The following is a 57,187-nucleotide window of genomic DNA, read 5'->3' on the forward strand; positions in this document are numbered from 1 at the left end:
TGAATAAAGAACTGGTCTAGTAGAGCAGGTGTTGCACTTCAATTTTAAATCGAGGGATTTAATTATTAATATAATAATCATTAATAATAATTAATTTTAAAATGAAGGGCTGATGATGTCGTCAATGAGTTGATGGTTACCAAAAGGTACCTACTACCCAAAAAGTTATTTACCGTGTACAATGGGTAAAACTATTGAGGAGGGTCCGCAGAATGAAGAAAACATATCATTTAGGAGTCGAGGCCACACTAGCTGTGATTAGCGGGAAATGGAAGCCCCAGTTACTATGCCACTTGAGCGTTCAGCCACAGCGGACCTGTGATTTACGGCGGATGCTACCTGATATTTCGCAGAAGGTGTTGACGCAACAGCTTCGGGAACTAGAGGATGATGGCATTATTGATCGGCAGGTCTTGGGTGATCGGGCCCCATTCAAGGTGGTTTACAGTCTGACAGAGACGGGTCGGTCGTTGGGGAAGATTCTCCTCCAGATGTCCCTCTGGGGTGAGCAGCGGGCCAATGAACTGCCAAACGTGGAGATTGAAAATGACCACGCGGGGTTCAACCATCTCTTAGAGACGCTCTAAGGCCAACGAAAGTGGGGATACCCATGGAAACCAGAATTTCAGGGATGCAACGCACCCAACGGATGGTGACGTCACCGACACAGTGGCGTCTGTTGTTACGGTTAGCAACTGGCCCAGCCACGAGTGATCAACTTCTTTTGCTGGGATCATGGCGTGAGTTGTGGCGATTGTGGCAACACCACCTGATAATGTTTCATGTGAAACATTGGCGCTGGTGTCTGACGGCCGAAGGCGAAAGTTTACGACCGGTGTTACGGGCCATTCAGGCTTGTATTGCGGAATAGACTTTTAAAATTGAAATGAAGAGTTTTAACTTTTATGTGCTTAAAGAGGTCTTAGAAATCAGGAGCTGATGATTTCTAAGACCTCTTTTTCAGTTACAGTTAGTCTGGATGTGCCAGTTAAGGGCGGATTTTGACCTGCAAGAAACAGATTTGCTGGTTTTCATCGAAACGATAGGTGTCAAAGCCATGAAGCGCAAACAGCTGACCACTTTTCTTGCGACCGGCAACGGCCCATTCGGCGGTATAATTGGCAGCCGGACCGGTAATGACCTGACAAAGATGGCGTAAGTCTTGATTGTCTTTGAAAAAGTGGTCAAAGAAGGTGGCCACCTTAGTTGGATTATCCGCGATAAACCCATTAGCCCCTTCAACGACGGCCTTGCTGGAAAAGAGGCCAACGATGTCACGGAGTGCCTGAGAGTCATGCGATGCCAAGTCTGATAGCTCAAAATAGCGTTTGATTGTTGTCACATTTTGATCCATGTCGAGTCCTTCTTTCCGTTAATTGTTTAGTTTAGCCTAAACGGTTAGGAAGTAAAGAAATCAAATGTGATTTGCTGTCAGTCGGTCATTAAGCTTACTTATTCCGCCGTGGTTAGCTTTACCTGGCCGTTGCCGCTGCGAATGATGAGCGGGTGTTGCCCAGCCTGATGGTAGGATTGGTGATTGCTAGCGACACGCTGGCCGTTGAGCTTGGCTTGTCCGGTCTTGACGGAAACCTGGAGGCCTTGGGTGATGAGATCGGTGAGCGTCGTGGCCCCATTGCGTTTGATGAGGGAGCCGCCTTGACGAACGGTCAAGTGGTCGGCGGTAGTTGTGCCATTCTGGTGGGTGATCTGGACCGTGTTAATGGTCAGCGCATGTAGCTTCAGTGTACCGTTAAGCTGGTTAATTTGTAGGCGATCCACCTGATCAGTTGGGAGGGTAATCGTGATAGTTGGGGTGTGGCCAATCGCTAATTGGTGCTGATGAGCCAAGGGTTCGGTGATGCTGAGACGATCGGCTGTTGCTTCCACCTTGTATTGGGATTTGGCAACTTGATTGAGAGTGATGGCCGGTGTAGAACCCGTCCGAATTGTCACTTGCGCCGTACGGACGGCCAGGTGTAATTGTCGGGGTTGGGTCGTCAGTGGTAGGGTTTGGTTGGTTAGCCGTTCGAGACGCCCGGTCGTTACGGTGAAGCGTCGCTGGCTGGCGGTGATCCCGATGATCCCAGCGATGAGGACAAGAATAATGATAGTGAGGATGAGGAAGAATTTTTTCATGGTTGAAGACTCCTTTAATTTGAATGAACCTTTTAAAGATTCATTCATTTTTGATTTAAAAAAATAACCGAAACGGCTATTTTAGGATAAACAAGAGAATGCTAGCGATGAGGTCGTTAAGCAGTTGATAGTAGCTGTCGGTTTGAATCTCACTCTGGTGGAAATCGAGTACCGTGAGGGCATTGAAGAGACTGATGATGCGGTCCTGATCCAGGTCGTCCTTCAGCTTTCCCGTTTGCCGCCACTGGTCGATGAGTTTCATCAGAGTGGCGTAGACCAGGCTTTCTTCGACGGCGGACTGATTCGTCTGCGCGATAATATTGTTGAGCTTGGGGTTGGTGAACCACTCTTGGAGAATTTGATTATCGGCCGAACAGGTGAAGATCTCCTGAACCACCGTTTTTACCACAGTAGCGGGGTCGCCAGTGAGGTCGACGCGTTTCAATATTTCTGCCTTGACCCGTTCATTTTCGGCGTTGTAGATGCGGACAAAGATATCGTCTTTGGACGCGTAGAAATTGTAGAAGGTCCCCACGGCCACATCGGCGTGCCGGGCGATCTGTGCAATGCTGGTATGCTTAAAACCTTGTTGCAAGAAGAGATCGTGAGCACTGTTGGCTAACCGTCGTTCTTTATCGTCCATCGTCATTCGCTCCTTTGATAATGAATGAATATTATAACGATTCGTTTATTTTGTCAAGCCATGACCTTTCGTGATGGTGACGGGCAATGAAAAACCCGGTTGCTTACGGCAGCCGGGTTGTGATTAATTCTGTTGTTTAAGCTTAATTTGAAGCCGTTGATCGTCGCTACGCACAGTGGGCATGAGTCCCATCATCACGCCACAGAACAGGGCACCGACACCCCCGATGATGAAGAGTTTTTGGACGCCAATGCTATCGGCGAGGTGACCGGCAAAGATTAAACCGATCGGACCGGTGAGGCTCATGATTGAATTTAAAACGCCGAGAACCCGGCCAAGTTCAGCGGGTGGGAAGGATTGTTGGATTATCGCCATCAGGAGGGTGTTAAAGAAGGGCCCCATGATGCCTGCCACTGCGTTGAGCGCCACGAACCAGATAAAGCCACGCTGGTTTCCAGGTAAAAATCCACCAGCACCGAACGCGATCCCGAGGACAATCGTGGACCAGATAATGGGTTTCATGCGATCCTGCCAGTTACCGAAGAGTCCAATGATGGCACCACCGGCCAGCATGCCCCCTGAAAAGACGACTTCGATGAGCCCAGCCTGACCCACGGTGCCATGGAAGTAGCCCATGGTCATCAGGGGATAGAGACTGGCAGCCGGCATAAAGAACAGGGTGAAGAAGGCACCGAGTAAGGTGATGGCCCACAGCCCACGGGTATTGCGGAGTTGGGTCAGACCAAATTTGGCATCGCTGAGAACGTGAACGGGGTCGTCGATGACGGGGTGTTCGGGAATCCGCACAGCCCAGAGAATGCTGATCCCAATGATCGCGCCGACCACATCCAACAGAATCAGATAATTAATGGGGATGAGGGCGAATAGGAAGGCTCCCAGGGCGGGGGCGATAATCATATTGGCCGATTGAACCATGCCCAGCTGACCGTTAAGCTTGGTCAACTGGTCCGCCGGAATCATGGTCGGCATGATGGCTTGAACGGTTGGCATCTGGAAGGTCTGGGCGACCGCCCGGACGAACAGGGAGACGAAGACTAACCACAGGGGGAAGTGACTCTGAACGGTCCCGGAGATGGAAAGAATAATGGCAAAAATGGCAGCGACGACGTCCGGTACAATCAATAGGAGTTTCTTATTGAGCCGATCGACGAAGGGGCCGACAAAGGGACTGAGAACCACCATGGGAATCATCCCCAACAAGGTGGCAAAACTAAGGACCGACGCCGATCCCGTCCGTTTGGTAAGGTACCAGATGATGGCGTATTGGACCACCATACTGGTGATACCAGAGAGAAACTGACTGGTTAGAAACAGGTAGATGTTGCGCCGCCAATGCGGCAGTGTTTGGGTCATATATAACCCCCCTAATAAAATGTTCGTCGGATAATTTATATTAGCATGCTAGTTAAGGGGGATCAAGATACAGTGGCTGTTTATTTGGCCGACAAAAAAGACCAGGGAACGCGTCCCCGGTCTAAATGCAATGACGGATTATTTGCCAACCGCTTCTGTTCGCAGGTTGGATGGCACGAAACTATCGGGTTCATTGTTTTCAAGAATGCTGGCATAGTGGGCGACCTTGTAGTTGATGGTGTCCAGATGTTTCTTCAAGTCGGCAATTTCGGCCAAGGTTTGTTCCTGTTGGGCGCACATCATGGCGTAGCGCTCGTTGATCGTGTCGTCGCCCTCTTGAATCAGATCCTGATAGTGTTTGATGGCCTTCACGGACATCCCCGTCTCACGGAGGCAAACGATCATGCTCAACCATTCGAGGTCGGTGTCGTGGAAAATACGGTTGTTGTTGGCATCGCGTTGAACGAACGGTAACATCCCGTGATCGTTGTAGTAACGGATACTATAGGTCGAGATGCCGAGCTTTTCGGCAACTTCGTGGATGGTATAAGTCAAGTTGAGATCCTCCTTAAACGCAGACCTTCGTCTAACACGAAGGTAAGTAGTCCTAGCATACGGTAAAGTCCCCGTTGCCGCAAGGATTTGGCCCTGATTTTAGGAATGTTGTGGGGCCTGAACGAATTTGCGGTCAGAAGATTCGTCACATTAAACACATGCGAATTTAATAAGCAAAATTATACTGAATGTTCGTCTAACGGGTAATAATCATGGACTATACCGGCGGCATCCCGTATGATGTTGATTGAAAGACGAATATCAAGATAATTGAAGTGGGGGATAAGTCTATGCATTGGCTAGCCGATCTGTTAGCAGCCATCGGAGTTGTATTAAACGGCATTCCACAAGGGATCATGGCGATGTCGTTAGGGTTTGCTATTTTTCCAACAATGTTTTCATTTCTATTTGCATCCGCGGTCAACGGGGCCTTTGGGGCCGTCGCACCGCTCTCGTTTCAAGCGGAGTCGCTGGCCTTAACCGGGAGTCTGGGGCGTGACTTACGTGAACGAACATCTATCATTCTTGGTGGGTCGATCGTGATGCTGCTGATCGGGGTGACGGGGACACTGACCAAGATCGTCGACGTCCTCGGTAACGGGATCATGGCGGGGATGATGGCCGGGGTGGGTCTGATGCTTGCCAAGATTGCCCTGGGCATGGCCAAGAAGGAACGACTTACGGGCTGGGTTTCCGTCGGACTAGCGGCGGCGACCTACCTGATTAGCAAGGACTTAGTGTGGACGATCGTGATTTCTGTGGTTGGGTCCAGCCTAGCCGCCGTCTTCATCGAACACTACCGCGTGGAATTACCGGAACACGTGACTGCGCGGCGCTTTGTCTTCACCAAGCCGACGGTGAATGTGCGGGTGGTTCGCGGGGCGTTGAGCCTGGCGTGTTTAAACGTTGGCGCCAACATCTCCTACGGGCTGATCACCGGACAGATGACGGGAATCAAACCCAATCCGGTAAACTTGAACCTCTTGACGATCACTCAGTCCGTGGCAGATATGGGAACCAGTCTCTTAGGTGGGGCGCCGGTGGAAGCCATTATCTCGGCGACCGGGAGCGCTCCGGAACCAGTCGTGGCGGGAATCATGATGATGCTCATCATGGCCGCTATTCTGGCGCTGGGTTGGTTGCCCAAGCTGGGAAAGTACGTGCCAAGTGCCTCTATCGCGGGGTTCCTGTTCATCTTGGGAACCGTCGTGATCTTCCCCGTTAACGCCACCACTGCCTTACAAGGACCGACGGGAACCATCGCGGCCATTACACTGGTGATTACCGCAGTAGCCGATCCGTTCGCGGGTCTTTTGACGGGTGCCGTTTTGAAATTTATTTTGCCACTTCTGGGATTGGGGGTCTAAGTCATGCAAAAATACTTTGAACTACAGGTGGGGCCACTGACGCGGCAATTGCCGATCATGCCTATCAGCGATACACTAGCGATTGCCTCATTCGTGTTGCTGGGTGACGCCGAACTCACCGACTATGCCGCAAGTGAACTGGCTAAACGGGTACCCACGGACTTCGATTACCTGGTAACCCTGGAGAGCAAGGGTATTCCGCTAGCTCAGGAACTCAGTCGTTGTACCAATCACGCACAGTACGTGGTGCTGCGCAAGAGCGTCAAGGACTATATGCGTGCCCCACAAACGGTGCCGGTATCGGCGATCACGACCAGCGCGCCGCAACAACTGGTCCTCGACGGAACGGATGCCGATCGCTTGGTTGCCAAGAAGGTGGTCATCGTGGACGACGTGATCAGCAGTGGGGGGTCGCTTCAGGCCGCTAAGACGCTGATTGAACGCGCCGGGGCCACTGTTGTCAGCCAAGTTGCTATTCTGGCGGAGGGGGATGCGGTCGACCGGACCGACATTCACTATTTGGCAGAATTACCACTGTTTCCGATTACCGATTAAACCTACAATCCCCCGACTTGATCGGCAAGTTGGGGGATTATTATTAGCTTAAAAATGGGGCCGTGCACAGTCGCACGGTCCCATTATCTTTGAAGCTATTAAACAAGTTTCTTCTATATAAGTACAGTTACTATCTGGGCTTACTTGGCGATGTAGGTCGTCTTGAAGTCATAAGGAACACCAGCGGGGTTGTAGTTGATGTTTTTGACGTTCTTCCGCAGGAGTTGTGACTTGGCGCCTTGGTACAGGGGAATCGTGCCTTGGTCGTTCATCAAAATCTTTTCTGCTTGAACTAATTCGGACCAACGTTTGTTGGGCTGGTTACCATCACGGTTCTCGGCGTGATCCAGGAGTTGGTCAAATTGTGAATTCTTCCAGCCGGTGGTGTTGAACGTTGAGTCGGACTCGAAGACTTCTAGGAAGTTAATCGGGTCGGCAAAGACGGATTGCCAGCCGCTCATGGTCAGGTCATAGTCCCCGTTGTCCTGCTGGGTCATCAACTGAACGTAAGGAACTGTCTTGATATTAATTTTGACCCCGGGTAGCTTCTGAAGGGAACTCTGTAGGAACTCGGCAGTCTGTTTGGAGGAGTCCGTGTCGGACACTGACAAGGTTACGTCCAGCGACTTGTCTTTGGTCTGCTTGAGACCCTTGGCCAGCAGTTTTTTAGCTTGCGCGAGATCGTAGCTCGTGGCGCTGGAAACGACTGCCTCCTGGTTGAATGCCTGACCGGTCTTAGGGTTGTTACCCATGCCGGATGGCACGAAGCCATTTGAGGCGACGGAGCCGTCTTGTAGGACGTTCTTGACCAGATCTTGTCGGTTGATGGCTAGTGAGAAGGCCCGCCGTACGTCAAGGTTCTTGAAGGCTGGAACCTTCTTGGTGTTCAAATCCAGGCGTTGCGTGCCGGATGGGAGGCGTTTGACGAAGTTCTCATTGTTCAAATTATTCTTAACCTGTTGGCCACTGAGCAGGGTTTCATCGGTCTTCTGAGCATTGAAGAGGTTGTAGCTGGTTGTCGGGCTCTTGGTGACGACTTCGTTAATCTTGGTGAGGTGCACGTGGGACTTGTCCCAGTAAGTGGGGTTCTTGGCCAGTGTCCAGGTGCCGGATGTGCCGCTCCACTTGGTCAGGCGGTAAGGCCCGTCGGAAACAATGGTGGCGGAGCTGGTCCCGTAGCGTTTGCCGTATTTGTTCACAGCATTTTGGTTAATCGGGTAGAAGAGCGGCCAAGCCAAGAGTTTCTTGAAATACGAGACAGGACGCGTCAGTGAGACCGTCAGTTTGTATTTGCCAGTGGCCTTAATCCCCAGGTTTTTTAGGGGTTGCTTGCCCTGGTTGATGGCTTCGGCGTTCTTCACGGGGAAGAGGTAGAAGGCATCTTGCGAGGCAGTCTTGGGGTCAACCGTTCTTTGCCAGGAATAGACGAAGTCCTTGGCCGTCAGGGGGTCGCCGTTACTCCACTTTACGCCGTGGCGAAGGTTAAAGGTATAAGTCTTTCCGCCATCGGTTAGCTTGGTCGAGGTGGCTAAGGCGTTGGCCGGGGTTCCCTTATCATTTAGGCGGTAGAGACCCTCCTGGGTGTTCTGCAAAACGGTGAAACTCAGCGTATCCGTGGCCTTGGATAGGTCGGCGGAGGCCAGGTCTGAAGATTCAGTCCAATTCAAGACTTGATTGGCGGCGTACTGGCCACTGTGGCCGGCGGCGGTGGACTGGTTACCGCATCCCGCGAGGGTGACAAGACTGAGTGCTGACAGGGTTAAAATCGTGTAAATTGCGTGTTTTTGGTGCATCCTAAACATCTCCTCTGAAGTTTAAAAAAATCGTCCTTATGCTTAAACATAAGGACGATTTACTCGCGGTACCACCTTGATTTACACTGAACTCACGCCCAGTGCCTCCGTAACTTCTGTTGCCAAAAGTCGGAAGCGGTAACGTGCTTCAATCCGGGTAGGCAGCTTGCACCGACTACTAGCAACCAGGCTCATCTTCGTTATACCGTTGTAAGCCACCTTTTCAGCTACCGGTGGTCTCTGCGTCTTAGCGGGTACGACTACTCTTCCTGGTAATGCGTTCCTGTATATTTCTAACTTGGCTCTAATAATAGTCGCGCAATTTCGCTTTGTCAACCAGAAATTTCAAAAAGCTAAACCGCGGTGTGACGGGGCTTGTGGGCATATAGTAGAATGATTGGTGGGGAATTTGATTATACGGTAAATGCATAATCCCATTGATATAGTTTTTTTCTGAGATGGTTTTTTATTCAAAAAAGAACGAGTTAATTTAGGTAATCGCTGGAATAAAGGCGGGGGCGTCGGTTCGGCTAGAATATCAGGTAATTGTGGCGGTAAGTAGTTATAAAGTGTGAACTTTTTTAAGGTCGATAAATCGGCATTTTGGGGTAATCACTTGTGTATAAGATAACATAGTCTGGCAACGTAACTTGATAAATTTTGAACGAATTGAATAACCTACAGAGGGAGCTATCGCGGCGCAACGGCAAACATATTTGAATAAAAATCGAGAGATTATCAATATATATTCAGAATTACAGACTGATTTATCCAACTTAATTATTCCAACAATTCACCTTCCTTACGAGTAGTAAAAAGCCCGCAATGCCGCGAAAAAGTGTACTATAGATACTGTACCAATTCTATCAATAGGGGGCATTATTATGGGAGTCATGAAAGCCGTCACGACGACCTTTACCAACGCTGCAATTATTAGTTCGATTACCTCAACTGTATTCATTATTCTGTTAGGGTTTTACCTGCGACGCAGAGGGACCTTTGGGGAAAACTTTGGGAAAGTATTAACAAAGGTTGTCTTGACTGTCGCCATTCCTGCACTGGCATTTAATTCCTTCATGCAACCGATGAACGGAGATGCCTTTAAGCAAGGGATGGGTGTGTTGGTTTGGGGGATTATCATCTATATTCTCCTTATATTCGTTACGCCATTTCTTTACCAGCGCTACGTCAAAGAACAACGTGATGTGCTGGCAATTCTGACCACCTTCGGGTCGACCACGTTCTTCGGAATTCCAATCGTTGGGGCCGTTTACGGGGCCAAAGGGGTTATGTATAGTTCTATCTTCAACATTGGGTACCGGATCTTCCTGTATTCCTACGCCTACATTAAGATGTCTGGCTTGAAGATGGAAGCCAAGAACGTCAAGAAGATGTTCCTGAATCCAATTGTCATCGCCACCTTCTTAGGGCTGTTCATGTGGCTGGGTCAACACTTAGTGCCACAAGTCACGGTACCCGTTGCGGTCAATGGGGTCCAGACGACCGGGGTTGCCGCGGTAGCCTTCTACCGGATTGACCAAACGGCCCTCTGGCTCTACAAGCCACTGAGTTACTTGGCTAACCTGGCGTCACCACTGGCTTGGTTGTCAATCGGGGTTACCTTGGGTTCCATTTCCTTCAAGGATGCCGCTGCCGACAAGACCCCATGGTACTACGCCTTCAACAAGGTTATTATTGTGCCATTATTGAACTTAGTCATTTTATATCTGTTAAACGTCACGGGAATTCTTTCCCTGAGCTATGTGGCTGTTGCGACGATTGTGGTCATGATGGCCACACCAACCGCTGCCGTGGCTTCCGCCTATGCGATCAGCTTTGATCGTGAGGCCGTCTTATCTTCCAACGCGTCGTTTATCTCGACGATTGCGGCCGTTGTGATGATGCCGATCTGGATCGCTGTCATGGAGGTCTTGAACGGCTTAGGTGTCTTCCACTAGTCCAAAAAGGAGTGTTTTTCGATTATGGTAAAAATTACGTCTTACGGGGTTCGGCCCATCGAGGAACCCTATTTCGACCGTCTCAACCAGTTTGGCTTTGACATGACCTACGTACCGGAAATGTTAACGCACGACAATGTCGACGCTTCTAAGGGGGCTGACGGGGTCCTGGTACGGGGCAACTGTGTTGTCGACCGTCAAAACCTACAGAAGTTTGCGGACTGGGGCATTAAAATGGTGTTCACCCGGACCGTCGGCTATAACCACATGGATTTGCAAGCTGCCAGTGACCTGGGGATTGCCATGGCGCGGGTCCCAGCCTACTCGCCATTTGCCGTCGCCGAATTGGCTCTGACCATGGGGATGAACCTCTTCCGGCACGTCAATCTAGCCGTAGATCGGACGCATCAGGCCAACTTTACCGTGGGGACCGACTTGTTTAGCAAGGAAATTCACACCGCAACCGTGGGGATCATGGGTGTTGGCCGGATTGGATTGACGGAAGCTAAGCTGTATCAAGGCCTCGGGGCAAATGTCGTGGCCTACGATCCTTACCCCAGCCCAGCCGCCAAGGAGACGGTGACGCTGTGTGATCTGCCAACCATGTTGGCGCAATCCGACATCGTGTCGGTCCACGTGCCTTACTTCCCTGGCAAGAATGAGAACCTCATCGATGCCAAATTCATCGAACAGATGAAGCCGGGTGCCGTGCTTGTCAACACCGCCAGAGGTGAGTTAGCGGATATTCCGGCCATTCTTCAAGGCCTGGATACCGGTAAACTCACGGGTTACGGCGCTGATGTGATCTTGAACGAGGGTGAAATTCTCGGCAAGAAATTCGCTCAGATTAGCGATGTGCCGAATGACCAAGTTCAACAACTCTTGGCCCGGTACCCGCAAGTGTTGATTACGCCCCACATGGGATCGTATACGGAACCAGCATTGCAGGACATGATCAGCGTCAGCTATCAAAACTTCCACGATCACCTGACAACGGGGAAGACCAGCAACGCAATTAGTATTTAACAGCAACGAAAAGAACCTCCCGACCCGGTTGAATGGGTTGGGAGGTTCTTATTTTATGTCTAGCGGCTATTCGAACCTAATTAACTCACAAATAAATAGGACAAACTGGATTTTTAATGTTGCCTTAGCCGTAGGTGGTCAGGGGGCCATCCTGTGACAGTGGTGTTAGGTCGTGGTTTGTCGGCCTTACAGCACGGGACGACCTCGAGACCCACGGATTGTGTGGGGCTTGAGGTCGAGTTCGAAGACCGCTCTTTGGCTTCGGACGGTCCCAATAGGATGGCCTCCTGACCACTGAAGGCGGAGAGCATTAATCCAAGTTCAGTTCGTAAGCGCGGCGGGCACCGTTAGGGCCGTCGTCAACGTAGATGGTACCGCGATACTTGTAACCAAAGGTGGTGGCAATTGCCTGCATCTGTTGGTTTTGCTGATGAGTGTCCACCCGGAAATTACGAACGCCTTCTCGGTAAGCGGCACTGATTAAATTAGAAAAGAAATAATGGCTCAGGTGCTGGCCGCGGAAACCGGGGCCGATCGCAATGCGGTGAATGGTGGCGTAGGGCTCTTGGTTGTTCTGCCACTGCCCATCCTCGATGTGTTGGTAGTTGGGGTCGTCGCCGATGATCATGGTTGCCGTACCGGCCACCTGACCGTCGACATCTAAAAGCCAGCAGTGCTGAGCATCGACATCTGCGGTGAGGGTTGCCAGATCGGGATAACCGTCTTGCCACTGGGGACTGCCCGCGGCTTTTAATTGTTCCTTGGCGTGGTCAATCAACGCCATAATCGTTGAGAGATCGCGGCGTGTCGCACGTTTGATAAAAATTAGACTCAAATGATGACCTCCTTAGAAAAGATTACTTTGTTAGAATACCACATTTTTAATCGCGAAGATGGGTTGGAAACAGTGTATGATAGTAAAAAAGGTCTGACGGCCGGGGATGCGTTGACAAATCCTGCGAATCGGCTATCATGATTAGACTTGAACCCAAGAGCCACAGTACTTTTGGCGGCATCCTTAAGGAGGAGCACAGACATGAATCCCAGTCACATCAGAAATTTTGCAATCATCGCGCACATCGACCACGGGAAGTCGACGCTGGCCGATCGCATTATGGAACAAACCCAAACGGTCAATGACCGCCAAAGCAAGGCTCAACTACTGGATGATCTCCAGGTTGAACAGGCGCATGGCGTGACCGTGAAGTCCCGCACGGTGCGGAATTACTACCGGGCCGATGATGGTCAGGAGTACGAATACAACTTTATCGATACCCCGGGACACGTTGATTTTACCTATGAAGTTTCCAAGAGTCTGGCTGCCAGTGATGGCGCTATTCTCTTAGTCGATGCGACCCAAGGAGTCCAAGCTCAAACGGTGGCCAATCTGCGTTTAGCCCAGGACAACCACTTGGTGGTCATTCCCGTGGTGAATAAGATCGATGCAGCTGCGGCCGATGTTGACCGCACGATTGCCCAGATCAGAGAGCTTTCACCGGAGTTTGCGGACGTGCCCGTTCTGAAAATTTCCGCCAAGACTGGCCTGAACGTCCACGACGTGATGGAAGCCATTCACACGACGATTCCGGCCCCGGTCGGTGATGCCAAGGCCCCACTCAAGGCGTTGGTCTTTGACTCCCAGTACGATGCCTTTAAAGGGATCATTGCCTACGTTCGGTTGGTGGATGGTCAGCTGAAGGCCAACGACAACCTCGTCTTGATGGCAAACCAACAGGCCGTGGCCGCCAATGAAATTGGGATCTTTGCCCCGGCCCGAGTGACTGCTAAGCAGTTGGGGGTCGGCGATGTTGGCTATGTTGTCACTGGGTTGAAGGATCCGCAGGCCTTGCGAGTCGGGGACACCCTGACGCTAGCCGCCAATCCAACGGAGACGGCGCTTCCCGGTTATGAACCCGCCCAATCAATGGTTTTCGCCGGTTTCTATCCCCAAGGTGATCACTACCACGATCTCCAATTAGCGGTAGAGAAACTCGCGTTAAATGACACGTCCTTCCATTACCGGCCGGAGAATTCCGAAGCCTTAGGCGCTGGCTTCCGGTGTGGCTTCTTAGGCATCTTCCATTTACAAATTATTCGCGAACGTCTGCACGATGAATATGGTCTGGACGTCTTGACGACGGCCCCCAACGTGACCTATCGCGTGCACCTCAAGAATACCGAGGACCCCGTCATCGTGAATAACCCCATCAAGTTCCCAGATTATTCGAAGATTGATTTTGTCGAGGAACCCCTGGCCAAGGCAACGATCACCACGACTAGCGAGAGCTTAGGACCCGTGATGAAGCTGGCCGATCAACATCGCGGGACGCTTCAAGACATGAACAATCAAGGTGATCTGGTGGTTCTGAACTACGAGTTGCCCTTTGCTGAGATTGCCTACGACTTCTTTAACGCCTTGAAGTCCGTTTCACACGGCTATGCCACGTTGACAACGGCCTTGGCAGGCTATGATTTGGCCGACGTCGTTAAGATTGAGGTTCACGTCAACTACGCCAGAGTCGATGCCCTGTCGTTCGTGGTCCATCGGGAAGATGCGCCGCGCGTGGCCCAGGAGCTGGTGCACAAGTTGAAATTTGTGATTCCCCGGAAACTTTACCCGATGCCGGTTCAATCGGTGGTGGAAGGGAAGGCCCTGGCCAGAGTCGACGTGCCACCATTACGTAAGAACGCGGCGGCCAATGGCGAAAAGAAGAGTGCCTCTAAGAAGGCCGCTCAACTACGTCGCCAGAGTGCCAATAAGCGGCAGGCCGCGCACAGTGACATCGAGTTACCGCAGGAAGTTTTCAATGCGGTCTTGGATCTCGAAAAATAAACAAGATGATAGAGTGCGACAAACGGCGGTTAATGAATGAGCATTAACGTCGATAGACGAAGAATCCCGGTCTTGGATTGTTTGTCTATCGGGGTTAAGCGGCGTTGACTGCCTTTTGTCGCACGTTTCGACTATAGATGATTGGAACGCAAAAAGGGCTGAAGACTTTTGTCTCGGCCCTTTCCCACGTTTAGTCAAGCTCTGTAAAACCGGGTTGGTTTTACAGAGCTAATTTTAGTATGTTTTGACTGTTTCAAAGTAAGTTTTTCCGGCCGCCAACATGTCCGCCGTCTGCTGATTCAACAGGGGTGGGAGTTGGTCGAAGGGAAAGTATTTTAGATCGAGTGTCTCATCCGTGGCGGTTTCGAGCGGCTGACCGCCAACTTGTTTGACCAGGTAGAGCCGACTGATCACTTGGGTTTGGTCACCGTTAGGGTAGGTGGTGAAGCCCTGGTCGAAGATGCCCAGTGGCCGGATGATTTCGACGTCGATCCCGGCGTCTTCCTTGTACTCCCGGACGCAGGCGGCATCAAAGGTTTCCCCGTATTCGAGGAAGCCGCCGGGTAGACTCCAGTTGTGGGTATCAGTCCGCAGGTTGAGCAGAACCTCCTGCTGATCGTTGATCAGAATGGCTCCGGCGGCATTTAGAATTAGCGGACGATGACCGACTAGCTGTCGGATTTCTTGGATGTAATTGGCCATGGGATGACCACCTTTCTCGTAGAGTTACGTTCATTATAGCGCAAGGCGTTTCGATAGGGGTCAGTACCCTTGAAGGGTATAATGACGTGTGAGGTGATTGCGATGAGTCGGACAGCGAAAAACATTAAGGTCATCCGCCAACACTATGGGATTAGTCAGAAGCATTTGGCAACGCTCCTAAACGTCTCGGTGCGGACCGTCCAGCATTGGGAACAGGACGATTACGCCCCCAGTGGTCCCGCCGTCAAATTAATTCAACTGTTAGCAAATAATGACGCGATTTTTACGGAATTAGCTAGACTAGAGGAGGATGATGACATCATGTATTTGGAACACGATGACCAAGCGCTCACCATTATGGGGGTCGCTTTTCGCAACGAAGAAGAGTATCGGGCAACGCTCGATGCCATTATTAACAACATGTACGAAGGGTTTGAACCGACGGTGGACGACGTTAAGCTCGCACGTGAGGCAGACGACTTAGGTCGACCGTTGACTGGGGAAGAAGTTCTGGCAAAAATCAATGCGAAACGTTCGGTTCCGAACAAGTGAGAAGTTGGGAAGATTATTTACAGGCCAATGGGGTTCTGAAGAATAAATTAGGCATTACCGATGATGATAAGTTACATGACGTTGAATATAATTTCAGCTTCATTCAGCAGAAGTTCATCCAGCAACATGACTACATTTTACCGGATGGCTATCAGCTAACTGGCCGTGATATTACGGAGCTAAAACGCATCAATCAGGCACTACTAGGTGATATCTACGACTGGGCGGGGCAGTACCGTGAGGTCGACTTCAACAAGACTTCGAATGGTGTCGTCACGCACTTCCATCCGGTCAGTCTGTTTGGTAACGCTGAGTGGGATCTTCAGCGGCAGTTAACGGAGTTCGCGACACTACCATCGGATAAGGTGGTTGTCGCAGACGCGCTGGGTGATCTGGTGACCGCTCTAAATATGTTTCATCCGTTCCGCGAAGGCAATGGGCGAACACTTCGAGTCTTCACGGCGGTCCTGGCCCGCCAGAAGGGCTTCCGTCTGGCGTTCACTCAAGAACAACAGGAAGCCTACATGGATGCTAGTATCCAGGATAACCCCAAATTGATGGCTGCGGTGTTTCGCGAGATTTTACATTAAATGAAATTGAAAAAATGGATTCGTTTTCCGAAAAAGGGTGAACGAATCCATTTTTTAAAATTAACATTGATAATAGTGTGGCAGTAACTAGGATCATAACTACCGGATACCGCCATTTCCAGCCAAGAGTTCAAGTTAAGAACAATCTTAGCCGGAGGAGGTCAGGGATGGAGCCGGCCGTGGCGGTACTGTTAGACCGAGTGGTTTTCTCGGCCTTACAGTACGGGCGATTTTGAAGACGCGTGTTCTTCGCGGCTTCAAATCGAGCGAGAAGCCTGGTTCCCAGGCTGAAGCGTCCCCACAGCAGGCGTAATCCCTGGCAGCCGCAGGCGGCCTTTTAAGGTTTTAAGCCAGTGATTTATTTGTTAACCCTTTTGTAGTTGCTATCGAAGTACTTGCCCGCGCGGATTTCGTCAGGTAAGCCAGCGTAAGGGGCTTCGTCGATAACGTCCTCGTTGTTTTGGCCAGCGTCCCCAATGTAGGTGATCGTGGCGAATTCAGGAACAACCATCTTAGGATAAGTCGCGTATTTTTCCCGAGCGGCTTCCATCACGTCGATGTGTTCGTTTTGGTAAGTGACCGTGATTTCAGGATGTTCTTGAACCCATTTAGGGAAGAAGATCGTGCCGTTAACCTTGTTTTCGTTAGGCAGGAAGTCCAAGGCGACGTCGGTTCCGGTTGGTTCCGTCCAAGCCACCTTGTAGATACCCTCGGTTAGCATGACAATGTTGGCTTCCTGGTCCGTGACCCAACGGCCGGCAACCATTCCGCCATGGATTCGGTAATCAACGGTGTGGTCGTTTTTAGCGTACCATTCGTATTCCCAACCGTTGTCGTAGGTGTAGATAAAGTGAGTTCCCAAGAAGTCATCCAGGGTTTTGAATTGTTTTGTCATGAGTTATTGCTCCTTAAAATTATGATATTCCTAACATGTAATTAATTACATGTTTAAGCTAATGGGATTACTATAAGACGATCGGCACGCGCTGTCAACAATTTTTCTTGATGTTTGGCGGCGAAACTGGTTCAATGAAGGTAAGGAAACCGCGCGAAATCAAGGGGGATGGCCAGTATCGGACAGCGAAATCGACTACAATATATTATTTTGGGCTTATTGAATCAGCGGCCCCAGACCGGCTACGACTTGGCCAAGGCATTTGAAAATGAAATCGGCGAATTTTGGCAGGCTCAGCATAGCCAAATTTACCCGTTATTACGGCGAATGGAGGATGCGGGTGAGATTACCCACGAAGACACCGTAGCGGGCGAAAAACTGGCAAAGAAGCAGTATACGCTCACACCTAGTGGTCATGACAAACTGGTAGACTGGGTCAGCGAGCCTTCACCAGAATTGACCCCCAGTAAGGACGAATTTATTCTCAAACTGTACTTTATTAAGACGGACAAGGATCCACGGATTCAGCCAATGTTGCGAGAACAGCTTCGTCTCCACCAGACGCAGCTCGATCACTTGGAGGGCCGCCTGAAGACGGTATTCCCAACGGATGCGGTTAAGCAACAAGCGTATGGCCACTATTTGATTCTGGACCATGCCATCGAACGCGAGCGAGACTATGTGGCCTGGTTGTCGAAGTATCTGACAGATTAGGGGGGATGCACAATGTACTATCACGTGTCGCAGAATCCAACGGGGCAGGTGTATCGGCGCTTGATTCAAGTTCTCGGGGAACACACGGACTACATTGAACTCTCACACTATAATATCGGTGGTGTTCCCTATGCGGCGTCCTACGAACGGGTGATGGCGGCGTTGCAACCGGACATTTTGAAGATCCGTCAGGTGTCGCGAAATGCCATGAACGATAGTACCCGGTTCCACGGGATCACGGTGTTTCAGGTAGCCTGTACTAGCAGTACGACGCGTGTTTTGAAGCAGTCGGCGGCCAGCCTCTATGAATGGGGTGGTCGTGGTGATTCGGAAAGTCCCGACCAGTTGCCTTCAGATTTGACCTTCTATCTGGATGACCAGTGGATCCTAGCGGCTTTGGGTCACGAGGGGTTCGCCGTAGTGAATCTGCCGGAAAAACGGTCCCGTCAGCTACAAGAATTGACAGGGATTGACCTCGAAGCCTTTACGGCAGATGAGGTTGAAGACTGGGATTTTGATAATTGGTAAGGATGACTTAGCCCGGAACGGGGTGTTCTGGGCTTTTTAAATTGATATGGGAAACAGATGCCAGATATAATTAGTTCAGCGACTGTTGTCACCCCTTATTAGCAGAGAAACTTTGATTTCTCTCTATGTTGCCTAACATAGGCCTCAAAAGGGTTGGCTAATTCTGATGCCAAGGTCAGTGTTAGCCAGGAAACCGGGCGATGGCATGAGATGGTATCGAAAGATTTCTGAGCGTTACGGGCACGTGTATACGCCGCCGACGCTTAATCGGGTGATTCCAATTGCCGGATTAGCTTTGTTGGCAGCGAGTCTGGTCTTATTGAAATTCACTAAATTACATGATTGGGGCTTTGGGTTGTATGGCGCGGCAATTTTGGCATGGGGCGATTACCTCTCCGTTAAACTTGCCCAACATAAAGTGGGAATTCTAGCTAGTCTCTTCGTGGCCTATGGCTTATTTGTCGTTGTGCTGGGTGGGATTGGTTTGATCCTGCTTGCGATTATTTTTGGCGAATAGTCTTGTGTTTGAATCTGCGGGTAAGTAATTACAGGATAAATATGGCCTAGAACAGCGTGTTCTGGGCTTTTTGTGTGGCATAGGATCATAAAAGGCCAAACGTCCGGATGAACGATCGGTCTTTTATACGGGAGCTAGCTAATGACAGTAGTTAACCAGGCAACGGAGATGGTTATCAGTCTCGTAAATATGGTGTCATCACCACTAAGTAGGTTGAAAAGGTGGTCTCCTGCCGGAATTACTGTGAATTGTGAAGCTAAATTACTAGATTGTGCACAGATTTTTTGCGGTGTGGTTGGCGGAACGATTGGGTCCTGGCCACCGGCAATGGCGTACACGGGAGCTTGGTTTTGATGGAAGGTCGTGGCGACATTGGTTTGTTGGACGTCGGTCATCCATTGGTGGCCAATGGTCAGTGGTGATCGGAACCCCAGATCTAATTGATAGGTATTTTGTTGATAGGCCTCGGGAGGGATTAGGCCGGACATGTCCAGTGCTCCCGACCACAGAAGCACGGCTTGATAGACTGTTCGACCGGCTGCGAGCATGGCGATGGTGCCCCCCTGGCTCCAGCCCATGATACCAATCTGATCGGAAATGGTTGTTTGCTGGCGAAGAAAATTGGTCACGTCTAGAGTGTCGTTAACGGCGCTAGTAAAGCTGTAGTTTTCATAGGATACGTTGCTCTCACCATTTCCGATAAAGTCAAAACGTAGTGAGGCAAAACCAGCGGCAGCAAGTTTAGCAGCCATCATGACGTAACCTTGACCGGCTTCGTCCTTATTGGTTCCAGTACCATGACACATGACCATAGCTGGAAAGTTCCCAGTATCCGAAGGTAGCGTTAGGATTGCTGGAATTTGATAATTTCCATGTGAACTAGAAATAGTTAAATGTTGGGTAATCATGGTTAGTGCTCCTTTCGCGAAAGCCAATCGAAGATGTGATTATAATTTTCGGGTGTCATGAATAGGACAGATCCGTGAATGGCTCCCGGAATAATTTCACATTGAATACGATGATCCTGTGTGATTCGTTGGGCTTTTACGGCGAATTCAACGGATTGTTGCATGGGGATGATTTCGTCACCACTACCGTGTTGAAGCAGCATTGGGGGCATAGTAGGTGTTAGATAATTGATGGGACTGGCTAACAACCCTTTAACACTAGGGTGGGCTAGTGAGTCACCGACAAATTGGGCGTCGAGGCTATCAGCGGTGTTGTGGAATGGAAATTCAGTATTTTCAGCCAACGGGGTCGCTGGGACATAGGTTTTATCGTGATCGCTGGCCCGCGGTGGTAGGAATTGTTGGATGAGTTGATTGCTAGCCAATTGGGTGTCGATTTGAGGAAAATCAGTAATTGGATACCAAGCTACGACGCGTTTGACCCATTGGGGTCGTTGAAGTCCGGCCATTAGGGCCAGGTAGCCGCCAGCACTGCCACCCCAGACAACAAGGTTAGTCGTGTTGAGTTGGAAGTCCGTGGCGTGATCGATCACAAAGCGCAGTGCATCTTGAATATCTTGGATAGTTTCCTCAAAATGAACTTGCGGAAGCATGCGATAGTTGATACTGACCGCTGCATAACCGCGGTTCAGGGCTTCCAGAACGACTGGACTACTTTCGCTTTCCCGTTTATCAAGGCTAATAAAGCCACCTCCATGAATAAAGAAAATGGTGGGATAGGTCTGAGTGGTCTGATCGGGTAGCCAAATGTCTAATTTCTGAGCCGGGTCATCACCATAAGCGACATCAAAATAGCCAGGTTGCTCAGGCTTAAGGCTAAGATCACCGGCTGCCCACATTCTTTTAGTCATTAGTCATTACCTCCAAATAAAATTTTCCGAGTGCTCAATGTTAATGTCATTGTTACGATAATCCAAATGATGAAGAGTAAAAGAATATTGCTAAAAGACACAGCGGTTGTTGATAGGAATGGGAAGATGCTAGGGTTATGTAGCCATTTGGCCGCAAGCAAAGTTCCTGTAATTGCAGTTCCTAGAGACATTGATGTGCTGAAGACGAGTCCGTAGATCCCGCTCCCAACCCCGACCTTGTCTGCAGGAAGTGCAGAGAACATCAAGGCCTGAACTTGTGGCGAGAAGAGCGCCATTCCACCGCTGAAAATACTAGAAGCAACGACTAGTACCCAGACACCTGATTCCAAGAAGGCGGCATCCATCAAGAGACCGATTAGAATTAAGGCTAATGAAATCAGAACGGTCCGTTCCAGTCCCCAAAGCTTGGCAATGTTGCTGGCAAATGTGGCAACTAGGATGGCGACGATGTAACTTGGGATAAGGATCTCGGATACTTGGAGTGGTTGCGTATGGTAGATGCTGGCACAGAGAAAGGAGAACATGAAGGGATAAGCAACCAGGAGACTGTTGACTAATCCTCCCAGAATAATGGCTAATGTGTAGCGTTTGTTTTTGAAAAAATCGAGGCTGACGAAGGCATTGGCATGATGACCGATGTAGAAGTAAAGGCCGATCAGAACGGCGATCGCCAATGCCAGAATGGTCCAAGAGTTTTGGTTAAAGAACAGGGACAACAAGAAAGTAAAGAGTGTCAGTAATGAGATTCCAAAAACATCTAGCTTCTGGGTTGCCAGCTTGGAATCTTCCGGGAGATACTTTAAGACGAAGTAGATGGTGACGACAGAAATCAAAGGGAAGATGAACAGGTAACGCCAGCCGATCCAACTTGTTAAAAATCCGCCTAAGAGAACTCCCAGTAGCTGAGCAGCATTGATACAGGCAGAATAGTAACCGAAGTAGCGATCGCTGGCCTCCTTGCTGAGGTAACGAACGGCGGTGACCAAGAGTAGGGCATTGGCACTTTGACCACCTAAAGTAGCTAAAGCACTGGCGATGATGACGAGCAACAGATTGTGGCTAAAGAAGAATCCTAGCAACAAGCCGGCAGTCATCAAGATCAGGCCGACAATCATTAAGCGACGGATACTGATATAGTCGGCTAAAGTTGCATAAACAATTCCGGCAACACCCATAGCCAGGGTGATGACGACCGTTTGCCAACTCATTGTCGCGGCATTGACATTGAAGTAATGGGCCAGGAGGGCTGGGATAATACTAAAAGCATTGAGTAGTGAAGAAGCACTAATCATGACCAGCATCATCCAAGGCAGGACCCGAGCCACTTTTCTTTCTGTATTCATTTCATTCACATCCGTTTCTGTATAGACAGATTATTTTGTACGTATAGAATATAACTCTTTATGAAACCGCTGTCAATGACAGTAAAAAAAAGACTCGATAAAATTCTCGAGTCTGCAGATGAAATTGAATTAATTGAGAGGGAGATTCAGGGTCATATTTACCCGTTCGACGGGGATGTAGTGCTTAGTGAAAACGAGAAGTTGATCTTGCTGATCGAAGAGCGATTCAAAGACGATGAGGTATTGATTTGATAGACTAGACAGCTTCTGCTGTTGAACACTCTCGGTGCCTGCACCAATTTTAAAGGTTAATTGGCGCCGTTGAACTAATTGGTAAATGTCGTGGGAGATAAAATTCTGCATCTGTTGCTGATTCTCGAGATCCAACTTGAACCTCTCAGCTGAGTCGATTAGCATCAGGGCATAAGAGTAGGCTACCCGGTCTTTCCCTGTCAGGTAGACGCGATCAAAATGAACGCCAGCTGGACTGTCACGGGCAAAAAGTTCTCGTGTGTAGGGATTGGAATAGGATAGACCCATGGCAAATTCCTCGGTTGTAATTGTCTCTTGGCAAATAGCTTGGATGGGATTCCCAGGACGTTCAATTCCCAAAGTCGGTAAGCGTGTGGCATCACTAACCATCGTGCCAGACCCTTTACGAGACACAACTTTACCGTCCTCTCGTAAAAGAGACAGTGCTTGGCGGAGGGTCATGCGGCTGACATTGAATTGCTTTGCGAGAGTTTCTTCTGGTGGGAGTTTAATCCCAGGTTTGAACTCGCCATTATCAATGGCTGCGAGAAGCTGATTGTAAATTAAAACATATTTAGGTAGTTGTTCTTGCTTGCTGGTCATCGCGTGGACTCCTTATTAGACATTGAATAATTAGTACATACAGCATAGCGCGATTATAAAATTCTGTCTAGGTTGTTTTTGTTCAGGTGAAACGTGAAGGGGTAGGTTGTAAAATGAAGATAGTGTTTTGATAAGAGAATTAAATGGATCTTTGAGGCAAACCTACCTATATCGTTTGGTCATTAGTCGATCTAGGTGATAACTTTTGGGGTGCTTTCGATTCAGGCGCCTGTTTACCTGGTCAGTTCTTGTTATCGTTAAAACAACGACCAATCTTAGCCGCAGGGTGGTTCTGTAGAGGCTCAGTGGTGTCGTTTCACTTGGTCGGGTTGGTTTACCCGGCCTAGTGAAAGCCCGAGTTTGAAGACCGTCGCGGTCCTAGCGAGGGTCTTCAAATCGTGGCCACGACGTTCCAGCCTCTACAGAACCGCCCGGAGGCGCGGTTTTAAACGTCCTTTGGTCTTGAGATTTTTTGATTCTGAGGTTCTAAGAACTAGGGGGAGCAAAAGGTGAGTTAGGAAGCGTTACTAATTAAGTCCCATCACCAGTTATCCAGTAAGTTATCGGGTATTATGAGGGCGGTAACTAGGTTCGTTTGTCAAGCTGACAGTGGATCTACATAGATTGACCACTTAGGTTAGAAAAGGTAAGTAGTTGGCAAAAAATCGGGATTCACGCGGATGCAGCGATCCAGTATGCTATATATGTAAGCGGTTACAAGTTGAGCGGATCAAAATATATGGGGGAGGGTTTCATTATGAGTAAGCTACAGATCTGGAAACAGCGTTTCTTCTATGGCGCGACGGATATGGCCGGTAACCTAATTTGGCAGATTGTTGGGCTGTATCTCTTGTTCTACTACACCACGGTCATGGGCATTTCACCAGCGTTCGTGGGGACATTGTTCCTAGTTGTTCGGTGTATTGACGCGTTTGACGGGGTGGTTTATGGGTTCTTGATTGACCACACCCACTCGAAGTACGGGAAGTCTCGGCCTTACTTCTTATGGTTTGGGATTCCACTGGGGATTTTGACGATTCTGCTATTCTTTAATCCATCATTCGGAGGCAATAAGGCCTTTCAATTAACCTGGATTGCCATCATCTACACCTTGTTCAGTCTGGTTTATTCTGGGGCTAACACGCCAATCACGGCCATTCTGCCAAGCTTGACGTCTGACCCAGATGAACGGACGAACTTAGCCAGTGCCCGGATGGTGATGACTAACATTGGGACGGCCGTTATCGGGGCAATTTCACTGCCAATGGTGGCGTTCCTGGGTGGTAAGAATGCCCAGCGTGGGTGGACTATTTGGGCCGCCATGATTGGGGTAGCTATCATGGTTCTGTTCTTCGGCGCCTTCGCTAATTTGAAGGAAAAGCCAATCGTGGAATCGAAGAACGAAGACGAAGCCATCAAGGGCCACTTGGGTGTTTGGGACTCCTTGAAGGGTGCCGCTAAGAACAAGCCTTGGGTCCTGTTGAGTCTGAGTTTTATCCTCTTACAAACCTTCTGGGTTATCCGGATGCAAACGGCGGTGTACTATTTAACCTACGTTTATCGTCGGACAGATATGATTGGGTTGTTTAATGGCTTAGTCATTGTGGCTGTCATTGGGAACCTGTCAGTACCATTCTTAAGTAAGATTATGCGTCATAAATATGTCATGATTGTGGCCATGATTACCTTCGCTATTGGGGAAGCCATCATGCCAATCGGACTGTTACACAAGAGTCTTTTCTTCCTCTTTGCGGGGAACATCATCGCGACGATCGCCATGGGGGCCGCCTTCTCAATCGCCTTCGTTATGATTGCCGACACCGTGGAATATGCGCGGACTGAGCTGCGGATTGATGAACCCGGGATTCTGTCCTCTGTCCCAATGGTTGGGGCTAAGTTAGGGATGGGATTCGGTGGTTTCTTAGCCGGCTGGATTCTTTCCTGGGGTGGCTTCAGTGCCGCTGCCAAGATTCAAGGGGCCAAGGCGGTGACTGCCATCAGTACCAGTTTCGTCTGGTTGCCAGTCATTCTGGCCTTGTGAATTGTGGTTATTCTGCACTTCTACAAGCTGGATGAAAATAAGGTTGCGGCGTTAAAGGCCGAACAAGAAAAGACCGAATTAGAACACGAAGAAGCTTAATAATTTTTGACCCGTCAGGGGATCTGGGGGAATCAGTGATCCATTGTCGGGTTATCTTATGAGAGGGGTAATCATCATGTTGAATGATACAACAACCAAGCAATCTCTGGGGTATGCGGACGAGTTACGCCGGTTAAAAAGCATGACGGCCACCTGTGTTGAGGATGGTGTGACCAAATGGATCAAGGACCGCGAGCCCTTGCATACATTTGAACCGTTAGTCTGGGAAACTGTGGCCTCAATCGAGGAAAATCCACAGTTACCGACCGACCTCTTTAGCCTCCGGCAGGGGACCGAAACCTCGGGACAGAAGGATTTAACCACCGTTGAGATGAAGGTGGAGATGCAACAGATCGTCGCCATGAATCGGCGGGTTCGGGTCATTCGCATCGCTCGAATGGACCATTTGACGGCGGATAAAGCCCTCATCTATTTCCACGGGGGCGCCTACTATGGCGGGACACCGGAAGACGTGCTGTTGGCCTTGAAATACGTGGCTGAACAAGCCAACTGTGTGGTCTACAACGTCGACTATGCTCTGGCACCGGAGCAACCGTATCCGGCAGGCATCTTGGACGGGCTGGCCGTAGTGGCTGCCATGACCAAGGACTATCGCCACATTTCATTAGGTGGAGACTCTGCCGGGGGCTCGATTGCCTTGGCCGTCAGTCAACTCTGCCACTCCATGGGCATCTGTACGATTGCATCGCACATGTTGTTCTATCCAACCGTGATTCAGGGGTCAGATCTGGACGGTGAATTGTGGGATGACAGTAGCATCGACATCGTGTCGGAACAACGGCATGCCTTGCATCGGAGCTACCAATTATTCGAACAACTCGATACCATTATGAGTGGGTACTACGTGGCGGATCAGCCGTTGGACCTGACGGCACCGCTCCTGTCACCACTCCTGGCTAACCCCCAGACGTTTAAGCACACGACCCTCTTAGTCGGGGAGTATGATCCATTCCGCTTGCAGGGTGAAGCTTTCATCCAGCAGGTTGGTCGGGCCAACGAAGACGCTAACTATTTCTGTTACGGTGGGATTAGCCATGCCTTCCTGAATTTCACGGGGAATGTCCCAGCCGTGCAAGATGCCTTGCGCTCAGCGGCTAAGTTGATCTAAGGTATAGGCAACATTGGGGGGAGATCAGTGTGAACTTACAAGATTATCATTTAACTTTACAAGACGTTTCCGACCAGCGACCAGAGTATCTGGAAACGATCTTTTCGTTGGGCAACGGCCACTTTGGCGTTCGGGCCAACGATCCCATTAACGGGAATCCAATTTCTGGGACGCTAATCAATGGGTTCTACGAGACCGCTCCCATCACCTATGGTGAGGCGGGCGTCGGCTATGCTCAGAAGCATCAGACGATTTTAAATTTGCCGGATCTCCGTCACATTCACGTGACGACCAACACCGGGCACCATTTTACCCGGAGTAAACGAACGGCAACCGATCTGGATCTGAGCAGTGGCAAATTGGTCGAGGACTACCTAACCAGTACTGAACAAGGGGAAACGGTCCGGATGACCGTCACCTCTGTCATGGGCCAGCAACGCTCAAATTTCTGGGCGATCGGCTACACCTTTGCGCCCGGCAATTATGCCGGTGGTCTACTCATTAGCAAGTCGATCGCGGTTCCGGCCGAGGTCGAAGCGATTGCTTCTGCCGACCCACGGAAGACACGGTTGGCCGGGGTGCCGATCTGTGAAACGACATTTCTAGCCGCCGATTTACAACGGTATCACGTGAAGACGCACAATACCAAACAGGCGGTGACCCTGTACCTGGGCTTACTCACGGCGCAAGCCAGCCTGTTGCAGCAGTCCGTCGATCTCAGTGACCGGCAACCGCACACGTTGGAATACGAAGTCTACGTGGGTGATATTAGCCGGCAGAACACGATTGACCCGTCGGCCATGTTCGTGCCAACCTCACTGGACGCCTTAACGGCGGACAGTCGGGACTTCTGGCAGGACGTTTGGCAGCGCAGTGAAGTGGCGGTAGAAGGCAACGATGAGTTGGACTTAGCGATTCACTACAATGTGTTCCAACTCAACCAAGCTGCCGGTCGAGACGGTCGGACGAATATTGCGGCCAAGGGCCTGAGCGGCTCGGGTTATGAAGGCCACTACTTCTGGGATACTGAGATGTACATGTTGCCGTACTTCATCTACACCAATCAACAGATGGCACGGCAACTGCTGGTTTATCGTTACCAAATCCTGCCAAAGGCGCGGGAGCGGGCTCATGCGTTGGGTGCCAACCAAGGGGCGTTATTTGCTTGGCGGACAATCAACGGGGAAGAGGCCTCGCCATACTTCCCAGCTGGCACCGCGCAGTACCACATCGACGCGGACATTGCCTATGCGGTGGGCAAGTACTATGAGATTACTCGGGACCTGGACTTCATTCTCCAGTGTGGGTTTGAAATGGTCCTGGAAACCGCTCGTTTCTGGGAGGACTTCGGCTCCTGGCAACAGGTTGGCACCGACTGTCGCTTTGAATTTCACACCGTGACCGGGCCTGACGAATACACGGCCCTGGTCAACAACAACTACTATACCAACCGGCTCGCCAAACATAATTTCCAGCTGGTCGTCGACCTAGCACGCGAGATTCAGAAGCGCTCACCAGGGAATCTCGAGACGTTCGGGGTCAGTGAATCCGATCTGGATGTCTACCAGAACCTGGCGGATCACGTTTACCTGCCATACAGCACCGATCTCAAGATTAATGAGCAGGATGACAGTTTTCTCGACAAGCCTCGTTGGCCGAAGGACCGGTCGACGCCGGACAACTTTCCACTCTTACTGCACTACCACCCACTGACGATCTACCGTTATCAGGTAGCCAAGCAGGCGGATACCTTGTTGGCGGAATACCTCTTCCCAGAGGATCTGACGACCGAGGAGTTGAAACGCGAATATCGGTATTACGAAGGCGTCACGACCCACGATTCTTCTCTGTCGCGGTCGATCTTCAGTATTCTCGCGGCTCGGATGGATGACCGGGAGAAGGCCTACAACTACTTCATGGATACCGCTAGAATGGACCTGGTCAACTTGCAAGGGAACACAGCGGATGGCTTACACCTGGCGAACCTGGGTGGCAGTTGGTTGGCGCTGGTGGCTGGTTTCTCTGGCTTCTACGTTCAAGACGAAGTGGTCCATTTCACCAATCATTTACCCAAGAACCTGAAACGACTGACCTACCGGATGAAGATTGCGGAGAGCGTCTTAGAGATCGATCTGACGGCGACGACGACCAACGTTACGGTCATCAGTGGTCCAATTCCGACGTATGGTGTCAGTGTTAATGGCAAACTCATTTCATTAGAAAAGGTCAGTTAAAGCGAAATACCCCTTACCCGGGGAACGGAGAGTCTCACGGGTAAGGGGTGTTTTTTGGTTTAGCTAATGAGTTTGAGACCGATCACGGCAGTCAAAATGACCGCGACCCACAGGAGTTTACGCCAATCTTTGGACTCGCCGAAGAAGAGCATGCCAGTGAGGACCCCACCAGCAGCGCCGATCCCGGTCCACACGGCGTAGGCCGTGCCCATTGGCAGGGTTTGTAGGGCAATATCTAGGGCGCCAAAGCTGAAGGTAAAGCCAATGACCATCAGGGTCCACAGCCACCAGGTGCGGCGGTGGATGGCCCAGTTCATGAAGGTGACACCGGACATTTCACAGAGCCCGGCGAAGATTAACCAGATCCAAGCCATCTCAGTTCGCCTCCTTAGTTGTCACCGTTTGTAGACCGCCGATCCCGACTAAGAGCAGGACCACCAGGGCGACCTTGGCCACGCTGATGGGTTCGTTAAAAGCCAGGATTCCCACTAGGGTCGTTCCCAATGTGCCGAGTCCGACGAAGACGGCGTAGGCCGTACCGGCTGGTAGGACCTCGCCAGCCTTAATGAGAAAGTAGAAGCTTAGATAGACCGCGGCGGCCGTCAGAACCCATTCCCACCAAGTGTCGGCGTGCTTGAAGCCTACGACCCAGCTAACCTCGAAGATGGCGCCAATAATGACGCGAAACCAATGCTTATTCATCATTTTCCTCCTATAAACTCAGAAAAAGCCTGAGAAATTCTGTCGTGACGACAAAATCTCCCAGGCTTTTTCCCTTCCGTGTCCGTGGGACCACCCACGGGTTTTCTCTCGGACCAGGCCTACTGACGTAGCGGAACCCTAGAAAACAAAGTATGCGATTTGATGCGGTAAGGCTAGATTAGCACGGATTTTGAGGGGGGTCAACCGCAATCGTGAGGGATAAGGAGCCTGAAAACGGGTCTTTTGTGAGGATAAAGTGACCTAATTCACGAAAAATGAAATCGATTGCATTTCGGTGGCAACTTGTTTTACTGGACTTTTCTGAAAATGTTGACGCGTGAAAACGCCTTCTCAAGCCTTGACCCGATGCTATACTGAAAACGATTTAAAAATGACTGGGTCAGTCATTCAGTGCTTAGCAATTGGTGCCGCGGGTCACGGTCCCCGGCAAAAATATGGAGGTAGCTATTATGCAACTTGGAAGTATTGAAGCCGGTGGAACAAAGTTTGTTTGTGCAATTGGTAACGAAGATTACCGCACGAACAACCGGGTCATCATTCCCACCACGACACCGGAAGAAACCTTGAGTCAGTGTATCGCTTATTTCAAACAATATCCTGATTTAAAGGCGATTGCCATTTCATCATTTGGTCCGATTGAATTACGACGCAACTCACCTAAATACGGGTATGTCACGGATACCCCTAAGCCGGGTTGGTCGAATACGGACTTCTTGGGTCGCTTGAAACAAGACCTGGATGTACCCATGTACTGGACAACCGATGTGAATGGGTCAGCTTACGGTGAATACGTGGTCTCCACGCTTTTCAACGAAAAGATTAATTCATTGGTTTACTTCACGATTGGGACTGGCGTGGGCGCCGGCGCTATCGTGGATGGCAAGTTTGTCGGGAGCATGGGTCACCCAGAGATGGGCCACGTTCGCGTCAAGCGCCACCCAGACGACTTGGACTTTGACGGCATTTGCCCCTTCCATGGGGACTGCCTCGAAGGCCTAGTCAGTGGACCAACGTTTGAAGCGCGGACTGGGAAGCATGGTCATGAAGTGCCATTGACCGATCACGTGTGGGACATCATGGCCTACTATGTGGCACAGGCTGCCTTACAGGAAACACTGATGCTTCGTCCCGACAAGATTGTCTTTGGCGGTGGCGTAGTCAGTCCAGAATTCTTGGTTAAGGTACGCGCCGAATTCGCTAAGTTACTGAATAATTACGTTGACGTGGGCAAGCTCGAAGATTACATCGTGATGCCTTCCGTTAAGGATAATGGCTCAGCCACGCTCGGGGACTTTGCCCTCGCGCTCAAAGAATACAACAAATGAACAGCACAAAGAGAGGAAGACTTATCTGATGAAAGCTTTAGTATTAACCGGAACTAAAAAAATGGAAATTCAAGACTTACCAACGCCCGAAGTTAAACCTAACGAGGTTTTAGTAAACACTGCCTACGCTGGTATCTGTGGGACTGACCGTGCACTTTATGCCGGCCTTCCTGGTTCAGCCGATGCTGTGCCACCAATCGTTTTGGGTCACGAAAACTCAGGGATCGTTGCTGCTATCGGTAGCGAAGTGACCAACGTTAAAGTTGGCGACCGCGTGACCGTTGACCCTAACATCTACTGTGGCGAATGTGAATACTGCCGGACTGATCGTCCAGAACTCTGTGACAACTTATCCGCTGTTGGGGTAACGCGTGACGGTGGTTTGGAAAAGTCCTTCACCGCACCAGCATCCGTTGTTTATCCATTGCCTGACAGCGTTTCGTTGAAGGCCGCTGCCACGACGGAACCAATCTCATGTGCAGTCCACGGGGTAAAATTATTGGACTTAACACCATACCAAAAAGCTTTGGTCATCGGAGACGGCTTCATGGGACAGATTGTCGTGCAATTATTACAAGCTTACGGTGTTCACCAAGTGGACTTTGCCGGCTTGAACGATAAGAAGTTAGCCTTTAACAAGGAAAAGTTTGGCGTTACCAACACTTACAACACGAAGCATGACAGCATTCCTGCCGACTACGACGTGGTTATCGAAGCCGTTGGTTTACCACAAACCCAAGAAGAAGCCGTGGAAGCAACCAAGAAGGGTGCTCAGGTCTTGATGTTTGGTGTTGGGAAGCCTAACCAAACCTTCTCTATGAACACTTACGAAGTTTACCAAAAGCAATTGAAGATTCAGGGTGCCTTCATCAACCCTTACGCCTTCGAAGATGCTATTGCGCTGTTAGCTAGCGGCCAATTGGATGTTGAATCCTTAATCAGCCACGAAGTTAGCTTGGAACAAGTGGAAGACGTCTTGAACGGTAAGGTTGATGGCGTCAGCAAGGCTGTTGTTAAGGTCAGTGACTAGTAAAGGATAGGGATAATTGTGAAAGTTGAACCGACAACTGATTTAAACGCTGGAGCGGCAACCTTGGATGCCTCTAATGGTCGGACGATCTCGATGGGTAAAGCCATTGCCTACTTCGCGTTATCACTGGTGATCAACTCTGCCGGAAACGTGCTGACGTTGGTGACGAGTGCTAAGATTCACCCGTCGTTCTTAGGAGCGGCGTACTGGTCCGCGGCGGAAGCCAACCTTGGAACGGCCTTCCATTGGAACCTGTTCTGGGCATTTCTCATCATGGGTTTTCTGACATCCGTGTTAAATGCCGTCCTGATTCGTCATTGGGATTGGAAACGGATTGCTGGGAACATGATCTTCATGGTGCCATTCTCCGCCTTGATTCAGGTGTTTGAAGATTTCTTCAACGGCAAGTATCCCGCCTTGTTTGCGGGTCTACCAGAAGCCCGGTCCATGGGGATGATTATTCTCTACATCTTCCTGAACTTCTTGGGAGTGGCCTTCATTGCGGTGGCCATCTCCATCTACCAACGGGTCAACCTGGTCTTGCATCCAGCCGATGATTTGATGCAAATTCTCCGTTTCCGTTACTTCAAGGGGAACGCTGCCAAAGCGATGTGGGCATCATACATTCCACCTACCATTATGGCCATCGTGGCCCTCTTGGTTACGCGGTCATTTACGAACTTTGGGTTGGGAACCATCTTTGCCTTCTTGGCACAAGGTGGCATTACCGGGATTGCCGATAAGGTGATCTTCCCAAGATTGAAGCATCAGGCCGTGGATGTCGGTAAGTAGAGTGGTGGCACGGGCGGTTAGTCAGTGAGCATTAACGTCGCTAAGCCGATAATCCTGATCTATGGATTATTGGCTTAGCGGGGTTAAGCGGAGCTGACTGCCCGGGACAGCACGTTTCCGCCAAGTAACCAGCAACAGCAAGAAAAAAGGAGCAAAAAACTATGTCAGTTAGTGACTTCATCACTGGAATCCAACACGTTGGGATTCCTTCAGCAGATTTAGACAAGACCATTGCGTTTTACGAATCCCTAGGCTTTGAACAAGCCGGTTTATTCCCTAATGGGGAAAACCGTTGTGCATTCATGCGGCTGGGCAACCTGACCATCGAAACCTGGGAAGGCGATCCAACCAACCCAGAAGCCGGTGCGATTAACCACATCTCATTAAACACGACCGACGTCGACCAAGCCTTCGCTGCTGCCAAGGCTCAAGGTTTGACGATGGTTAACGACGAAATTCAATCCATTCCATCTTTTTGGAAGAAGGGTATCCGGTTCTTTAACATCCTCGGACCGAACCATGAAACGATTGAATTCTGCCAGATTCTAGATTAAAAAGGGACGACGGAAGGCGATTGTGCGGAATTGACGGCCTTCTGTCCGACGTTTTGAAAAATTAAATCTAGTGAAAAGCTCCCTACCGTCACTGTGATAACGGTAGGGAGCTTTTGTCATTGGTTTTAAGTTAGGGCCGTGTTGCCCGCGGAATAATGGTCGCCGTGAGCCGCACCTCTTGCGGAATCTGATGCGGATTCTGAATCTTAGCGATCAGGTGATTTACGGCAATCTCGCCAAGCTTGGTGATGGGTTGTTGAGCGGTGACAATTGGCTTTTCCAGGAAGTCAAACCAATCGCTATCGTCGAAGCCCCCCAGTTGAAAGTCCGGCGCGTCAAGGGTATTTAGTCGGGTCAGAACGGCCCGCATGATGGTATTGTCCGCCGCGAAAAGGCCGTCACACTTCTGGTTGATCAAGAGCTGACGCGTCATCTGGCCGACATTGCTGTTGTCGGTACGAGCGACGGCCTCGATGGCGGGATCGGTGGGGAGGCTGGCCGCAGCCAGTGCCTCATGATAGCCGCGAAGCCGCTCGTCAGCGGTGGCGGGGACGGCACTGTTAATGATGCCAATCCGGCGAGCCCCTTGGTTGATGAGTTGGGCGACGACGGCTTGGGTTCCTTGAACATTGTCGACGAGGACACGGTCGTATTCCGGCGCCGTGCCAGCCGGTGGCATGCGATCCACGAAGACGGCCGGCGTGTTGCCTAGGATGTCGGTGTAGTTGGTGGCTTCACCGGCGCTGGCAATCAGGAGGCCATCGACCTGTTTTTCCAGCATCAGATTGAGCGCCTTGGTTTCCTTTTCCAGACTTTCATCGGTGTTGACGATCAGAACGTCATAGCCGGATTTTGCGGCCTGGTCCTCAATAGCTCGGCTCAGGTTGGTGAAGAAGCCGTTGAGAATATCGGGAATGATCATGCCCAGCGTATGGGTCTGTTGGACCCGAATGCTGCGGGCCAGCCCATTGGGGTGGTATCCAAGATTACGTGCAATGTTTTGAATTTTTTGGCGGGTGTCGCGCTTCACCTGGGGGCTATCATTGAGGGCCCGAGAGACGGTGGCTTCGGAGACACCGGCCTGTTTGGCAACATCTTTAATTGTAATCTTACCGGACATGTCAGTTCCTTCTTTTCTGAAATGGAATAGGGTACAAAAAGACCGTTGAACGGGCATCTAAGCCCATAAACCTAAACAGCGGATAAACAGTATACCTGATGATTGTATATTCAGCGTAGCGGTTAGGGGGGTGGTCGTCAACTAATTCTGCTTAGAAGTGAAAAAGGGGTTGCATTTTTAGGGGGAGAAATGCTAAAATTAATTCCTGTTGGGTCAGTAATGACCGAATTCTTGGGCTATAGCCAAGTGGTAAGGCAACAGGTTTTGATCCTGTCATGCGCTGGTTCGAACCCAGCTAGCCCAATCAGAGGTTTAACAGAGACTGCCAGTCGGTTTGTGACTGACAGTTTTTTTGTGCCATTTTTCAGCAGAACCCGATCAAATGAGTTGGCAAGGCGGGGAGCGCTGGGGTATGGTTAACACAATAACAGTGAACGAAGGGAAAAGGTGATCAGCAGTGACAAGCCGCGAGCAGCAGATTCTGGAATGGATCAAGCAGAATCCCATGATTACGCAAAATGAGCTAGCAGAGTTGGCCGGCATCACCCGGTCCGGCGTGGCAGCTCATATCTCGAACCTGGTCAAGAAGGGTTACATCCAGGGAAAGGGGTACGTCATCACACCACCGAAGTACGTCACGGTGGTTGGCGGAATTAATATGGATATTCTGGGCGTCTCCGGCACCACGGTGACCAACCAGAGTTCCTACTCCGGAAAAATCTACACCAAGCTGGGGGGCGTCGGTCGAAACGTGGCGGTCAACCTCAGTAAGCTAGGCGTTAAGCCCTACTTTATCGCGGCCTATGGCGACGATCGCAACGGCGAAATCTTTAAAGAAGACGCCTTGGCTAATCAAATTGATATCAGCCATGCCAAACAGATTACCAATGAACCCACGTCGATGTACCTCTTCGTCAATCAGCCGCAAGGGGACCGGATTGTTGGGATCGACGACATGGACATCAACAACTACATCACCCCGGACTACCTCATGGGACACGAGCAAACCCTCAACAATTCTGACCTGGTGATCATCGATTCCAACCTCCCCAAGCGCAGCATCAAGTGGCTATACAATCACGTGACGGTGCCGTTATTTGCCAAGGCGGTGGGGATTAACAAGATGATGAACCTCTACGACGGCATCGATCGGCTAGATACGTTGGTCATCAATGCCTTAGAGGCCACCCTGCTGACGAAGATTACGATTCGTGACGAGGTCACGGCGCGTCAGGCCGCCACCGATCTGATTGGTCGGGGCGTTACCAATGTCTTTATCTATATTGACGAGGTGGGGATCCTTTACCAGAACGCGGATCAAGCGGTTTTCTTCCCTGATACCGAGCAGGATGCCCGCAATACAAATGGCGCTGGGGCGTCGGCTGTGGCCGCTTTAGCCTGGGCCCGGTTACATCACCAGGATTTCCTGCAAACGGCGAAGGCGGGCGTGGCAGCCACCTATATCACTACCGAGGCGGACGACGCGGTCAATGACAGAATGAGTGCGGTGATGCTTCAGCATCGGCAACAAGCCCTCGACGACTAGGGGTGGTGGTGCCGCCCGTGGCGTTTGGGGGACGCCAGCCTGTGGGAAACGGCTGAAGCCAAAGGGCGGTCTTCAGCCTCGTCTTTAAGCCCCAAAATCAGGGTCTTAAAGGCGTTCCGTGCTGTAGGGCCGGTGAGTCGCCGGCCTAACACCACCGACACGGGCTTCTGCCCCCAAACATCACGTGCTGTGACTAGTCACCCATGTTTTTAGTAAGTGTATTTACCATTACATTGACGCATTAAATAGAACTTATAGCGAAGTGAGATCAAATTCCAAAAATTTGATCTCACTTTTTTTGCTTGTGAAAAAGTAAATTAGAGGGAGAGCCAATCACCAGATTAACAACGATTTTTATAATGAGATCAGGTGAGCAAACTAGCCCAAAATACTGCAACCGCTTACGATCCTATTGACAAAGGACTCCGGAGATTATATTCTGTAATTGTCAAATGATTACTCAGATAAACATTTGTTTATAGTTCCAGCCCTGAAGGAGGCAATGGAAATGGATAGCCAGAATTTGAAACAGCAATCAGGCTACGTCGTCGTAGTTGGTGGTATGAACATGGACATCTTCGGGATGCCTAGTCAAAAGGTCATTCAGCGTGATTCCAACATTGGTAAAGTTGGGATGGCTGTCGGTGGTGTGGGTCAAAACATCGCCCAGAACCTGGCTCATTTGGAAGTCCCTACCCATCTCATTACGGTGTATGGTGATGACTACAATGGTCACTTGCTAGCGAAGTCTTGTGAAGAAAACCACATCATGTTGGACCAGGCTGAATTGGTCAAAGGGTCCCGTTCTTCAACTTACATGTACATCACCGATGAAACGGGTGACATGCTGGTTGGTGTGAATGACATGGCTATCTGTGAACAGATTACGCCAGAATTTCTGGCTAAGCGCCTCGACTTCATTAACAACGCGACTATCTGTCTGATTGATGCCAACATTTCGCAAGAAGCCATCGATTGGTTGGGAGACAACGTGACAGTGCCACTCTTTGGGGACACGGTTTCCGTTGTGAAGGCGCCACACTTTGCCCACATCTTGGGTAAGATGGACACCTTGAAGCCTAACGCTTTGGAAGCTTCACTGCTCAGTGGCGTTGAAATTACCGACACCGCTTCCGCAGAAAAGGCCGCTCAGGTTCTCTTGGACACGGGGATGAAGAACATCTACATCTCATTAGGTGCCGACGGAATCCTTTGTGCCAACCATGAAGGCATGGTTCACGTGCCAATCTTCAAGACCGACATCGTCAACGCCAATGGTGCTGGGGACTGTGGGATGGCTGCGATTACCTGGAGCCACTTCTTAGACCCTAACCGGTCATTGGAAGAAACAGGTAAGATCGCCCAAGCTGCATCGAGCATCGCCCTTGAAAGCACCAAATCAGTGCCAGATATCACACCAGAATTAGTGGACCAGAAGCTGGCAACTTTAACAACTTCAAAATAAGAGGAGAGAGCAATTTATGATTAAGCAAATTTATTCTTTGATTCAGTACGACGAATCCGTTAAAACTATGGAAGCTGGGGCCGACAACATCGGACTCGTTCCTATGCAACATGGTGGTGTTCCTGCTCACCGTGTTCCCTTAGACCGTGTTGACAAGATCTTCGCCGAAGCTAAGCGCCGTGGGGTTACCTCCGTTGCGATCATGCTGACGAACGACCCTGAAGAAATGTTACAACTTGCCGAACGCATCCAACCAGACATCTTGCACATTGCCGGTGACGGTTACGCCGCAGATGCTGAATTTGCTAAGCGTTTGAAGAAGGTTGCGCCTCACACCGAACTCATGCAAGCCGTTCTGGTTGATGGCGAAGGTGCCATCGCTCGTGCCAAGTCTTTCGCCCCATTCGTTGACTACATCCTGTTAGATTCTGGTTTAGCACCAGATACTGGGATCGGTGCCAGTGGTGTGACCCATGACTGGAACATTGACGCTAAGATCGTTAAGGAAGTTAACGTACCAGTTATCGAAGCCGGTGGTATGGGACCTGACAACGTTGCCGAAGCCATTGAAAAGATTCGCCCATACGGCGTCGACTCATTGACCAAGACCAGTATCAAGTACGAAGGCGGAAACATGGAAAAGGATATCCCAAAGGTCAAGGCATTCTGTGAAGCCGCAGATGCTGCCGCTAAGAAGTTAGGTCTTTAATCTTTGAATCGCATAGGAGGCGTTAGAGAGTTGTCATCAAAACGTTATACGCCCAAAACCGTTGCTCTAGCCTTCCTAGGAATATTTCTAGTATGTATTGGGGTTGCCTTTAACAATAATACCCAGTTGGGTAATGACCCTGTGGGCATTATTTACGACGGGTTGCGGACAACCTTCCATCTTGAGCAAGCGCAATTAGGAACTGTTTCTAATTACTTGAATGTGGTGTTAATCGTGGCCTTGTTCTTTATCGGGCGGCACTACGCAAGCTGGGGCACCTTGATGTATCTGGTCCCTTACGGTTTGTTCGTGTCAATCGGGTCGTACCTGTACCCCTTGATTTTCACCTCCACGACGTTGCTTGGCCGGTCCATTGGTGGGGTTGCAGGGATTTCCCTGTACTACCTAGGAATCAGTCTCTTCGTTGCCGCCGATATTGGGGTCGACCCCTTTAGCGGCTTCATGCTAACTCTCCGGGACTTTACCGGGTGGAGCATGCGACGCAGCAAGATTACCTTCGACGTGGGTCTCATTATCATTGGTATTTTATTAGGTGGTAAGTTCGGGATTATTACCATCTTGACCGCACTGACGACGGGTCCAACGATTCAAGCGTTGAGCTCAATCTTCAGAAAACGATTAATCCTAGAAAGAAGCTAGATAGAATGAGTTTGGATGTTAAATTATTACAACGCGTCAAAGTTATCGATACTGATAACCTGGCACAAACGGTTCTTGAAGTTTTACAAACCGAAAACTACCACCGGCCATTGTTCATCATGGACGGCTTCCTTGCCAAGGTTCAATTGGTTCAGGATACGCAAAAATTGTTAAAGGACAACGGCATTGATGTCGCCGTCTTTGATAAAGTGGTTTCCGATCCACCTGCACAAACCATTCGCGACGGGGTTACGGCCTTCGAAGCTGCCAAAGCTGATAGTATTATCGCCATTGGTGGTGGGAGCTCAATCGACGTTGCCCGTGGGGTCAACATCGTGCGGACCAATGGTGGCGACATCATGGATTACACGGATCCTAAGAAGGAAATCAAGGTCTGCAAGGGTTTAATCGCCGTGCCAACGACTTCTGGGACTGGAAGTGAAATGTCCAATGCCCTCGTCGTAACCGACGTGAAGACGGAAAAGAAGCTGGCTATTCTTTCTGACAATGCTGTCAGTGAATACGCCATCTTGAACCCTGACCTGTTGTTATCGTTACCGACTAAGATGACGATTGCCACTGGTTTGGACGCCTTCTCACATGCTGCTGAAGGGTACACGTCACGGCTCTCAAGTCCCATCACCGACGCTGTCTGTGAAAAGGTCATGTTCCTGTTAGCCAACTACCTGCCAACTGCTGTTAAGGACGGACAAAACCGCAAGGCACGTCAAGAAGTTATGGTTGCCGCTGCCTTAGCTGGTTGGATGTTGAACAATGCCGGAACCAACGCGGGCCACTCAATGGCACACATCTTGGGCTCTAAGTACCACATTGTCCATGGTGAAGCCGTTGCCTACGCCTTACCAAGTGTCTTGACCGCTGTTAGTGATCTGATGCCTGAAAAGGTTGCCGAAATTGGCCAAATCCTCGGCTTGAACTACGCCGAAGACGAATCCATGGCTGACCGCGCTGCTGCCGCAGTTAAGCAGTACCAACACTTCCGTGACGATGTTTTGGGCTTACACCCATTCAGCGATTACGGCATCTCTTCCGAACAAGTTGTCTCCAACGCCAAGGCCGTTGCCACCGAACAATTCGCAAGCAACATGCCTGGAGAAATGAACGAACAGGTCGCTGCTAAGCTGTTAGCTGGCTTCGGTAAGCGCCTCGACTAAAAGGAAAAAGGGTGAACATAATGAATTTTGTTTTCTTGTTAACTGGTCTAGCATTAGTCTTCGGGATTGGTTGGCTGGTTAGTTCCGACCGTAAGCACATCAAATACAAACGAATGGGAATTCTGTTTGCTTTGCAAATTGTTATCTCGTTCCTTTGTTTACATACTTCCGGTGGGATTAAGACTTTAGCCGGTATCTCCGGCTTCTTCAGCTGGTTGATGGGCCAAGCTGCCGGTGGTGTTGACTTCGTCTTTGGTGGGTTAGCCATCAAGCCGGGTGCCTCCGTCTTCTTCCTCAACGTGCTGATGCCAATTGTCTTCATTTCCGCACTGGTTGGGATCCTGAACTACATCAAGGTCTTACCATTTATCATCAAGTGGACTGGTTGGATTTTGAACAAGATTGCCGGCATGGGTGAACTTGAAAGTTACTTCGCCGTATCGACGGCCATCTTGGGTCAACCAGAAGTCTTCTTAACGGTTAAGGACCAAATCCCAAAGCTGAACGAACAACGTCTTTACACCATTTGTGCCTCAGCAATGAGTGCCGTTTCAGCCGCAATGCTGGCTTCATACATGAAGATGGTTCCCGGCAAGTTCGTCGTTGTTGCCGTCTTCTTGAACATCTTGTCCGCATTGATTGTTTCTTGCATTATCAACCCTTACGAAACTGAAGCCAACGATGAATTGGTTCAGATTTCCGAAAAGAAGCAAGAACCATTCTTCCAAGTTTTAGGAACTTACATCACCGATGGGTTCAACTTAGCTATCACGGTTGGTGCCATGTTAATCGGGTTCGTTGCCCTGGTTACGTTCTTAAACAGTAGCTTTACTGCTATTATCCACATTTCATTTACTGACTTAATTGGTTACGTCTTCTCACCAGTTGCCTTCTTAATGGGTGTTCCTTTACACGAATCCATGAAGGTTGGGAGTTTGATGGCAACCAAGTTGATTACCAACGAATTCGTTGCCATGGGTAACTTACATGCCATCGCCGGTGGGTTGAGTGCTAAGGCTAACGCCATCATCTCTGCTTACCTGGTATCCTTCGCCAACTTTGGGACGATCGGGATCGTTACGGGTTCTATCAAGTCCATCAGTGCCGAACAAGGTGGTTACGTTGCCAAGTTCTCCATGAAGTTGTTGTTAGGGGCCACCTTGGCTTCTGTCCTTACTGGGACGATCGTTGGTCTGTACTTCTAATTAGGAGGTTTGAATGGTGAAAACGAAACTCAAAAAATTATTGCCGTTGATGCTGGGGTCTTGGTTCCTATTTGTTGCCACGAACCTGGGTGTGACAGTGCTGACGAGTAACGCGACCGCCATTCGCCCCATGATTAATACCGTGGCGTTTGCCCTCGTACTCTACGTCTGGAGCGCGCTCAACGTGCTTCGTAATCGGCGCCACGCGGTAGGATTAATGGAATTTGTCATTATCGTTTATGCATTTGGATTCGTCAGTTCGTTGGTGACAGCCGTTTCCAACTTGGGCCAGGCGACTGGCCTGTTGAGCCTCATCATTGTCGGCAGTCTTGTCGGCATCGGGGTCAACCTGCTATGGTTCAGGACCTGTAGTCAACTTAGCAAAGTAACGGTTAAATCAACCCACTAATTACTTTAGATAAGGAGCTATTTGACATGACAACAAAGATTATTATGGACTGTGACCCCGGTCACGATGACGCCCTCAACATGATGTTGGCGTTAGCAAATCCTGAGATTGACCTATTAGCTGTAACCTCTTCTGCTGGGAACCAAACCCCAGAGAAGACGTTGAATAACGCAATGCGTCTCTTGACATTGATGCACCACCAAGAGATTCCAGTGGCCGGTGGGAACCGGACACCACTCATGAAGCCGTTGGAAACGGCTGGTAACGTGCATGGTAAATCTGGTTTGGACGGGGCTGACCTTGCCGAACCAGACTTCAAGGTGCAAGACATGACGGCTATCGAGCTGATTGCCAAGACCTTACGCGAAAGCGATGACAAGGTAACCTTAGTCGTTACCGGCCCTATGACCAACATTGCGCTGTTCTTACGGGTTTACCCAGAACTGAAGAGCAAGATCGAACGGATCGTCTTCATGGGTGGTGCCATGGGCTTAGGTAACTGGACCCCATCCGTAGAATTCAACATCTACGTGGACCCAGAAGCCGCTAAGATTGTCTTAAATGCTGGGATTCCGCTAACGATGGCGCCACTGAACGTGACCCACAAGGCTCAAATCCTGAAGCCAGAAATCGAATCGTTGGACGAAATCGACAACCCTGTTGCCCACGCCTTCCGCGGTTTGCTGAGCTTCTTCGAAGTCTACCACGAAAATCCAAAGTGGGGCTTCAAGGGTGCGCCACTGCATGACCCATGTACCATTGCCTGGATGCTCCACCCAGAAATGTTCAAGAGTGAATTGATGAACGTTGACGTGGAAACTGAAGGTGAATTGGTCCGTGGTGAAACGGTTTGTGACTACTACGAACTCACTGGAAAGCCTAAGAACACCGAAGTTCTGTTAGATATTGACCGTCCGGCCTTTATCCAATTGATCAAGGATTCTTTGAAGACTTTCAACAAGTAATCGAATTGAAAAAGCGCCATTCCTTAATTGGAATGGCGCTTTTTTTGCGTTCTGTTAAGCCTTCAATTTCGAGTCAATGCTGTGAGTCTACTGCCGGTGTTAGGAATGGTAACGGGTGAGGAAAATGCCCGCCTTCCGGGGGCCTGCTCAGGGGCTGGAACGCTGTGGACACGGATTTGAGCCATAGAGCGGTCTCAAATGCCGGTCTTCCACTAACCCGAGCAGACCACTCGGTTAAGTGGAATTTCACGGCTGAGCCCCTGAGCAGACCCCCTCCAGGCTGGGAGACTGGTCGTTGGTTCAACCAATAGAGATTCTTACTCTTGCTGCTAGTGTTCATTTTTCCTTTGTTGTGAGGGGACACCATTTGTTGCGGGTGATGTCAGGTTATCAGGTATAATGGGGCTAGTAATAACCCGGGAAATTGATTGGGAAAACGAATGATTTTGAGAAATTTCAAAAAGATCAGGCAGACCCCTTGCTTGTGACGCGACGTCGTCAGGTATAACAAGGGTATAGGAGGTGAAACCATGTCAGACTATTCAACAGGAGAATTAGCCAAGTTCGGGCACGTGTCGGTACGAACACTTCAGTACTACGATCAGAAGGGCCTTTTACCCCCAACGGCCGTGACGACCGGGGGTCGGCGACGATACGCAGAAGCCGACCTGCAGCGGCTCAAATTAATTCGGTTACTCAAGGGGATGGACCTCACGTTAGCGGCGATTCAGGAAATTCTGGATAGTGACCAAGCCAACCGAGTCTTAGCCGATGCCTTGACCCAGCAGGAACACCAACTACTGGCGGAACAGGCGGAGAATGCGGAGAAATTACGGACGCTTCGTCTGGTTCAGCGGAGCTTACCCGACTTTACTGATGTTCCAATTCAATCAATTGCTGACATGGAACACATGATGGCAAACAAGCAGGAATTAAGACATGTGCATTTGCGGATGTTGGGATTTGGGGTTCCCCTCGGAATTATTGAGTGGGGGACTTTTATCTACGCGCTCTTCGCGGGTAACTGGTGGTTCTTCGCCGGCGGTATGGTGGTTGTGCTTGCCGGAGCAAGCTGGATTAGCTGGGATTATTTCCGTTCAGTGAGTTATGCTTGTCCTAACTGTGGGACGGTTTTCAATCCCGCCTTCAAGGAGGCTTTCTTTGCTCGGCATAACATTCGCGCTAGAAAGTTGACCTGTCCACACTGTGGCCAGAAGAACTTCTGTGTCGAAATGTATCGCGAAAAAACTAATGCTAATTAAACCAATAGCCTCACTGACCATCAGGATCAGTGGGGCTATTTTAGTAAAATGAGGGTTCAGGTTGACTGGACAAATGTCACAGTATTAGCCATGGGGTAAGACTAAAATAAGATAAAGTTACTAAATATGAGTGAAGTGGTGTCAGTGTATGTGGAAGAGTCGCTTGAAATTACATAAAATTCTAATCCAGGCTATTGCCGTGTTAGGTGTGGGACTGGGCTTATTGGGCGTTGGCACGGTCACGGCAAACGCGTCGAGCAAGGGCTATTATGGTTGTCTTCAATCGCGAAAAATCACTTATCATATTGATTCCAAGTCCAAACATTGGAAGGACAATTGGAACGGTGCCGTCAAAGCTTGGAACAAGCTCCATGTCATTAAGCTACGGAGTATCAAAAAGGCTTCCAAGGCTGACATTCGATTAACAACGGTGAAGAATCTTAAGGGAAACTATGAAATGATGGGCTATACTAATGGTCCCGGTGGCTACTTTGGTATCTTTTCAAGTAAGGTGAAATTGAACCGTAAAGCGATGGTCAATTACACGGAACAAGACAAAGAGCGAACAGCTTTGATGGGTGTTGGCTATGCTGTTGGTTTGAACTATTCAGATGATAAAACAAGTGCTCTCTCAGGGTTTGCTGACAAGCCTTCAGCCAAAGACAAGGCTAATCTGAAGAAGGCCTATAAGCATGTTAAGTAATTCGAAATATTAACAAATAAGAGCCGCCAAGACTGGTCAAGAATCCAGTTCTGGCGGCTCTTTAGTATCTCTAAATGTTTAAGCAAAGTAAGGTTCTAAGATGGTGAGCTTCCGCCGATCAAGATCCACTTGGGCCAATGCTTCATAAGGCAAGGCAGTTCGCGGATAAGCGTGACCGAAGTTCAAATTGGCCATAATCGGTGTATGAAACTGTCGCGTTGCGGTCAATAGTTCATGGCAGTAGGCATCGTAATAGACCTCGTTTTGGGGCTTGCCCATGAGAATTGCGGCGATGTTTCCCAATATGCCGGTTTTCGTGAGGTTAGCCAACATAGTGGCGTAGGCCTCGGGGGTTGGTTGTTCCTCGCTGGTTTCGAGGAAGAGAATTTTGCCGCGACATTCTTCTGGTGTGGGTAAGAGATGATAACGGGTGGCCACCGCGGGTTCATCCGGGTAGCGGGTGTCCGTGAGAAGGCTATTTAGGCTGTCGATACAGCCACCTAACAGGCGACCGGTGACGCGGCCCTGACCACGGAGCACCTGATAACCGCGACGCTCGGGATGACTGACACGGGGTGTGCCCACAGCAGCTTTGGAGAAGTCGGTGCGTTCCTCGTACCAGAAGGGACTGCTGGTGATCACAGTTGTCTGAGGGCTTTCGAAGTAGCGTGTTAACGTCCGTCGGGTATAGGGCAACAGGTTGGGCCCCAGTTCCGCTAAGTCGTTGAGCAGGTTGGGGCCATAGTAGGTCGTGAGTCCCAGCCGCCGTAACATCAGGTGGTTGACAGTTGTGTCCGAGAAGCCGGTGAAGAGCTTCGGATGTTGGCGTACGGCGGCCACAAACTCGGGATCTTCGAATAAGTAAGGTGCTAACCGATAGGTATCGATGCCCCCGATGGCGCAGATGATGCCCTTGATTTTTGGGGTGGTGAAGGCTGTCTTGAGGTCTGCGGCGCGGGCTTCCGGATGAGCGTCCAAGTAAGTCTGGCCCTTGAGGGCGTTGGGCATCGTGACGGGCTTTAAACCCAGCTCACGAAGTCGGCGTTGACCCAGCGCCAGTTCGTGGGCAGCAAAGGGTTCTCCCAGAACACCGCTGGAAAGGCTGACAATGGCGACCGAATCGCCGGTATGTAAGGGTTGTGGTTTGATCATAGGCATTCCTCCAAATAATTAAATTGTTATTAGTCTACACTTCTTGGGCGGAAAGGCAACCCAGAGAGTTCTAGCACAATGGGTGACTAAAAAACGTCCCCTCAATTCAGAGAGAACGCGTGTTGTTATCAATTTTTCTAGTAGCTCAATGCCCGGTAAGCATCGTGCTTCCGGTGCGTGTGCAGGCTCTTTTGAGACATACTGGTCCGCTTATTTGTCCAGGGATCATTGTAGTAAGCCCGGGTCTTGCTGTAACCACTTAACGTGATAGCGTGGTTAACGAAGCCATCGACGTTGGCAACCCAGATGACCACGGGATGCCCCTTGTCGATCTGCTTTTTCATCATATGAAAGGAAGCGCCAGTCATGTTTTTGGCAGATCCCGTGTGGCGTTTAACCACTTTCATCAGGCCCTTAGGGTAGATCCACCAACCGGATTTAGAATAGGGATTACCGACGAAGCCCTTGTTCGGATTCGAACTGCGCGGAACTTCCTTGGCGATTGACATCTTGGTGACCCTGGCCCCGGCATAATTGAGCATCATGGCGGTTGCGGTGAATTCACAGCCAGTTGGGAGTTGTGGCCGTTGAGCGATCAAGGGCACATTCAGGTAACGGTATGTTTTAACAGTTCCGTTCCGGTGAATCCAGCCGATCTTTTTCTTATAGGTGAATCTGAGCCAGATACCGTTGGCCATGGTTTCTTCGCGGGTGATGTGCACCGTCTTGTTGGCGAAGGTGGTTGCCATGGTGTATGGTTTCATATTTTTAGCAGAAGACTTGGCACCACCAGTCCGATAAACGGAGTGGTTGTAAGGCTTGTTGGGGCCAATCTTAGTGTAGTAGTTTACTTTTTTAATCTTGGAAATCGGCCGATAGACCACTGGTTTTGGTTTAGGTTTCGGCTTGGGTTTCGGTGTTGGCTTCTGGCTTTCGCTGGAAGTCGATGAGGAGCTACTGTCGGTCGTAGATGAAGAACTGTTCGTGACCGTTGATGATGAATCGGCATCACTAGTTGCACTGGCGTGAGCCGTTGCGGGTTGAGCGGTGCTGATTAAAAGGCCGAAACTAAGTGCTAGGAGGGCCATTGGAAGTTGTTTCATGTGTAATACCACCCTTATGTATGATTAATTCGTGACGTCATTTCTAAGTAGGCTAACGACTGGTTAGACTCAAAATTAATTATACGCCCGTTGGGTGGGGTGGCGAAAGGGGTTTCGGGAGTTTTAAAAAGGCTATGACGTGGGTCACAGCCTTTTGTCGTTGGTGTTTATGGTGTCGAAACGTGTGAAGAAAGGCAGCCGGTTCCGCTTAACCCCGATAAAACACGAATCCAGGCCCGGGATTCCTGCTTTATCGACGTTAATGCTCGCTGGCTAACCGCCTTTTTTCACACTCTTTTCAGCTAATTTCCGCCCCCAGCACTGTCTTGAAGTGTTCCAAGGCCCAAGCGTGCCCGGTGGGATTGAAGCTGGCCACGGCGTTCTCGTGGATGACTAAGTGGTAGCCCAGGTTGTAGGCCGCAATGGCTGTATGGAGGACACAGATGTCGGTACAGACACCTGCTAGATGTAGGGTATCCACGTGGCGTTCTCGTAAGCGCAGGTCGAGATCGGTTCCTGCAAAGGCACTGTAGCGGGTCTTGTCGAATTGCCAAACGGTTTCCGCGTCTTGGTGGGCATCGAACCAGTCTTTGGTTTGACCGAAGAGCTCGCGACCCCAGGTGCCACGCACGTTGTGGGGTGGGAAGAGCTTGGTTTCTGGATGGTAGGGGTCATTTGGCGTATGGACGTCAGTAGGAAAGAGCACCCAGTCACCGGCCTTGAAGTGGTTCTCGGCCAATTCTACTATCGGCTGATCCAAGATCTGGCCCGGTTTACCACAGGTTAGAGCACCTTTATCGGCAACAAAATCGTTCGTGTAATCGATGATTAGTAAGGCTTGCGTTCCGGCCATAACATCGTCTCCTTTGGCGTTTCGTTTTAGTATGCAAGGTCGAGAAATGGAAGTCAACGACTTGTCTCATAACTTCTTTAATAGAAAAGTGATTATTATTAATGCCGAAAAGATGAGAATTGTTTAGCGACAATGGTTGCTGTCGGACAGTCGCTTATAATTTAGTCTCGAATATTTGTTGACAATGCGATGTGAAATTCATATACTGTAGATGAATTGATATTATATCACGTATAATATTGTGAGGAGGAAAGCTAATGGCCATTCAAGTACCGACCGAGCTACTCGACGGCAGTGTGTTGGGCTTGTTAACCCAGCAGGATCATTACGGGTACACGCTAACGCAGGAAGTCCGCCAGCTCTTGCCAATTTCAGAATCCACGTTGTACCCCGTGTTGCGCCGGCTGAAGAAAAATGGCTGGCTAGATACCTATGACGAACCTTATCAGGGTCGCAATCGCCGCTACTATCGTTTAACGACGAGTGGCCGCGACCGTTTGGCGGAGATTCAGGCAGATTGGCAAGACTTCAATCAAGCCATTTCACAGTTATTGGAGGGGAAGACAGATGACTGATTACATACGAGCAGTCGAAAAATTATTAGGGCAGTTGACCACGGCGGAACAACAGGAAGTTGTGGAATACTACCGAGAATACCTATTGGATGCTGGAATTGACACGTACCAAGGGGCCGTGGATGAATTGGGATCCCCACGGCCTTTGGCCCGTAAGGTATTGGCCGACTATTCGATTCGAATGAATGAAAAAGACAAGGCCGATGCCGATACATCACAGTCGCGGTCCATGGTTCAGGCGACCAAGAGTAATGTGCGGACGGTGTGGTTAATTATTCTGGCCATGTTGTCGGCACCGGTGACGATTCCGATTTTGCTGCTGATCATGGCCCTATTTATTGCTTTTGCAGCGGCGTTATTTGGCCTGATCGTGGCGGTCTTGGCGGTCTTTCTCAGTATCGTGGCTCTGGGAGTCGTTGGCCTAGTCGTCGGGATCATCATGCTGTTTCAGGCGCCGTGGACGGGGATCTTTTACCTCGGCGTCGGCCTATTTTTCCTGGGGGCCAGTCTGTTAGGCTGGTTGATTCTTAAATGGGTTAGCAGTTGGGTTATTGGGGGACTATCGTGGCTCGCTAAGAAAATTTATCAGCGATTTATTCCACGGAGCCGCGCAGAACGGGGGCATAAGCTATGAAAAAGAGTTTAAAAATCAGTCTGATCTTAATGGTCTTGGGGGCCATTTTGCTCGGTATTGGCTGGAAGAATCATGGGGACAAATCTGTTGTCTGGGATCATTCAAGTCGCGGATTGAAGACGCTGGAACACGCTAAGACGTCGACCAATCCGGGAAACTATCAGCGAATAACGATCGACAGTCCGGCTTCAGTAACGGTTAAGTCCGGAAACACCAGTCGAGTGACGGTGAGCTACGTGAATCATGCGCAGTCCACACCAAAAGTGAAAGTGGCTAAGGGAACGTTGGCCATTACGGATGGCGGATCATCGGATGTTTCCAGCATTACGGTCTTTGGGAAAGATCACACTTTCGATAAGGGGGGCGTCCTGGTGACGGTCCCACGGGGAAAGCAACTGAAGGACATTACGGTCAAACAGGGGAGTGGATCGATTTCACTCCGCGGACTGACTGCCGATAACGTTAAGGTGGCCAATGCCGACGATGTCAGCATGATGGACTTGCGCGTCAAGAATGGTGTCAGTGTCGATTCCAGTAATGGGGATGTCTGGGCCTCGCAGCTGCGAGCTAAGCGGTTGTCGGTCGTCACGATTGATGGGGATACGGGGATCTCTAGCAGTCATCTGACGGGGAAAGACAATCGTCTGGATTCCGGTAGTGGGGACATTCGCTTGAGCGAGACGACCCTCGGCGGTGGTCGGATTTCTACGGATGACGGGGATGTTCATTTACAAGACAACCATCTGAAGGGTCAGTTGAAGACTGAGACCGGGGATGGCGACATTCGGGCGACAGTTCCAACTTCTGCGGGATTAAAAGTTACCAACGCCGATGATGATATGGGAGATATTACCATCTGGGGCCGATCGCGACATAGCGGGTTCCGCCTCGCACCTAAGGCCGCGGCACAGTACGTGCTACACGCTGAAGATGGTGACATTACCGTGGGTAAGCAAGGGTCAGCGTCAGCCGATTAACTGAATTGATAGGCACTGGTAACGGGTTCTCGAGTTTATGAGGTCCGTTAACCGGTGCCTTTTTCGTTGGTTATGTGTGTACCGGTAGTGGTGTAAATTTATATGGTGGGGTTCACCATTAGCGGTATAATGGATATTTGAAGGGGCTGCTCGGACCACCGCTAGCGGCCCTCGTAGAATTCAATTGATTAGGGGAGAGTCAAGATGAAAGTCAGTCGGGTCATGTGGAAAGCTTTAGCAATGGTTTTGGTTACCGCGGCATTTGCGGTGATTGGGATGACGCCGCGTTCGGTTCAAGGCGCGGTACGCACCAAGTATGCCTTGGGAAACTATGAGGCGAAGAAGATTAAACTTATTAAGAATAAAAACTACTTTGTTTCTCGACCCAGGGTCTACGCGACTTCGGCGACCTATCGAAGTGAGGGCACATTTCAAACTAAGCCCGACGTCTATCACACCGTTCGGGGCAAACGCGCAACGTTAAAGACCAGCCTGTATTTACCGGTCACCGTGCACCATTCTGGTGACTGGGCCGACCCCCAGAGCGTGGTCATCACACCGAATGGCAAGACCGCTTACATCGCCTATCTGAAGTCGAGTGGGGGCACTCGCGGCTGGATCGTCAAGTATGATCTGAACAAGATCCACCGGCTCCTCGGCGGCCAAACGTCAAATATGGACCTGTTGCGGCGGGCATCAAATGCTTATTCCAAAGGGCGTGCAACCAGTCAACAGCGGAAGCTACTCGCCGGCGTTCACGAGGGACCTACCTTTGACATTGGTCATTGCCAGTCACTCGCTTATAATCCGAAGAACAAGCAACTCTGGTTCACTAAGACGACGGGTAAGGCGGGCCAATATGGGGATGCCGTTAAGGTCTCACTGAAGACGTTGAAACCAACGAATACGGTGGCCTACCGGTTGGTCAACAAGCATGGGGTGCGGATCGCGGTTAACAGTAATCTGACCTTCGATAGCCAAGGCCGGGCCTACTTTAGCAGCTATAGTGGTAAGCATGCCGTCCGGATTTATCAGGGAACGATGTCGACCAAGGGCGTGCACTTTAACCTATTGATGCAGAGTCTAGCTAACCGTCCGGGGCAAACGCACCAGGCGATTGCTTACAATCCGCACAACGATCGCCTCTACCTGGTTAGTGATGATTCGCTGTCCTCAGTGCCGGTCAAGAAACTTCTGAAGCGCCGGGTCAAACCCAAGGATGTTCAGGCGTCTGTCTTCGCCAGCCATCGGGAATTCGAAGGCCTGTCATTTGCCAAGAATGGTCAAGGTTACTTGGCCATGAACCGTGGGGCCGAGCTTTTGAAATTATCATTTTAAAGAACGGAGAGTGTGACAGAAGGTGGTTAGCTGGCGAGCATTAAGGCTGGTAACCGGATAATCCTGGTCTTGGATTATTTGGTTACCAGTTTTACGCGGAACCGGCTGCCTTCTGGCACACGTTTCGGCTATATAAATTTGGAGATACACAAGGGTCTGGGATTTCTCCCAGGCCTTATTTTTGTGTTTTCGAGAGGTTGAATCCGCTTGGACACAATCTTTTTCGCTGGTTTCAAATGTAAAACGTGGTAAAATGTAAGGATTGCGTTACCCGGGTTTTAATAAATTACTTAATAGAGGAGATTTTTATCGTGTCTGAATCAGCTTACTGGCAGAACATTGCGGACCATGCAAAGGCCGAGAACCGGCCCTTCTTTAGCTTGGCGCCCATGGAAGCCGTTACCAACGCTATCTTCCGCCGGGTCGTGGCGCGTGCCGCCGCACCCGACGTCTTCTTCACGGAATTTACCAATGCGATCAGTGTGACGCACCCCAAGGCCAAGTTTACGGTTCAGGGACGGCTCTACGTGGCGCCAGAAGAGGCACACATGCCCGTGGCCCAATTGTGGGGGCACGAACCGGAGGCCTTCTCGCGAGCCGCTGAGGCCGTTAAAGGCATGGGTTATGAAGCCATTGATCTCAACATGGGTTGTCCGGATTCAACGGTCATCAAGAATCATGGTGGGAGTGACCTGATTCGTAATTTTGATACCGCCGCGGCTGTGATTGCCGCCGCCAAGACAGCCGGCTTACCAGTCAGCGTCAAGACCCGGCTGGGCTACAGTCGCTTGGACGAATGGCGGGACTGGTTGACCTTTCTGCTCCAGCAGGATATTCCGTTACTTACGATTCACCTGCGGACGAAGAAGGAAATGAGTCGGGTGCCCGCCCATTTCGAATTGATCGATGATATTCTGAAGCTTCGCGATGAGGTGGCACCAGATACCTTGATCCAGCTCAATGGGGATATTGAAAACTACCAACAAGGGGTTCAACTGGCCCAGGAGCACCCTGGCGTCGATGGGATCATGATTGGCCGGGGAATCTTCACAAGTCCCTTTGCCTTTGAAAAAGAACCAAAGGAACATGATATCAAGGAATTATTAGGCCTGTTGAACTATCAGCTGGACTTATATGATGACTTTGAGAAGCGTTTTGACACGTCACGTTTCCCCTCGCTCAAACGGTTCTTCAAGATCTACGTTCGTAACCAACGCAATGCCGCTAGTTTACGAAACGCCATGATGGAGGCCCACACGACGGATGAAGTGCGGAAGTTGTTGGCGGAATCAGAATTTACCAAGTAGCAAGAGTGTGAAAAAAGGCGCTTAGCCGGCGAGCATTAAGTCTGATAACCGGATAATCCTGGGTTTGGATTATTTGGTTATCAGGGTTAAGCGAAGCCAGCTGCCTTTTTCACACGTTTCAACAATAGAAGCAGTAAGGAAGAGGATCTACAGCCAGAGATGGCCGTAGATCCTCTTTTGAATTGTCGTCAATCAACGAGCAAAAATGGTTATTATTCAACGATAAGCGCTAGTTAAATAGCAAATTGATGTAAGCGAGTTCAATTATAAATCGCTGAGAGTTGCGTCTTTTTGCTAGGGGATCCCACCGAAAAAGGCTATAATGTTTTGAAGTCTGATAATAACCTTCGCCGGTACCTGACGGTAAGGCTATTGCGTTTAACTCGTGTCTTGAGTTGGTGAGCCGCACTTGTGAGATGTTGCGACTAGCAGCACCTCATGGGGTGGACGCCGACCAATTTGTGATGAATCGTCTGACAATCGGTTTGTCGCACCCAGCGAAAGTAACGCGCTGGACTAATTCTAACTAGAAATTTTATTGAGGTGATTATCCATGTATTTACGTAAAGCAAAACCCGAAGAACTGGACTTAATCTGCGACATCATCGAGGACGGCAAAAAGCAATTAGCCGATGCTGGTATTGACCAATGGCAGAATGAATATCCTAACCGCGACGTGATTGCCAGTGACATCGACAACGGGCGGGCCGTCATCTACAACAGTGACGACCACGAAACGTTGGGTGTAGCGGCTGTGATTGAAGCGCCAGACAATTCCTACGATACGTTGGAAGGCGAATGGCTGTCCGATACGACTAAATACGTGACGGTTCATCGGGTTGCCATCTTCTCACATCACCAGGGGAAGGGCTACGCTTCGCAATTGTTCCGCGATCTCTTCGACTACATTGCCGAAAATCATCCAGACGCTGACAGCATCCGGATCGATACGCACAAGGATAATGCGAAGATGCAACACTTAATCGAAAAGTTTGGTTTCCAGCGTGTTGGCCGGATCGTGGGCGTTTACCACCCAACCGACGAATGCTACGTTTACGAGAAGCAAGTTTAATTTTCCAGGAGGTCCCTCTAACACCGGTCTTAACCGATTGTGGGGGCCTTTTTTTATGCATCGCGTTTGAATAACCGCCGGTGGTGCGGCATAATGATGAATAGATCTATTTTAGCCTATTGCCAATTTCATCAGAACCAGGTAGCATACCTTCATGGGTTTTTATTTGGTTTTGCGAAGTTATTAGTGAAAATTGGCTAACTTCGAAAAAAACCGCAATAGTCTGAACGCAATATCTGTTGAAGTAAGATAAGTTAAACAGGTACTGATCGACTATTCTTAGCCATAGGGTGAAGTCCCGTCCACCGAAGGCGGAATTTTTAGCGTTTGAAGAAGCTAATGTTTATAGAACGAAACAAAAGAATGAGTAGAAAGAAGGAATTAGATTGCAACGGAAACTGAGTGCTCGCCAAATGCAGATGATTGCGTTAGGCGGAACGATCGGCGTGGGATTATTCATGGGGTCTGGTTCCACCATCAAGTGGACGGGGCCGTCAGTCTTAATCGCCTACGTCATCTCAGGAGTCTTCCTGTATTTAATCATGCGGGCCCTGGGAGAAATGCTATACGTCCATCCCACAACAGGTTCCTTTGCGACCTTCGCTTCGGAATACATGCACCCGGTCTTTGGTTTCTTGACCGCGTGGAGTAATATTTTCCAATTTATTGTCGTGGGGATGAGTGAAATGATCGCCCTGGGCGGTTATTTCCGTTTCTGGTGGCCGAACCTGCCGGACTGGATTCCCGGTCTGGTCGCGATTACCTTCCTGTGTATCGCCAACCTGATCTCTGTGAGAATGTTCGGGGAATTGGAATTTTGGTTTGCCCTGATCAAGGTCGTGACAATTATCCTGATGATTATTGCCGGCCTGGGTGTGATCCTCTTTGGTTTCGGCAATGGTGGTCACGCAGTGGGTATCAGTAATCTCTGGACTCACGGGGGCTTCTTTACCGGTGGTGCCAAGGGCTTTATCTACGCGTTAGCCATCGTACTCGCGTCGTATCAAGGTATCGAGTTAATCGGGGTCACGGCTGGTGAGGCTGAGAACCCGCAACACACGTTGGTCAATGCGATCCGTTCAACCGTGGCGCGGATTTTGATTTTCTACGTAGGGGCCATCTTCGTGATTGTCAGCATCTATCCTTGGGATGAGCTGAATCAATTGGGGTCACCATTCGTTGAAACCTTTGCTAAAATTGGGATTACCGCCGCAGCGTCGATCATTAACTTCGTCGTGATTACGGCGGCTCTGTCCGGGTCTAACTCTGGAATCTACAGTGCCAGCCGAATGGCCTTCACGTTAGCCGAGAAGGGGCAATTGCCACGTAAGGCTACACTGTTGAACCGCCATGGGGTGCCATTCTATTCCGTCGTTGCCATCTCCGTGGGGATCGGGATTGGGATCGTGTTAAACGTGGTTCTGCCAATGTACTTCAAGGATGCCAGTCAAATTTTCGTCATGGTTTACAGTTCGAGTGTGTTACCGGGTATGGTCCCGTGGTTCGTGATCCTGATCAGTGAAATCGAATTCCGGAAGCAAAACCAGCAGCACATGGCCGAACATCCCTTCAAGATGCCCTTCGCACCGTGGTCCAACTACATCACGCTGGCCTTCTTGACGGTCACGCTGGTCTTCATGTTCTTGAATCCGGAGACGCGGGTGTCCATCCGGGTAGGGGTCGTCTTCCTGGCGATTATGACGTTCATTTACTTTAGAAAATACCAACCACGGGAAGCCACCAAGCGTTAAGAAAGGAAGTCCGTCATGAGTCGTCCAGGTAAATTTGGGAAATCGAGTCGCACGAAACAACTCAAACAGCTGCGTCGGCGTAAACAGCAACAGGCCGGCAACGTGCTGGCCTGGGACCAGGTCGAGGACTTTCTGTTAGGGCGGTACCACTTGGTCCAAGGGGTCAAGCTCCCGGCGATCGTGGACGCAACTGTGCAGCGGTTTTTCAGCGAATGGCTGGAAACGGCGTTAGCGGCGGGTCCTGAGCAGATTCAGTGGGATGTGGCCACAGTGACGACGGCCACATTGAAGCGAATCGGCAATCAGGTTCCCTGGCAGTTCTATGCCGTGCTCAGCGGGCAACTTAACCATTGGGAGAAATTTCTGTGGCGAGAAGTCCCCGTTGTGCCGCTGGCGACGCGCCGGCAATTAACCGGATGGCTAGCACCGGCGGACTTCACCAGAGTCCTGGCTCAGCAACTAGCGGTGAACTTATTAACCGTCAGTGCAGTGCCCGTTACGGCGAGTCAGCGTGATCAGCTGGTTACCAGTCTGGTCGCGGCCGATCGCCTGCAATGGCCCGCTGTGGGGGCCCTCTTCACGCCGTTAGGGTTTCGGGTCAGTGCTTCGGCCGATCAGGAAACCAGTCAGTGGTTAAATGATCTCCAAGCGCTAACCGTGTCCGACTTCCATTGATAATCGAATAGATACGAAAGACCAGCAAATAGCTGGTCTTTTTATTTGGAACCCGTTATCATCTTCTAGTGAATCAAGCGAAGGCAGTTGATAGAATTACTACAAAAGCCGGTGCATTAGATGGCCGGCAGGAGTCACTTTGCCGTTACAAATGGATGGTTGCCGATTACCGGCCCATCGTTTGACACCAAAACTGGTAATCATGAGTTCTAAAAATGAGCAATCTAAGGAGTGAGTACCATGACTCGTAGATTAATGAAAACTGCATTACTGGGAGGTGCGGCATTATTGGCTTTAGGCTTCGGGGTCGTTCCCGTTGCGGCGGCTACAACCGATACCAGTAGTAGTGACAGTACTAGTTCCAGCTCTAGTGTTGGGCCAACCAGTGAAAGCACTACCACGACAGCAGAATTTGACACCGATCCCAACGCTACGATTACGTTGAGTTCGGCGCCTAACATTAGCTTCGGCAAGAACATTACCCCTAACGGTCCAACCAACGGCAACTACACGGCAGTTACGGTTGACAACCCAATTGGCGTTAGCAACCCTGGGTTAGGCAGTGGCTGGAGTGTTCAAGTCAAGAACAGCGCCTTTACCGATACGACTGGGGATACCCTCAGTGGGGCGGTATTGGATTTGGCAGCACCAACCGTTGCGGCGGCCAACACGGGCAACCCTTCTGCTAAGCCAGACGCCATGGCATTGAGCCTGAATGGGACCGATGCCAACGAGATTCTCCTGAGTGCACCTCTTAAGGGCGGCTTAGGGATCTGGGATGGCAGTTACAGTCCATCCAGTGTGACCTTAGCAGTACCAGCTGGGCAAATGGGCGGGACCTACACCTCGACCATGACTTGGCAGTTGAGTGACACACCTGAATAGGAACGGTTAGTTAGGTTTACGCGGTAGTGAAGCCTCACTGGGCGTCGCTACCGCGCTGTTAGCTGATGGATTGGGGGAGTCGGCGATGAGACGAGGATTGAAGGTCATGATCATGATGAGTCTGGCGCTATTACTTGGGGTGGCACAAGTTGCGCCGGTGTTAGCGGACCAGACGCCAACGAATAACGTCGGTTACACGGTTCGGGCGATACTGCCGTCAAATCAGGTGAATCGCCAGATCTCATATTTCGATTTAAGGGTTAAGCCACGGGAGTCACAGAAGCTAGCCATCGTGATCGAGAACACGAGTAACCGGTCGCAACGCTTTCAGGTGAGTGCGAATCAGGCAGTTACCAATCAAAATGGGGTCATTGACTACAGCCAGTTGTCTCCTAAATTAGATTCATCCCTAAAGGTCGGGATCGCCAACATCTTTGCCGGCGATCTGACCCAGAAGGTGACGGTTCCGGCGAATAGCCAGAAGCGGGTGACCCTGCGTTACACGATGCCGGCACAGAAGCTACGGGGCATCATTCTTGGCGGTGTGTACGTCCAGCAGCTGAATCCGGTTCAGCCTAAGGCTTCGGGAAAGATCATGATCAACAATGCTTACACTTATGCCATCGGTTTGAGCCTCCAAGAGGGCGCAACCGTTAAGCCCGATTTGAAGTTAAAACAGGTGGGTGCCTCGCAAATCAATGCCCGGAATTTCGTGACAGCGAATTTGCAAAACGACCAACCAGGCATCTTACAGGGCTTAACGGTCAACGCCCGCGTTACCCAAGCAGGACAGACGCAAACCTTGATTCAACAGAAGCAAGCCAAGATGGGGATGGCACCCAACAGTAACTTTAACTTTGGGATTCCATGGGGCAATCAGGAATTGAAACCGGGACAGTACACGCTGTACCTGACGGCTAACGCCAAGGGTCAGCAGTGGCAA

General features: G+C 50.1%; 58 protein-coding genes, 1 tRNA gene and 1 riboswitch (1 of these 60 cut by a window edge). Of the genes, 40 read left to right on the plus strand and 19 right to left on the minus strand.

All coding sequences use genetic code 11. The annotated features are described in order from the left end of the window. Window positions 1–212 precede the first annotated feature (212 nt). Both IV54_RS01865 and IV54_RS01870 read left to right on the plus strand, forming a co-directional pair. A complete protein-coding gene (locus IV54_RS01865) occupies window positions 213–587 on the plus strand; it encodes a winged helix-turn-helix transcriptional regulator (protein WP_057877704.1) in 375 nt (124 codons plus the stop codon). A gap of 23 nt (window positions 588–610) precedes the next feature. Beyond that, window positions 611–871, plus strand: coding sequence for a hypothetical protein (locus IV54_RS01870; protein WP_057877705.1), 261 nt, complete (start codon window positions 611–613; stop codon window positions 869–871). Window positions 872–988: 117 nt separating this feature from the next. Here IV54_RS01870 and IV54_RS01875 read toward each other — a convergent pair whose 3' ends face one another. The 5 genes from IV54_RS01875 to IV54_RS01895 all read right to left on the minus strand — a co-directional run bounded on the left by IV54_RS01875 (window position 989) and on the right by IV54_RS01895 (window position 4,708). Next, on the minus strand, window positions 989–1,354 hold the full coding sequence (locus tag IV54_RS01875; protein ID WP_057877706.1) for a hypothetical protein: 366 nt from the start codon (window positions 1,352–1,354) through the stop codon (window positions 989–991). Window positions 1,355–1,452: 98 nt separating this feature from the next. Further along, window positions 1,453–2,136, minus strand: a complete 684-nt coding sequence (locus IV54_RS01880) for a DUF4097 family beta strand repeat-containing protein (RefSeq protein WP_057877707.1) — start codon at window positions 2,134–2,136, stop codon at window positions 1,453–1,455. A 76-nt stretch (window positions 2,137–2,212) separates the two neighbouring features. After that, window positions 2,213–2,779, minus strand: a complete 567-nt coding sequence (locus tag IV54_RS01885) for a TetR/AcrR family transcriptional regulator (protein WP_057877708.1) — start codon at window positions 2,777–2,779, stop codon at window positions 2,213–2,215. Between the two features lie 123 nt (window positions 2,780–2,902). Then, entirely contained in the window at window positions 2,903–4,153 is a 1,251-nt protein-coding gene (locus tag IV54_RS01890; RefSeq protein WP_057877709.1) for an MFS transporter, read from the minus strand. 138 nt (window positions 4,154–4,291) lie between these two features. Next, window positions 4,292–4,708, minus strand: coding sequence for a MerR family transcriptional regulator (locus IV54_RS01895; protein WP_057877710.1), 417 nt, complete (start codon window positions 4,706–4,708; stop codon window positions 4,292–4,294). A gap of 290 nt (window positions 4,709–4,998) precedes the next feature. Here IV54_RS01895 and IV54_RS01900 point away from each other — a divergent pair, with 290 nt between their 5' ends. Next, a complete protein-coding gene (locus IV54_RS01900) occupies window positions 4,999–6,075 on the plus strand; it encodes a hypothetical protein (protein WP_057877711.1) in 1,077 nt (358 codons plus the stop codon). Between the two features lie 3 nt (window positions 6,076–6,078). Then, complete coding sequence (locus tag IV54_RS01905; protein ID WP_057877712.1) at window positions 6,079–6,630, plus strand: phosphoribosyltransferase family protein; 552 nt, start codon at window positions 6,079–6,081, stop codon at window positions 6,628–6,630. Between the two features lie 140 nt (window positions 6,631–6,770). Here IV54_RS01905 and IV54_RS01910 read toward each other — a convergent pair whose 3' ends face one another. Continuing rightward, window positions 6,771–8,423: a peptide ABC transporter substrate-binding protein gene (locus tag IV54_RS01910; protein WP_057877713.1), complete on the minus strand. Its 1,653-nt coding sequence runs from the start codon at window positions 8,421–8,423 to the stop codon at window positions 6,771–6,773. Window positions 8,424–9,307: 884 nt separating this feature from the next. Between IV54_RS01910 and IV54_RS01915 the strand changes: the two genes are divergently transcribed. Beyond that, window positions 9,308–10,381, plus strand: coding sequence for an AEC family transporter (locus tag IV54_RS01915; protein WP_057877714.1), 1,074 nt, complete (start codon window positions 9,308–9,310; stop codon window positions 10,379–10,381). A gap of 24 nt (window positions 10,382–10,405) precedes the next feature. Continuing rightward, a complete protein-coding gene (locus IV54_RS01920) occupies window positions 10,406–11,407 on the plus strand; it encodes a 2-hydroxyacid dehydrogenase (protein ID WP_057877715.1) in 1,002 nt (333 codons plus the stop codon). Window positions 11,408–11,717: 310 nt separating this feature from the next. Here the strand turns inward: IV54_RS01920 and IV54_RS01925 are convergent, their stop codons facing one another. After that, a complete protein-coding gene (locus IV54_RS01925; RefSeq protein WP_057877716.1) occupies window positions 11,718–12,242 on the minus strand; it encodes a GNAT family N-acetyltransferase in 525 nt (174 codons plus the stop codon). 201 nt (window positions 12,243–12,443) lie between these two features. On the opposite strand from IV54_RS01925, the gene lepA reads away from it, so the two are divergent. Next, window positions 12,444–14,240, plus strand: coding sequence for a translation elongation factor 4 (gene lepA, locus IV54_RS01930; RefSeq protein WP_057877717.1), 1,797 nt, complete (start codon window positions 12,444–12,446; stop codon window positions 14,238–14,240). A gap of 234 nt (window positions 14,241–14,474) precedes the next feature. On the opposite strand, the gene IV54_RS01935 is transcribed toward lepA, so the two are convergent. Continuing rightward, window positions 14,475–14,942, minus strand: a complete 468-nt coding sequence (locus IV54_RS01935) for an NUDIX hydrolase (RefSeq protein WP_057877718.1) — start codon at window positions 14,940–14,942, stop codon at window positions 14,475–14,477. Window positions 14,943–15,011: 69 nt separating this feature from the next. On the opposite strand from IV54_RS01935, the gene IV54_RS01940 reads away from it, so the two are divergent. Both IV54_RS01940 and IV54_RS01945 read left to right on the plus strand, forming a co-directional pair. Beyond that, window positions 15,012–15,494, plus strand: coding sequence for a helix-turn-helix domain-containing protein (locus IV54_RS01940; RefSeq protein WP_237756647.1), 483 nt, complete (start codon window positions 15,012–15,014; stop codon window positions 15,492–15,494). Further along, complete coding sequence (locus tag IV54_RS01945) at window positions 15,491–16,084, plus strand: Fic/DOC family protein (RefSeq protein ID WP_057877720.1); 594 nt, start codon at window positions 15,491–15,493, stop codon at window positions 16,082–16,084. Before IV54_RS01940 ends, IV54_RS01945 begins: the two co-directional genes overlap by 4 nt. 358 nt (window positions 16,085–16,442) lie before the next feature. Here IV54_RS01945 and IV54_RS01950 read toward each other — a convergent pair whose 3' ends face one another. Beyond that, complete coding sequence (locus IV54_RS01950) at window positions 16,443–16,979, minus strand: phenolic acid decarboxylase (protein ID WP_057877721.1); 537 nt, start codon at window positions 16,977–16,979, stop codon at window positions 16,443–16,445. Between the two features lie 177 nt (window positions 16,980–17,156). Between IV54_RS01950 and IV54_RS01955 the strand changes: the two genes are divergently transcribed. The 3 genes from IV54_RS01955 to IV54_RS01965 all read left to right on the plus strand — a co-directional run bounded on the left by IV54_RS01955 (window position 17,157) and on the right by IV54_RS01965 (window position 18,738). Then, on the plus strand, window positions 17,157–17,693 hold the full coding sequence (locus IV54_RS01955; RefSeq protein ID WP_057877759.1) for a PadR family transcriptional regulator: 537 nt from the start codon (window positions 17,157–17,159) through the stop codon (window positions 17,691–17,693). 12 nt (window positions 17,694–17,705) lie between these two features. Further along, window positions 17,706–18,221 (plus strand): hypothetical protein, encoded by a 516-nt coding sequence (locus IV54_RS01960; RefSeq protein WP_057877722.1) that lies wholly within the window; start codon window positions 17,706–17,708, stop codon window positions 18,219–18,221. Between the two features lie 205 nt (window positions 18,222–18,426). After that, complete coding sequence (locus IV54_RS01965; protein WP_057877723.1) at window positions 18,427–18,738, plus strand: hypothetical protein; 312 nt, start codon at window positions 18,427–18,429, stop codon at window positions 18,736–18,738. 134 nt (window positions 18,739–18,872) lie between these two features. Here IV54_RS01965 and IV54_RS01970 read toward each other — a convergent pair whose 3' ends face one another. The 4 genes from IV54_RS01970 to IV54_RS01985 all read right to left on the minus strand — a co-directional run bounded on the left by IV54_RS01970 (window position 18,873) and on the right by IV54_RS01985 (window position 22,776). Next, a complete protein-coding gene (locus IV54_RS01970; RefSeq protein WP_057877724.1) occupies window positions 18,873–19,646 on the minus strand; it encodes an alpha/beta hydrolase family protein in 774 nt (257 codons plus the stop codon). A 2-nt stretch (window positions 19,647–19,648) separates the two neighbouring features. Beyond that, window positions 19,649–20,557, minus strand: a complete 909-nt coding sequence (locus IV54_RS01975; protein ID WP_057877725.1) for an alpha/beta hydrolase — start codon at window positions 20,555–20,557, stop codon at window positions 19,649–19,651. Then, window positions 20,557–21,921, minus strand: a complete 1,365-nt coding sequence (locus IV54_RS01980; protein WP_057877726.1) for an MFS transporter — start codon at window positions 21,919–21,921, stop codon at window positions 20,557–20,559. The genes IV54_RS01975 and IV54_RS01980 overlap by 1 nt, the downstream gene beginning before the upstream one ends. A 129-nt stretch (window positions 21,922–22,050) precedes the next feature. After that, window positions 22,051–22,776 carry a GntR family transcriptional regulator gene (locus tag IV54_RS01985; RefSeq protein WP_057877727.1) on the minus strand — a complete coding sequence of 242 codons (726 nt, stop codon included), beginning with the start codon at window positions 22,774–22,776 and terminating at the stop codon, window positions 22,051–22,053. Between the two features lie 757 nt (window positions 22,777–23,533). On the opposite strand from IV54_RS01985, the gene IV54_RS01990 reads away from it, so the two are divergent. The 3 genes from IV54_RS01990 to IV54_RS02000 all read left to right on the plus strand — a co-directional run bounded on the left by IV54_RS01990 (window position 23,534) and on the right by IV54_RS02000 (window position 28,279). Next, a complete protein-coding gene (locus tag IV54_RS01990; RefSeq protein WP_237756648.1) occupies window positions 23,534–24,817 on the plus strand; it encodes an MFS transporter in 1,284 nt (427 codons plus the stop codon). Window positions 24,818–24,992: 175 nt separating this feature from the next. Beyond that, window positions 24,993–26,045, plus strand: a complete 1,053-nt coding sequence (locus tag IV54_RS01995; RefSeq protein WP_057877728.1) for an alpha/beta hydrolase fold domain-containing protein — start codon at window positions 24,993–24,995, stop codon at window positions 26,043–26,045. Window positions 26,046–26,074: 29 nt separating this feature from the next. Continuing rightward, a complete protein-coding gene (locus IV54_RS02000) occupies window positions 26,075–28,279 on the plus strand; it encodes a glycoside hydrolase family 65 protein (RefSeq protein WP_057877729.1) in 2,205 nt (734 codons plus the stop codon). Window positions 28,280–28,338: 59 nt separating this feature from the next. Here the strand turns inward: IV54_RS02000 and IV54_RS02005 are convergent, their stop codons facing one another. Beyond that, window positions 28,339–28,653 (minus strand): DMT family transporter, encoded by a 315-nt coding sequence (locus IV54_RS02005; RefSeq protein ID WP_057877730.1) that lies wholly within the window; start codon window positions 28,651–28,653, stop codon window positions 28,339–28,341. A 1-nt stretch (window position 28,654) separates the two neighbouring features. After that, the gene (locus IV54_RS02010; protein ID WP_057877731.1) at window positions 28,655–28,981 is read right to left on the minus strand and encodes a DMT family transporter; all 327 of its coding nucleotides are present in this window, start codon (window positions 28,979–28,981) and stop codon (window positions 28,655–28,657) included. Window positions 28,982–29,036: 55 nt separating this feature from the next. After that, window positions 29,037–29,134, minus strand: a riboswitch (guanidine-I (ykkC/yxkD leader). Window positions 29,135–29,451: 317 nt separating this feature from the next. Between IV54_RS02010 and scrK the strand changes: the two genes are divergently transcribed. The 4 genes from scrK (at window position 29,452) to IV54_RS02030 (ending at window position 32,703) form a co-directional block, all read left to right on the plus strand. After that, complete coding sequence (gene scrK, locus IV54_RS02015; RefSeq protein ID WP_057877732.1) at window positions 29,452–30,327, plus strand: fructokinase ScrK; 876 nt, start codon at window positions 29,452–29,454, stop codon at window positions 30,325–30,327. 28 nt (window positions 30,328–30,355) lie between these two features. Then, window positions 30,356–31,357, plus strand: coding sequence for a zinc-dependent alcohol dehydrogenase family protein (locus IV54_RS02020; protein ID WP_057877733.1), 1,002 nt, complete (start codon window positions 30,356–30,358; stop codon window positions 31,355–31,357). Window positions 31,358–31,450: 93 nt separating this feature from the next. Next, complete coding sequence (locus IV54_RS02025) at window positions 31,451–32,149, plus strand: DUF6198 family protein (RefSeq protein ID WP_237756649.1); 699 nt, start codon at window positions 31,451–31,453, stop codon at window positions 32,147–32,149. A gap of 161 nt (window positions 32,150–32,310) precedes the next feature. Continuing rightward, window positions 32,311–32,703 (plus strand): VOC family protein, encoded by a 393-nt coding sequence (locus IV54_RS02030; protein ID WP_057877735.1) that lies wholly within the window; start codon window positions 32,311–32,313, stop codon window positions 32,701–32,703. A 130-nt stretch (window positions 32,704–32,833) separates the two neighbouring features. Here the strand turns inward: IV54_RS02030 and IV54_RS02035 are convergent, their stop codons facing one another. Beyond that, entirely contained in the window at window positions 32,834–33,823 is a 990-nt protein-coding gene (locus IV54_RS02035; protein ID WP_057877736.1) for a LacI family DNA-binding transcriptional regulator, read from the minus strand. A gap of 232 nt (window positions 33,824–34,055) precedes the next feature. Here IV54_RS02035 and IV54_RS02040 point away from each other — a divergent pair. The 11 genes from IV54_RS02040 to IV54_RS02090 all read left to right on the plus strand — a co-directional run bounded on the left by IV54_RS02040 (window position 34,056) and on the right by IV54_RS02090 (window position 43,922). Beyond that, window positions 34,056–34,127 (plus strand) — tRNA-Gln (locus IV54_RS02040). 153 nt (window positions 34,128–34,280) lie between these two features. Then, window positions 34,281–35,369, plus strand: coding sequence for a PfkB family carbohydrate kinase (locus tag IV54_RS02045; RefSeq protein ID WP_057877737.1), 1,089 nt, complete (start codon window positions 34,281–34,283; stop codon window positions 35,367–35,369). A 508-nt stretch (window positions 35,370–35,877) separates the two neighbouring features. Next, complete coding sequence (locus IV54_RS02050; protein WP_057877738.1) at window positions 35,878–36,834, plus strand: PfkB family carbohydrate kinase; 957 nt, start codon at window positions 35,878–35,880, stop codon at window positions 36,832–36,834. A 16-nt stretch (window positions 36,835–36,850) separates the two neighbouring features. Next, on the plus strand, window positions 36,851–37,543 hold the full coding sequence (locus IV54_RS02055; protein WP_057877739.1) for a phosphoribosylanthranilate isomerase: 693 nt from the start codon (window positions 36,851–36,853) through the stop codon (window positions 37,541–37,543). Window positions 37,544–37,573: 30 nt separating this feature from the next. Further along, window positions 37,574–38,203 (plus strand): YczE/YyaS/YitT family protein, encoded by a 630-nt coding sequence (locus tag IV54_RS02060; RefSeq protein ID WP_057877740.1) that lies wholly within the window; start codon window positions 37,574–37,576, stop codon window positions 38,201–38,203. Between the two features lie 5 nt (window positions 38,204–38,208). After that, complete coding sequence (locus IV54_RS02065; RefSeq protein WP_338034224.1) at window positions 38,209–39,378, plus strand: iron-containing alcohol dehydrogenase; 1,170 nt, start codon at window positions 38,209–38,211, stop codon at window positions 39,376–39,378. Between the two features lie 20 nt (window positions 39,379–39,398). After that, window positions 39,399–40,583 carry a NupC/NupG family nucleoside CNT transporter gene (locus IV54_RS02070; RefSeq protein ID WP_057877741.1) on the plus strand — a complete coding sequence of 395 codons (1,185 nt, stop codon included), beginning with the start codon at window positions 39,399–39,401 and terminating at the stop codon, window positions 40,581–40,583. A gap of 16 nt (window positions 40,584–40,599) precedes the next feature. Continuing rightward, window positions 40,600–40,992 (plus strand): hypothetical protein, encoded by a 393-nt coding sequence (locus IV54_RS02075; protein WP_157054330.1) that lies wholly within the window; start codon window positions 40,600–40,602, stop codon window positions 40,990–40,992. Between the two features lie 26 nt (window positions 40,993–41,018). Continuing rightward, window positions 41,019–41,957: a pyrimidine-specific ribonucleoside hydrolase RihA gene (gene rihA / locus IV54_RS02080; RefSeq protein WP_057877743.1), complete on the plus strand. Its 939-nt coding sequence runs from the start codon at window positions 41,019–41,021 to the stop codon at window positions 41,955–41,957. A 530-nt stretch (window positions 41,958–42,487) separates the two neighbouring features. Then, on the plus strand, window positions 42,488–43,219 hold the full coding sequence (locus IV54_RS02085) for a MerR family transcriptional regulator (RefSeq protein WP_083488477.1): 732 nt from the start codon (window positions 42,488–42,490) through the stop codon (window positions 43,217–43,219). A gap of 163 nt (window positions 43,220–43,382) precedes the next feature. Continuing rightward, entirely contained in the window at window positions 43,383–43,922 is a 540-nt protein-coding gene (locus IV54_RS02090; protein ID WP_157054331.1) for a hypothetical protein, read from the plus strand. A 78-nt stretch (window positions 43,923–44,000) separates the two neighbouring features. On the opposite strand, the gene IV54_RS02095 is transcribed toward IV54_RS02090, so the two are convergent. From IV54_RS02095 to IV54_RS02105, 3 genes are all read right to left on the minus strand, one after another. Further along, window positions 44,001–45,074: a S66 family peptidase gene (locus tag IV54_RS02095; RefSeq protein ID WP_057877745.1), complete on the minus strand. Its 1,074-nt coding sequence runs from the start codon at window positions 45,072–45,074 to the stop codon at window positions 44,001–44,003. A 137-nt stretch (window positions 45,075–45,211) separates the two neighbouring features. Beyond that, complete coding sequence (locus tag IV54_RS02100; protein WP_057877746.1) at window positions 45,212–46,177, minus strand: C39 family peptidase; 966 nt, start codon at window positions 46,175–46,177, stop codon at window positions 45,212–45,214. Between the two features lie 298 nt (window positions 46,178–46,475). Then, entirely contained in the window at window positions 46,476–47,030 is a 555-nt protein-coding gene (locus tag IV54_RS02105; protein ID WP_057877747.1) for a cysteine hydrolase family protein, read from the minus strand. Between the two features lie 257 nt (window positions 47,031–47,287). On the opposite strand from IV54_RS02105, the gene IV54_RS02110 reads away from it, so the two are divergent. The 10 genes from IV54_RS02110 to IV54_RS02155 all read left to right on the plus strand — a co-directional run. After that, entirely contained in the window at window positions 47,288–47,605 is a 318-nt protein-coding gene (locus IV54_RS02110) for a PadR family transcriptional regulator (RefSeq protein ID WP_057877748.1), read from the plus strand. Then, window positions 47,598–48,239 (plus strand): DUF1700 domain-containing protein, encoded by a 642-nt coding sequence (locus tag IV54_RS02115; RefSeq protein ID WP_057877749.1) that lies wholly within the window; start codon window positions 47,598–47,600, stop codon window positions 48,237–48,239. Before IV54_RS02110 ends, IV54_RS02115 begins: the two co-directional genes overlap by 8 nt. After that, a complete protein-coding gene (locus tag IV54_RS02120) occupies window positions 48,236–49,216 on the plus strand; it encodes a DUF4097 family beta strand repeat-containing protein (protein ID WP_057877750.1) in 981 nt (326 codons plus the stop codon). The genes IV54_RS02115 and IV54_RS02120 overlap by 4 nt, the downstream gene beginning before the upstream one ends. Window positions 49,217–49,420: 204 nt before the next feature. Then, window positions 49,421–50,554, plus strand: coding sequence for a hypothetical protein (locus tag IV54_RS02125; protein WP_057877751.1), 1,134 nt, complete (start codon window positions 49,421–49,423; stop codon window positions 50,552–50,554). Window positions 50,555–50,865: 311 nt separating this feature from the next. Next, window positions 50,866–51,861 carry a tRNA dihydrouridine synthase gene (locus tag IV54_RS02130; protein ID WP_057877752.1) on the plus strand — a complete coding sequence of 332 codons (996 nt, stop codon included), beginning with the start codon at window positions 50,866–50,868 and terminating at the stop codon, window positions 51,859–51,861. Window positions 51,862–52,414: 553 nt separating this feature from the next. Then, window positions 52,415–52,933, plus strand: a complete 519-nt coding sequence (locus IV54_RS02135) for a GNAT family N-acetyltransferase (protein WP_057877753.1) — start codon at window positions 52,415–52,417, stop codon at window positions 52,931–52,933. 386 nt (window positions 52,934–53,319) lie between these two features. Beyond that, window positions 53,320–54,684 carry an amino acid permease gene (locus IV54_RS02140; protein ID WP_057877754.1) on the plus strand — a complete coding sequence of 455 codons (1,365 nt, stop codon included), beginning with the start codon at window positions 53,320–53,322 and terminating at the stop codon, window positions 54,682–54,684. 15 nt (window positions 54,685–54,699) lie between these two features. Then, window positions 54,700–55,359 carry a hypothetical protein gene (locus IV54_RS02145; protein ID WP_057877755.1) on the plus strand — a complete coding sequence of 220 codons (660 nt, stop codon included), beginning with the start codon at window positions 54,700–54,702 and terminating at the stop codon, window positions 55,357–55,359. A 240-nt stretch (window positions 55,360–55,599) separates the two neighbouring features. Beyond that, window positions 55,600–56,244, plus strand: a complete 645-nt coding sequence (locus IV54_RS02150; protein ID WP_057877756.1) for a WxL domain-containing protein — start codon at window positions 55,600–55,602, stop codon at window positions 56,242–56,244. A gap of 85 nt (window positions 56,245–56,329) precedes the next feature. Beyond that, a protein-coding gene (locus IV54_RS02155; protein ID WP_057877757.1) for a WxLIP family cell surface protein crosses the window boundary here: on the plus strand, window positions 56,330–57,187 show its 5' portion. It continues 180 nt past the right edge of the window; only the first 858 of its 1,038 coding nucleotides appear in the window; its start codon is at window positions 56,330–56,332; its stop codon lies off the right edge, out of view.

It is taken from the genome of Levilactobacillus paucivorans (assembly GCF_001437125.1).
Taxonomy (GTDB): domain Bacteria; phylum Bacillota; class Bacilli; order Lactobacillales; family Lactobacillaceae; genus Levilactobacillus; species Levilactobacillus paucivorans.

Excerpts from the sequence above, each read along its gene's own strand:
- IV54_RS01885 (WP_057877708.1), bottom strand. The coding sequence starts at position 2,779 with ATGGACGATAAAGAACGACGGTTAGCCAACAGTGCTCACGATCTCTTC.
- IV54_RS02095 (WP_057877745.1), bottom strand. The coding sequence starts at position 45,074 with ATGATCAAACCACAACCCTTACATACCGGCGATTCGGTCGCCATTGTC.
- IV54_RS02035 (WP_057877736.1), bottom strand. The coding sequence starts at position 33,823 with ATGTCCGGTAAGATTACAATTAAAGATGTTGCCAAACAGGCCGGTGTC.
- IV54_RS02065 (WP_338034224.1), top strand. The coding sequence starts at position 38,209 with ATGAGTTTGGATGTTAAATTATTACAACGCGTCAAAGTTATCGATACT.
- IV54_RS01900 (WP_057877711.1), top strand. The coding sequence starts at position 4,999 with ATGCATTGGCTAGCCGATCTGTTAGCAGCCATCGGAGTTGTATTAAAC.
- lepA (WP_057877717.1), top strand. The coding sequence starts at position 12,444 with ATGAATCCCAGTCACATCAGAAATTTTGCAATCATCGCGCACATCGAC.
- rihA (WP_057877743.1), top strand. The coding sequence starts at position 41,019 with ATGACAACAAAGATTATTATGGACTGTGACCCCGGTCACGATGACGCC.
- IV54_RS02125 (WP_057877751.1), top strand. The coding sequence starts at position 49,421 with ATGAAAGTCAGTCGGGTCATGTGGAAAGCTTTAGCAATGGTTTTGGTT.
- IV54_RS02110 (WP_057877748.1), top strand. The coding sequence starts at position 47,288 with ATGGCCATTCAAGTACCGACCGAGCTACTCGACGGCAGTGTGTTGGGC.
- IV54_RS01985 (WP_057877727.1), bottom strand. The coding sequence starts at position 22,776 with ATGACCAGCAAGCAAGAACAACTACCTAAATATGTTTTAATTTACAAT.
- IV54_RS01875 (WP_057877706.1), bottom strand. The coding sequence starts at position 1,354 with ATGGATCAAAATGTGACAACAATCAAACGCTATTTTGAGCTATCAGAC.
- IV54_RS01995 (WP_057877728.1), top strand. The coding sequence starts at position 24,993 with ATGTTGAATGATACAACAACCAAGCAATCTCTGGGGTATGCGGACGAG.
- IV54_RS02005 (WP_057877730.1), bottom strand. The coding sequence starts at position 28,653 with ATGGCTTGGATCTGGTTAATCTTCGCCGGGCTCTGTGAAATGTCCGGT.
- IV54_RS02030 (WP_057877735.1), top strand. The coding sequence starts at position 32,311 with ATGTCAGTTAGTGACTTCATCACTGGAATCCAACACGTTGGGATTCCT.
- IV54_RS01990 (WP_237756648.1), top strand. The coding sequence starts at position 23,534 with ATGAGTAAGCTACAGATCTGGAAACAGCGTTTCTTCTATGGCGCGACG.
- IV54_RS01910 (WP_057877713.1), bottom strand. The coding sequence starts at position 8,423 with ATGCACCAAAAACACGCAATTTACACGATTTTAACCCTGTCAGCACTC.
- IV54_RS02100 (WP_057877746.1), bottom strand. The coding sequence starts at position 46,177 with ATGAAACAACTTCCAATGGCCCTCCTAGCACTTAGTTTCGGCCTTTTA.
- IV54_RS02020 (WP_057877733.1), top strand. The coding sequence starts at position 30,356 with ATGAAAGCTTTAGTATTAACCGGAACTAAAAAAATGGAAATTCAAGAC.
- IV54_RS02150 (WP_057877756.1), top strand. The coding sequence starts at position 55,600 with ATGACTCGTAGATTAATGAAAACTGCATTACTGGGAGGTGCGGCATTA.
- IV54_RS01920 (WP_057877715.1), top strand. The coding sequence starts at position 10,406 with ATGGTAAAAATTACGTCTTACGGGGTTCGGCCCATCGAGGAACCCTAT.
- IV54_RS01915 (WP_057877714.1), top strand. The coding sequence starts at position 9,308 with ATGGGAGTCATGAAAGCCGTCACGACGACCTTTACCAACGCTGCAATT.
- IV54_RS02025 (WP_237756649.1), top strand. The coding sequence starts at position 31,451 with ATGGGTAAAGCCATTGCCTACTTCGCGTTATCACTGGTGATCAACTCT.
- IV54_RS01980 (WP_057877726.1), bottom strand. The coding sequence starts at position 21,921 with ATGAATACAGAAAGAAAAGTGGCTCGGGTCCTGCCTTGGATGATGCTG.
- IV54_RS01970 (WP_057877724.1), bottom strand. The coding sequence starts at position 19,646 with ATGATTACCCAACATTTAACTATTTCTAGTTCACATGGAAATTATCAA.
- IV54_RS02070 (WP_057877741.1), top strand. The coding sequence starts at position 39,399 with ATGAATTTTGTTTTCTTGTTAACTGGTCTAGCATTAGTCTTCGGGATT.
- IV54_RS02055 (WP_057877739.1), top strand. The coding sequence starts at position 36,851 with ATGATTAAGCAAATTTATTCTTTGATTCAGTACGACGAATCCGTTAAA.
- IV54_RS01950 (WP_057877721.1), bottom strand. The coding sequence starts at position 16,979 with ATGACAAAACAATTCAAAACCCTGGATGACTTCTTGGGAACTCACTTT.
- IV54_RS01870 (WP_057877705.1), top strand. The coding sequence starts at position 611 with ATGGAAACCAGAATTTCAGGGATGCAACGCACCCAACGGATGGTGACG.
- IV54_RS02145 (WP_057877755.1), top strand. The coding sequence starts at position 54,700 with ATGAGTCGTCCAGGTAAATTTGGGAAATCGAGTCGCACGAAACAACTC.
- IV54_RS02050 (WP_057877738.1), top strand. The coding sequence starts at position 35,878 with ATGGATAGCCAGAATTTGAAACAGCAATCAGGCTACGTCGTCGTAGTT.
- IV54_RS02115 (WP_057877749.1), top strand. The coding sequence starts at position 47,598 with ATGACTGATTACATACGAGCAGTCGAAAAATTATTAGGGCAGTTGACC.
- IV54_RS01975 (WP_057877725.1), bottom strand. The coding sequence starts at position 20,557 with ATGACTAAAAGAATGTGGGCAGCCGGTGATCTTAGCCTTAAGCCTGAG.
- IV54_RS02135 (WP_057877753.1), top strand. The coding sequence starts at position 52,415 with ATGTATTTACGTAAAGCAAAACCCGAAGAACTGGACTTAATCTGCGAC.
- IV54_RS01905 (WP_057877712.1), top strand. The coding sequence starts at position 6,079 with ATGCAAAAATACTTTGAACTACAGGTGGGGCCACTGACGCGGCAATTG.
- IV54_RS01965 (WP_057877723.1), top strand. The coding sequence starts at position 18,427 with ATGAGATGGTATCGAAAGATTTCTGAGCGTTACGGGCACGTGTATACG.
- IV54_RS02010 (WP_057877731.1), bottom strand. The coding sequence starts at position 28,981 with ATGAATAAGCATTGGTTTCGCGTCATTATTGGCGCCATCTTCGAGGTT.
- IV54_RS02120 (WP_057877750.1), top strand. The coding sequence starts at position 48,236 with ATGAAAAAGAGTTTAAAAATCAGTCTGATCTTAATGGTCTTGGGGGCC.
- IV54_RS01960 (WP_057877722.1), top strand. The coding sequence starts at position 17,706 with ATGTACTATCACGTGTCGCAGAATCCAACGGGGCAGGTGTATCGGCGC.
- IV54_RS02105 (WP_057877747.1), bottom strand. The coding sequence starts at position 47,030 with ATGGCCGGAACGCAAGCCTTACTAATCATCGATTACACGAACGATTTT.
- IV54_RS02085 (WP_083488477.1), top strand. The coding sequence starts at position 42,488 with ATGTCAGACTATTCAACAGGAGAATTAGCCAAGTTCGGGCACGTGTCG.
- scrK (WP_057877732.1), top strand. The coding sequence starts at position 29,452 with ATGCAACTTGGAAGTATTGAAGCCGGTGGAACAAAGTTTGTTTGTGCA.
- IV54_RS01890 (WP_057877709.1), bottom strand. The coding sequence starts at position 4,153 with ATGACCCAAACACTGCCGCATTGGCGGCGCAACATCTACCTGTTTCTA.
- IV54_RS01880 (WP_057877707.1), bottom strand. The coding sequence starts at position 2,136 with ATGAAAAAATTCTTCCTCATCCTCACTATCATTATTCTTGTCCTCATC.
- IV54_RS01935 (WP_057877718.1), bottom strand. The coding sequence starts at position 14,942 with ATGGCCAATTACATCCAAGAAATCCGACAGCTAGTCGGTCATCGTCCG.
- IV54_RS01865 (WP_057877704.1), top strand. The coding sequence starts at position 213 with ATGAAGAAAACATATCATTTAGGAGTCGAGGCCACACTAGCTGTGATT.